We start from the raw sequence: 46,449 nt of genomic DNA on the forward strand, positions 1-46,449 counted from the left end.
GGTGCGGCTGGCCCCCGCCAATCCCGCCTATGAACCGCAAGTCTATGACCCGCGTCAGGTTCGCATCCAGGGCAAGCTTGCCGGACTGCTGCGGCGCTATAATTAAGGCGCTGATTGCGGGGACGTCGTCCGCTGCGTTCGGCGTTGCGGGCGGAAGATCCAGGGATGGGCGTCACCGGGTCGATGGACGGTGTGAACTTCGCCATTTATCAAAGTGATGGATAATCCGCCTGTGCGCGCCAGCAGCCGGCGATCAACCTTGAGCCAGCGCGGGTGACACCAGCGCGGCAGCCCTCTGTCGCTGATGATGATGTCCGCTGCCGCACAATCCCGTGCAAAGGCCTGCCGGCCGATCAGGACGTCACTGCGGGTGAAGAGCAACCGCCATGCCCGCCCGCCGCGATCGGTCAGGCGAAGCGCGCAAAGGTCGGTGGAACAACGCGCCGTCGGCAACGTGGCGATTGCTGGCATGACGCCCTCATATCCCGCACTCTCCGAAAACGTGTCGCGCACATAATCCCCCGCCCGGTCACGCAGGATCGCCATGCCTTGTTCCATGCGCACCGCCACATGCCGCCCGTCTCCGGTCACCAATATGTCCGGTGGCGCAGCCAGCAACACTGACACGACGCCCGAAACCACCGATATCAGGCCCAGCCAGCGCAATCGACTACGCCACAACAGGCACCATAGCAGCCCAATGACCACCATGGCGAACAGGGCATGGCTCATAGTCGGGGCCAGCAGCGTCGCCATCGGACTGGCGGCCACGCCATGGGCGATCGCCAGCAACAGGTTGAGCGCCTGTTCGGTCAACCACCAAAGCGGCGCGCCCAGGCCGACCGTGTCGAGGAGCAGCGCCATCGCCTCCAGCGGCATAACGACGAAGGTCGTCAGCGGAATCGCCAGCAGATTGGCGAAGGCGCCCAGCATACCGGCCTTGTGAAAGTGAAAGAGCGCAATGGGCATCAGGACCAGTTCGACGACGACACCTGTGGCTAGCGTAACCGCCAAACCTCTCGCGATCTTGCGCATTCGGCCTTCATCACGGGAGGCGGCAAAAGCGCGGAACCGCCGATGCTCGGCCAGCGCGACGATCGCCGTTACGGCCGCAAAACTCATCTGGAAACTTGGTCCCACCAGGGTTTCGGGCCAGAGGCAGAGGACGAGCAAGGCTCCGCTCGCCACCAACCGTAGCGTGATCGCGTCGCGCCCCATCGCCAGTCCGCCCAAAACCAAAAGGGCGGCGATGCACGATCGCACCGTGGGCACTTGCGCGCCCGTGAGCCAGGTATAGCCGATTCCGATCAACGCCCCGCCTGTCGCCGCGATCAGCATCAACGGCCAGTCGAGAGCCGCGCGGCGGCTGAGCGCCATCACGCGCATCAGCAGGAAAATGACGGCGCCGATCAGCGCGGTGACGTGCAGCCCGCTGATCGCAAGCAGATGGGCAAGGCCGCTGCGCCGCATCGCCTCGGCATCCTCTTCGGCGATAGCTCCCTGGTCGCCGGTCGCCAGCGCGGCGGCTATCCCCTCGGCCGGGCCGTCCACATGGTGCAGTATATGCGCAAACAGCCGGGCGCGCAGCGGCGGCGCCTGTGTCGATGCGCGCAACACCTCGATGGGACGCAAGGCCTTGCCCGTGGCGCCAATACCCTGAAAATAGGCGCTGGCCGCAAAATCATAGCCGCCAGGCATCGCCGGCGGCGCTGGAGGCATCAGGCGCGTGCGAAATCGAACCACTGCGCCCTTCCCCAGCCCCTCCGGCACATCGGGCGAGGCGATATTGACGCGCACGACGCTGGGCAGGTTCGGCGCATCTATCGGCCGCAGCATCGCCCGTACCATGGCCTGAGCAGGCACAGGGCGCACCGACACGACTTCGGCCGTGACTTGCGTGAAGGTCGCACGCGACAAGGGAGCCTCGCCAACCAGCGTCGCCTTCCCCCAGACCAACAGGCATCCCATCGCCGCCAGCAGCCCGCCCGCGACCAACAGGCGCCGCAACCGTCCGCCCAGCGGCAGCATGGCGCCCAGACATGCCGTCGCCAACGCCCCACAACAGAAGGCCAGCCACTGCGCCGCGTCCGGCAGCAGGAACCAGGCCGCAATGCCGGTCGCAAGCCCCACCGGCACCCAAAGTGCGAGTTGTTCTCGCTCCAGTTCCAGCCAGGCTTCGATTGCCGCGAAGCTTCGGCTGACGAACGACGCCGCCCTCCCTCCAAGGGAGGTTTGTCGTGGCTCAAAAGCCATGCTAGGGGGCGTCGAATTCATGGATCAGCAAGGCGAATGTCAAAGAATATGACGGCTAGTGCAACGGGAAAAAATAAACAGGTGGTGACCCGTTTCGCCCCGTCACCCACGGGGTTCCTGCATATTGGCGGCGCCCGCACCGCCCTCTTCAACTGGCTGTTCGCGCGCCATCATGGCGGTAAATTCCTGCTGCGGGTCGAGGATACCGACCGCACGCGCTCGACCGATGCTGCGGTCGATGCGATCTTCGATGGCCTGGAATGGCTCGGACTCGCGGGTGACGAGCCTGCCGTCTTTCAGTTCGCGCGCGCGGCCCGTCATGCCGAAGTGGCGAACCATCTGCTGTCGGCCGGCCATGCCTATCGTTGCTATGCCACGCCGGAGGAACTGGCCGAACTGCGCGAGCAGCAGCGCGCCGCAAAGCAGCCGATGCGCTATGACGGCCGCTGGCGCGACCGTTCGCCCGACGAAGCGCCCCAAGGTGCGCCCTTCGTCATTCGCCTGAAGGCTCCGCGTGAGGGCGAGACGGTGATCGAGGACGCGGTGCAAGGTCGCGTCGTCGTGCAGAATGCCGAATTGGACGACATGATCCTGCTGCGGTCCGACGGCACGCCCACCTACATGCTGGCGGTTGTCGTTGACGATCACGACATGGGCGTCACTCATGTCATTCGCGGCGACGATCATCTCAATAACGCCTTCCGTCAGTTGGGCATCATGCGGGCCATGAACTGGGAAGAACCGGTTTATGCCCATATCCCGCTGATCCACGGATCGGACGGAGCGAAGCTGTCAAAACGTCACGGCGCGCTGGGCGTCGACGCCTATCGCGATGAAATGGGGATGCTGCCAGAGGCCGTTCTCAACTATCTGTTGCGCCTGGGCTGGGGCCATGGCGATGAGGAAATCATCTCGATCGCTCGCGCCATCGAACTGTTCGATATCGATGGCGTCGGCCGCTCGCCTTCTCGTTTCGACATCAAGAAGCTGGAAAATCTGAACGGCCATTATCTGCGCGAAGCCGACGACTCGCGGCTCGCGCAACTGGTCGCGCCGCGGGTTGCAGAACGGCTTGGAAAGCTTTTGCCGGACACCGGGTTGGACATTTTGACCCAGGCCATGGCTTCGCTCAAACCACGGGCCAAAACCCTAAATGAAATTGCGGAAGGGGCCGAGTTTCTGTTCAAAACTTGTCCGCTCGATTTTGACGAAAAGGCCTCCGCTCTGCTAGATGATGCCGCGCGCGCGCTGCTGACCAAGACAGCCGACGCTCTCCTGACTGTCCAGACCTGGACGGTCGAAGCGATCGAAGAAGTGATACGCCGCGTGGCAGAGGATGCTGGACTGGGCCTCGGCAAAGTCGCGCAACCGCTTCGCGCGGCGCTTACCGGTCGCACGGTTTCGCCGGGTATTTTCGATGTCCTCTTCCTGCTGGGGAAAGAGGAGAGCTTGGAACGACTGACCGGGGCAGGGCACGCTACGGCCGGTTGATGGCAATCAAGGAGAAAAACATGTCGGATAATAATGCCACGTTGACCATCGCGGGAGACACCAAGGACTATGCCATCATGGATGGCACGGTCGGGCCGCAGGTCATCGATGTTCGCAAGCTCTACGCCAATACCGGCATGTTCACTTATGATCCGGGCTTCACATCGACCGCGAGTTGTGATTCCGGTCTCACCTATATCGACGGTGATGAAGGCGTGCTGCTGCATCGCGGCTATCCGATCGGCCAGTTGGCCGAACAGTCGAACTTCATGGAAGTCAGCTATCTGCTGCTGAACGGCGAACTGCCTTCGGCGCAGGAACTGGACGAGTTCACCCGCACCATCACGCGCCACACCATGGTGCACGAGCAACTGACCACCTTCTATCGCGGCTTCCGTCGCGATGCGCACCCGATGGCTATCATGTGCGGCGTCGTGGGCGCACTGTCGGCTTTCTATCATGACTCGACCGACATCAACGATCCGTTGCAGCGGAAGATTGCCAGCCACCGCCTGATCGCCAAAATGCCGACGATCGCCGCGATGGCTTATAAATATTCGGTAGGCCAGCCCTTCGTCTATCCGCGCAACGACCTGAGCTACACCGCCAATTTCCTGCGCATGACTTTCTCGGTGCCGGCTGAGGACTATATTCCTGATCCGGTGATCGTGGATGCGATGGACAAGATTTTCATCCTCCATGCCGACCATGAGCAGAACGCTTCGACATCGACCGTGCGCCTTGCCGGTTCGTCTGGCGCCAACCCCTTCGCCTGCATCGCCGCGGGCATTGCCTGCCTCTGGGGTCCGGCACATGGCGGCGCGAACGAAGCTGCGCTCAACATGCTGCGCGAAATCGGCACTGTCGATCGAATCCCGGAATATATCGCCCGCGCCAAGAACAAGGACGATCCGTTCCGCCTGATGGGCTTTGGTCATCGCGTCTACAAAAATTACGATCCGCGCGCGACCGTGATGCAGAAGACTGCGAAGGACGTGCTGGCCAAGCTGGGCGTCAATGATCCCGTCTTCGACGTCGCCAAGGAACTGGAGCAGATCGCGCTCAACGATCCTTATTTCATCGAAAAGAAGCTCTATCCGAATGTCGACTTCTATTCGGGCGTGATCCTTTCGGCGATCGGTTTCCCGACCGAGATGTTCACCGTGCTCTTCGCCCTCGCCCGCACGGTCGGCTGGGTCGCACAGTGGAACGAAATGATTTCTGACCCCGCGCAGAAGATTGGCCGCCCGCGCCAGCTCTACACCGGCCCGACCGAGCGCGACTATGTGCCCGTTGAGCAGCGTTAATTCGCGCTAAAACTTTGAAAAGCAGGAGCGGCGCCCCTATCGGGCGCCGTCTTCTTTTCAAGCTCGGTCAGCGAGCCGGTCGACGAAAATCACACAGAGCCGGGCAATGTCAGGATGAAGCGCGCGCCTTCGCCCGGAGCGCCGCCAATGTCGATGTCGCCGCCCATTGCGCGGGCGAGGCGTCGGGAAATATAGAGGCCCAGGCCGCTGCCACCTGCATCGTCCCGACCCAATCGCTCGAATTTTTCGAAGATACGTTCCCGATCTGCGGTTGCCACGCCCGCCCCCTGGTCGATCACCATGATCCGCGCTTCCCCGCGCGCTTGCTCGGTGACGATATGAACGGCGCTGCCTTCGGGCGAATATCTTATGGCATTGCCGACCAGATTGACGAGAATCTGAAGGACGCGGCGAAATTCTCCTGTGGCCAGGACGCTCGCATCATCCGCCGGTGGTATGATGGCGATATGACGATCCAGCGCCTTGACGCCCAACAGACCTGCGGCGCGCCGGCCCAGATCGGCAAGGTCCACCTCCTCCGCCATCACGGTGAAATCCGGGCGGTCAATCGCCTGGAGGTCGGCGAGGTCATCGACCAGCGCCATCAGGTGACGTCCCGCCGATGCTATGTCCTGGGCATAGCCGGCATAATCGGGGCGCAACGGCCCTTCCATCTGGGCGCTGATCGTGTCGGCATTGGCGATGATCCGCCCCAATGGCTGCCGCAGCGACCGGTCCAACCGTTTGCCGAACTCCGCCGGGTACAAGGTAACGGCGGTTTCCTTGGCAAGTGGAGAAAGGATCATATGATCGATCGGAAAGGCCGATCCCCGATAGCCGCTCAACTGACCGGCAAGGTCGAACAACGGAAAGCCGGACAACCGGAACAAGCGCGCGGCATCGCGGGCCAAGGCCGCCGTCTGCCCGCGAAATGCGCGCCGTTGCGCCAGTCCGCGAAGCATCGGCATGTCGCCTTCGTCATCGGATCGCAGCTCGAAATAGGCCGAAAAGCGGGTGCCGGGCACTGGCGGCACCGTGGGCAACATGCCTTGCCGATCATTACCGGCCACCGCCAGCTCGAACCGCATGTCGGTGTCGATCTGCCAGGTCCAGCCCTCCGCCAGCGCGGCAATGTCCGTTTCCCGCGCATGAACCTCGGTCGGGTCGGCTGTTGCAGGACGCTCGTGCCAGTCGATGATCGACAGGCTAACGCCACCGGCGTCCGGCCGCGCGCGGACCCACATGTCGACATGCCCCCGTTCCGCCGCAGCCACGACAGGCCGCGACACGGTCACGCCCAGCCGCTGCGTCAGCCGCACGATCGCCGCGAGTTGAGGAATGGCGAAAAATGTCCCGAGATCTCCGCCGGCTTCCCGCTGCAAAGCAAGGACCGGCGCGTCCGCGCTGAGCAAGCGTCCCTCGGCAGAAAGCGATGCGCGAATGATCGCCGGGTGGGCTGGCATGTTCATGCGGCCATTGCGCCCAGCAAATGCCCCAGCTTGGCGCGCAGCGACGCCGGCGTCCGCAGTGCAGCGACGCCGGCATGCGCGTCCTGTTCGCTCAATGCCTGATACTCCGCCGCCGCAGCTACCAGGGCAACGTCGGTCAATTCGGGACGCCCGGGACGCAGCGCCAGCAGGAGATGGCGATAATCGGCGTCCGACCCGCCAAGAGCGCGGCACAACATGGCCAGCGGCGGCAAAGGCCCGGTCACGAGGATATCGACCACCTGCGTGATCTCCATCCGCAGCCTGTTTGCGGCCAGTCCTGCGAACAGCAGGAAACGGCGTCCGCTCAGCGCTGTGTCCAGCAGCGTCGTCTCAGCAGACTGTTCCCCCAATTGTCTGACCAACCGATCGGCTTCCATCAACGGGCTCATGCTTTCGTCATGGTCGGCAAGCATGGCCCAGCCGGCGCGTTCGAACCCGGCCAGAAGCCGATCGCCGCCTTCGGATGCGTTGCGTCTCGCAACAGCAGCGAGACAAGCCACGACCGCCCACATCAGTTCGGCAAAATGTTCAGCCGGGAGATCAGGTCGCATCGGCTGATTCTCGCCACCCAAGCTCATCCATCGCCCTTCCGCCAAGGCAAGGGCGGCAAGCCCATCGGCCAGTGCGGGATCTGTTTCCGGCAAGGCTGCGTCTTCGCACTCTTGTGCCGCCGCGTCGACGGCGCCCCCATATCGCAGCATCAGGCTGACCCCAGCGCGCATCCGCATATGGGCAAGCAAAGGAGGGCCGAGCAACGTAGGCTGGTCGCAAATCATCCGCCAGCACAGAAGGTCTGGCCAGGACTCGAGCGCGGATGAGACTTCGGGAATATGATCGACCAGCACGCGCAATCCGGTCTCGATCGCGGCTACACATCCCCCCAGATGCCGACGGGTTTCCGCGATCAACGCGTCATGCGGCGATTGATGGCGCGGAAAAAAATACGCCAGATCGATGGCATGACCGACCGGCACGGCAGACATGCCCGCCATGACGCGCGTCATTGGCCAGCTGTCCGCCATTGTCGATCCGGCAAGGGACGAAAAGGCACTCATGCATTGCAGCATAGCTGCACGTCGTTAAAATGCACTAAACCGTGCGGACGAAAATCAGGCGCGCGGGCGCAACACCACCGCCCCTGTAGAGGCGATCGCAGCCAGGATCGCCACCCGATATCCCTCCGCCAGAAAGCCGAACAAACCGGCGATGATGAGCAGCACCAATGTCGTGCCCGGCGTCATGATCATCCAGGGCGATGCACCACCGTTTCGCCGCCAGCGATCGGCCACCATCAATACCGCTGACAATAGAGCCAGATCCACGGACATGGTGCTGCCGCCAGCCAGCGCCACCCCCACCAATGCAAGTCCCGGGGCGACAAATGCGGTCCCACCCAGAGGCAGTTGCCGCAGCGCGAGTTCATCCAGCCGATCGGCGGTTTCGGCCAGCAACAGCGCAACCAGTAGCAGACAAAAACCAGCCAGCGCCCACGATAATTCGAGCGGCACCAGCGCGATCGCCGCCAGCACCATTGCGCCGATCCGGACTTGCATCGCCGGCACCTGCATCCGCATCAGCACGGACCCCATGAATCGCGCGAGCGGAACGAAAAGATAATGTTCGATGCCGCCCCGCATAGGCGCACGTCCGGCGCTCGCCGATGTGACGGCTTGCGCCACCAAATCGGCCTGCTGCTGGCTTTCCACCAAAGCCGCGCGTCCTTCGAGCAGGTCGGATTCCAGCACGGTGATGCGCCGTGCGCCCTTTTGCACGGCAGCGCGCACCAATGTGAGCGCTAGGTCCCAGTCTCCGATCATATCGAGCGTGCCGAACAGCAGCGTCGGGCTGACACGCGCCAACCCGACCCAACGCTGCCCGGCATCGATCCGTTCGAACGGCGCACTCGCCCGGCTGTCATCGGCTACGAGCAGCGCATCGCCTTCGGCGCCCGCCAGTCCGTCAATATGTCCCTGGCAGACGATCGCCCCGTCCGCGATCAGCAACGCGTCCATATCGCGCGGCGCATCACGAACCATCGAAATCATGTCACGAACCAGCGCAACGGCGACGCCATCAGCGCTCAGCCGATCGACGGCCTGCGACAAGGCGGGCGTTATCACGCTGACCATAATGAGGACACGATCGGCACCCGCGCGCACTGCCTGCCGCGCCTGATATTCGACCAGCGTCTGTCCCGCAAAATGCAGGCAGGCCCGCAACCCTGCCGACGAATCGGCGGATGCGCGGCTGGCGCTCAGAATTGCGGCAAAACTCATATTGTTACGCTATCGATCCATTTATATCAGGCGACCTTTTCGCAAGGCCGACAGCAGGACGCAAGCCCGGCGTCAGCTCTGTTCCAGCGCAGCCAGCGCGGCCTGCAGGCGCCGCAGGATGCGCGGGTCTCCGGGCACGGCTTCCGCCGCTTCATCGGCCAGCGCGATCAGGGCGGTCAATCCAAAGCTGGCGGCAAGCCCCTTGAGCCGCCAGGCCGCCAGATGCCAGTTCGCATCGCAGCGGGCACGACCAAGCAGATCCACCTGCCGCGCCGCGCTTTCGAGAAAGGCCACGCGCAGATCGGCGATGAGCACATTGTCATCACCAACGGCAGCCGCGAGAGCTGCGTCCAAAGCGCCGGGATCATAAGACATGGCGACCAAAGCTATCTGGCTTGCGTTAAGTTTTGGTAACGAGGCATTTTCCTACGCGGAAAAGATGCTAGGATAGGCACATGACAGGGGGCAGCACAATCGTCGAGTTCTGGCGTGACGAATCGATCGCGACGGAAACACATGCAGAGTCAGACGACATCTTGCTTTTGAAACAAGCGGTTCTCGACATTGATGAAGATCAGTCGAACGGCGGCCCGATCGAGAAATGGGTGAAGCGGCTTCGGGTCGCTCTGCTTCTGACCGCGCTCGGCTGGATTTGTTTTGCCCTCTGGGCAATGGCGGCCTCCGGGGAGTTGCGCGCCGGTCCGTCGGCCTGGGTCGGAATCGTCGCGATCGTCACGGCGCCGCTCATTCTGCTGGGCCTGCTCTACCTGCTGCTCGTGAGAAACAGCCAGACCGAATCGCGCCGTTATCTCGATACCGCCAGGGCGTTGCGGACGGAGGCCGATCTGCTGGAATTGCGGCTTGGCCGAATCGCCGCCCAACTGGAAGCGGCCCGGCAGACGATGCAGGATCAGGCCGAACTGCTCGACAGCTATGGCGCCGCCGCTAGCAGCAACATGGAGGCATCGGCGGAATTGATAGCCAGCCGCGCCCAGGTGACCGCCGATCGTGCCGAAGCGGCTGAACAGGCTGGCGCCGCATTGATGGCGCGGATGGATGCGCTGGTCGCTTCGATCCCTCCGCTTGAGGAACGCAGCGCCCGGATGGCGGCGCAAATCATGGACAATGGCCATGCACTCGCCGAACGTATCGACACGCTTGAAGCCCGGCTTCACACGCTGACGGAACTGTCCGACGATGCACGCGCGCGCACGCTCGCGGCGACTAAAAGCCTCACCGGCCAGTTGGGCCAGTTGCAGGAGGCGACTCGCTCGGCCACGGATGAGATGTCCGGCATGGCGGACATCGCTGCCAGCCGGATCGAGGCGACCGCGTCGGGCGCCCGCCAGCTTATGGATCGCAGCAGGGATGATCTGGAAGCGCAGTCCTCGTCACTTGCGGCGTTGATCGATGCCGCCCAGGCTGGCGTTGCAAGCACGAGCGCGTCGGTCCGGGCCGCATTGATCCAAGATCTTGATCATGCGCAGTCCAATATGGACACGCGCATCGAAACGCTGCTTCAAAAGGCGCGCGCGACTGTCACGACCATCGACGAAAGCCTGACGCGCCGTGCCGATTCGCTTCAGGCGCTGGTGGCGGCCGCGCAGGCCGGCATTGGCACCAGCAGCGAGGAAGCGCTGACCATATTGGCGCGCGACATGGACAAGATCGAAACCGATCTGCGGTCGCGGTTGGAAGCAGCCCTCGATCAGGCGCAGGAGGCGCTGGCGCTGACCGATGGCAGGCTGGGCAATCAATCTGAAATGCTGGCTGCTCTGATCGCCCGCTCACGCGACCATCTCGAAACGATCGGCCGCGATACCGTGACGGGCCTCGCCGATGCGGTAGGCGATGTCGAAGGCCGCCTTCACCAGATCAACGACATGGTGGAAGGGCAACGTGCGCTGATTGCCGGGCTGCATGGCAGCCTGCATGAAACCGTTACGGCTACCGAAAGCCAGTTCGAGGTGCTTGAACAAGGGGCGATGGCGCGCAACCAGCGTTTGACCGAAGCGCTCGAAAAGCTGGCGGGAGAAACGCGCCGGATCGACGAAGCGCTCGCCGCCGGCGGCGCGACTGCCGAAAAGCTGATTGGCAGCGCCGAAACTCTGCTTGTCGCGCTGGATTCGAGCGTCCGTGAACTGGATGAGACTTATCCGGCCGCGCTCACGCGGTTCGACGCAAGACTGGAGCAAAGTCGCGGCCTTCTGGGAAGCGCCACGCCGGAAATGGAACGGCTGGAAGCCATTTCCGAAGCCCTGGTCGGCCGCGCGGAGGAGGCCGAGGCGATGCTGCGCGGTCAGGGGAGCCGCCTCACCGAATGGCTGGAAAGCACGCAGGGCGGACTGGAAGCCAACCGGGACGCAGTCAACCGCCTACGGTCCGCCCTCGACGCAGCGCATCAGGATGCGAACCGGATCACGGAAGGCGCCGGCCCGCTGCTCGTCACCGCACTGCTAAGGGTGAAGGACACGGCGGAACAGGCAGCGGAACGCGCACGCCAAGCCCTGGGCCGCGCTATTCCCGACGCCGCGCGGCAACTGGCCGAAGCCAGCGAGCAAGCGATGGAGAATGTGATTGGCGACAAGGTTGCCGTCCAGATCGAGCATATCGCGCGGGTGGCTGACGAAGCAGTCAAGGCTGCGCACCAGGCATCGGAACGGCTTACACGCCAATTGCTGACCATCGCCGATACCAGCGCGAGCATCGAGCAGCGTATCGAAGAGGGTAAGCAGACGATCGAAGATCGGGATCGCGACCATTTCGCACGCCGGTCGGCGCTACTGATCGAATCGCTGAACAGCACGGCCATCGACGTCGCCAAGATATTGTCCAACGATGTCACGGATTCGGCTTGGTCTGCCTATCTAAAGGGGGATCGGGGCGTATTCACGCGTCGTGCGGTCAAATTGCTGGACGCGGGCGAGTCGCGGGAAATCGTGCTTCATTATGACAATGACGCGGAATTCCGCGATCATGTGAACCGCTATATCCATGATTTCGAGGCGATGTTGCGCATCATCCTCTCCGCTCGCGACGGCAATGCCCTGGGCGTCGCGATCCTGTCGTCCGACATGGGCAAGCTCTATGTTGCGCTCGCTCAGGCCATCGAACGCCTTCGGCAATAGGATCAGTCGATCGGCCTGCGGAAATAGACGACACGCTCGGTTTCGGTGAAGCCAAGCGCGGCGTGGAAGTCATGGCTGGCGTAATTGAAGATGTCCGCATCGGACGCCAATTCCTTGCAGCCATGATTGCGCCCCCAGGCCAAGACCGCTTCTGTCAGTGCGCGCGCCGCGCCGGTGCGGCGCGTGATAGGTTCAACGAAAATGCCTTCCAGAAAGGCCACGGGCGTAGTTTCGCAGCCATTGACATGATCGTGCCGCAGCGTCGCCTCGGCAAAGCCGACCGCTTCATCCTGATCATCGGAAACCAGGAAGGCGGCGGATTTCCCGTCTGGTTGTCCCAGCAAGCCGAGAATTTCGTCGCGATGATCAGCGAGAGCGGTGTCCGGCCAAAGCGCAGCGCGCATCAGCGCCCAGCGTTCCACATGGGACGCGCCCGCACGAAAAACGCAAAAGGCGCCGGTCGTCATGACCCCGCATGATAACCCGGCAGCATGTCGACGGTCACCCAACCCTGCACATAATTGGCATAGTAGAGGCCGAACAGGACCGCCGACAGGATCGTCGCGCGCATTACCACCAAGCCGGGCCTAAAATTGCTCGGCGCGCTTTCGGCCTGCCCCTTGAGCAGCGGCTCGCCGGTTTCATCCGGCGTGCGCAGGCCAAGGGGCAGCATGACGAAGGCGCAGACGACCCACATCAGGAAATAAATGGCGAAGCTCGCGTACCAGTTCATGTTCGCCTGATTAAGCGCGAATGAGCAGCACGTCCACTAGTGGCTTCTTGCCGGTCCAGCGGGTCGCAGTGCGCCGCACGGCCAAGCGGACGCGTTCACGCAACGCTTCCTCCTCCTGCGACCCCTTTGGAACCACCATCGCAGCCTCTTCGGCCGCCTCGGCCAGAAACGCGTCCTTATCCTCTTCCACCGGCACGCCCTGGGTGCGGAGCACCGGTGTGCCGAACAGCTTGCCTTTCCGGTCGAGCGCCACGGCGACGCTGATCTGCCCGTGCAAGCCCAGCTTACGCCGCTCATTCATGGTCGCGCCGTCGGCAGGCAGGATCACGTCGCCATCGAGCACGAGCCGTCCCGCATCTTCCTGGCCAATGATTTCCGGCGCACCGGGCGCGAGCCGCAGCACATCGCCATTGGACTGAACCACAGCATGGGGGATGCCGCTGGCTAGGCCGAGCCGCGCCTGTTCGGCCATGTGGCGACGCTCGCCATGAACGGGCAGCAGGATATTGGGACGTATCCAGCCATACATGGATTCCAACTCGGGCCGGCCCGGATGCCCCGACACATGGACTTCCGCCTGTCGGTCCGTCACCATCAGTACGCCCGCTGTCGCCAGCGCGTTCTGAATGCGCCCGATGGCGATTTCATTGCCGGGGATCTGCTTGGACGAAAAGACGACCAGATCCCCTTCGGCCAGCTTGATCGGATGGCTGTCAAAGGCAACTCGTGCGAGCGCAGCACGGGCCTCGCCCTGTCCACCCGTCGCGATGATCATCACCTCGCTGCGCGGCAGCGCCATCGCATCTTCCCAATCGATCGTCGCTGGAAAATTCTTGAGATAGCCGGCCGCCTTGGCGGTGTTGATGATGCGGTCAAGCGAGCGCCCGGCAACACAAAGCTTGCGCCCGGTCGCCATGGCAACTTCGCCCAGCGTCTGCACGCGCGCAGCATTGGACGCGAAGGTGGTGACCAGCACCCTTCCCTTGGCGCCGGCAACCGTTTGCATCAGCCCTTCGCGCACGTCCCCTTCGGACCCGCTCGCTTCAGAGTTGAACACGTTGGTGCTGTCGCACACCAGGGCCAAAACGCCCTCATCGCCGATGGCCGTGAGTTCCTGCGGCGTTGAAGGTTCGCCAAGCAGCGGACGCTCATCCAGTTTCCAGTCGCCGGTGTGGAAGATACGGCCATGCGGCGTATCGATCAGGACAGCATTGCCTTCCGGGATCGAATGGGCGAGCGGCACATAGCGAAAACCGAATGGCCCGAGCTGGAAACTACCTTCATTGTCGATGACGTTGAGTTCGACGTCCTTGGTCAGCCCTTCCTCCTCCAGCTTCAGCCGGATCAGACCTGCCGTAAACGGCGTGGCATAGAGCGGAACGCCCAAGTCGGCGGCCAAATAGGGGATTGCGCCGATATGGTCCTCATGCCCATGGGTCAACACGATGCCCAGCAAGTCGTCGCGCCGTTCCTCGATGAAGCTAAGATCCGGCAGCACAAGCTCCACCCCCGGATAGGCCGGATCAGCAAAGGTCAGCCCCAGATCGACCATTACCCATTTGCCCTGGGAGCCATAGAGATTCACGTTCATGCCGATCTCGCCCGACCCACCAAGGGCCAGGAAGAGCAGCTCATTTCCAGGTGTCATTATATTTTCAAACTCCGTTCGTGCAGCAGTGCCAGACCCTGAATTGTCAGATCTGGCGCGATTGCATCGAATATATCGCTATTGTCATTAAAGAGGACCGCGAGCCCCCCAGTCGAAATCACTTTGGCGGGACGTCCGATTTCCGCGCGAATACGCGCGACCAGTCCCTCCATCATCGCCACATAACCCCAAAAGACGCCGATATGCATCTGCGCTTCGGTGGTCCGGCCGATCACCGATCGATTTTCCGGCGGGGTGATCGCGATTTTGGGCAATTTCGCCGCCGCCGCAACCAGCGCATCAAGCGACAGGTTGATGCCCGGCGCGATGATGCCGCCCTTATAGGCGCCCTTATAATCCACCACATCATAAGTGGTGGCGGTACCGAAATCGATGACGATCAAATCTCCATCATGAAGATGGTGCGCGGCGATGGCGTTTACAACCCGATCGGCTCCAACCGATGCCGGCTCGGCGACATCCAGTTCGATGCCCCATTCGACAGGCGCCTGCCCTGCGATCAGCGCCGCCGTCTTGAAATATTTTTCCGCCAGAACCTGAAGATTGTGGAGCGCGCGCGGCACGACTGTCGCGATGATGACGGCATCCACATCGGCCAGAGTGTAGCCCTCCAGCATCAACAACTGGTTCAGCCAAACCGCATATTCATCGGCCGTCCGGCGCGGATCGGTGGCGATGCGCCAGCGCGCTCGTATCGTTCCCGCTTCGAGCAGCGCGAAAACCACATTGGTGTTGCCCGCGTCGATCGCGAGAAGCATGGGCAGGTTCCTCAGCTCAAAATGATGTCGCCCGCGTGAATGGCACGGCTCCCGCCATTCGCCAAGCGCAGGATCAACATGCCCTGGGCGTCGAGCGTGTCGAAGACGCCCTCCACCTGCGTGCCGTCGGACTGGACCACCCGCATGGGCGTCCCCTTGGGATGAGCATTCAACAGCCAATGGTTCAGTACAGGGTCCAAACCCTGTGCACGCCAAATGGCCAGCCAATGAGCGAAAAGTTGCGCCAGCCTTTCAAGCAGCGCGCCAGCTTCGACATCCAAAGCGCCCTGCGCCGCAAGGCTCGTTACCGGCCGGTCCAAGCCGGTGGGGTGGCCGACAACGTTTATGCCTACCCCGATGACGATGGCGTCGTTGACGCGCTCCAGCAGGATTCCGGCGATCTTGGCGCCATCGACCAAGATGTCGTTGGGCCATTTGATCCGCGTCTGGCCTGCGCAGAGCGGCGCCAGCAGGGCATGGACGGCATTGGCAGTCACCAGCGCCAGACTATGGGCCGGCGGATCATTCGGACCGATCCGTACCAGAGTGGAGGCGTATAAATTGCCGGCGGGGCTTTCCCAGGCCCGGCCCATGCGCCCCCGCCCACCAGTCTGGCGACCGGCCCGCAGCCAACTGCCTTCGGCTATGCCCTGCTCCACCAATGCCAGCATGTCGGCGTTGGTGGAACCGGTCTCCTCAACGAAATGGATCAGCGTCAGAAGAGCGACGCCGCAGCGGCAGCGCTCGCCTGATCCAGCAACGGGTTGAGCAGATAGCCCAGGACGATCACCACCGCGCAGGCGGTCAGGATGATATTTTCAACCGCGCCACCCTTCGCCTCATAGGCAGCGGCAGGCTCGTCGAAATACATCGTCTTGATGATCTTGAGATAATAAAAGGCGCCGATCACCGAAGCCGCGATACCGAACGCCGCCAGAGCAGTCATGCCAGCCGCGACGGCGGCATCGAACACCAGGAATTTCGCCCAGAAGCCGAACAGCGGAGGGATGCCTGCCATGGAGAACATGAAGATCGCCAGCGCAGCGGCCAGCCCCTTGCGCGATTGCGACAGGCCGGCAAGGCTGGCGATGCTTTCGACCGGCCGGCCTTGGGCGTCACGCATCTGCAAGATGCAGGCGAAGGCGCCCACCGTCATTACGACGTAGATCGCCATATAGCTCATCGTCGCGGCCACACCGGCGGGCGTGCCGGCGGCGAGGCCGATCAGCGCGAAACCGACATTGTTGATCGACGAATAGGCCATCAGGCGCTTGATATTGGTCTGGCCGATCGCCGCAACAGCACCGAGCAGGATCGAGGCAAGCGCAACGAAGATCACGATCTGCTGCCAGTCGAGCCCGGCCGGACCGAGCGCCTCGACCGCGACCCGCACGGCAAGGGCCACGGCCGCTACCTTCGGCGCGCTGCCGAAGAAGGTCGTGACCGGCGTTGGCGCGCCTTCATAGACATCGGGCGTCCACATGTGGAACGGCACCGCGCTCATCTTGAAGGCCAGACCAGCCAGCAGGAAGACCATGCCGAACAATTCGCCCTTCGACACCCCGTCATCCATAGCGATGGCAATGCCGTCAAACGATGTCGTGCCGGTAAAGCCGTAGAGCAGCGACGCCCCGTAAAGGAGGATGCCGCTGGCCAGCGAACCAAGCACGAAATATTTGAGACCAGCTTCGGACGAACGCACATCCTGGCGCATGAAGCTCGCCAGCACATAGGCAGCAAGGCTCTGCATCTCGAGTCCGACATAGAGCGTCAGCAAGTCGCCTGCCGACACCATCATGCCCATGCCGATGCTGCTGAAAAGGATCAGCACCGGATATTCGGGGCGCTCCTTGCCATCGGTCGAAAAATAACGCGGCGCCAACAGGATAGCCGCCGCCGCCGCGCCATAGATTAGCGCCTTGGCGAAGGCCGAAAAGGCGTCGGCGCGAACCAACCCGTCAAACGCATCGGGGCCATTTGCGAGCGAGGTGGACAAGGCCATCCCCGCCAACGCCAGCGTCAATACCGACAGCAAGTTAACGACGCGGCTGCTTGCGTCACCACCCCAGGCGGCCACCAGCATCAAAACCAAGCCGCCGGCCGTCAGAATGAGTTCCGGCAGGACCGCCAGAAGGGAAGCGTGGTCAATCATGAGTGCGCCTCCCCGTGCGCAGCGGATTCTTCGTGATGGTCCTCGCCGGCTGGCTTGGGCGCACCAATCTTGATCTTGGAGTCACCCGCAGGAGCCGCGGGGGCGAGGCGCGCTTCAAGCGCGCGGATGTCGGACCGCATCGGGGCCAGGAAGCTTTCCGGATAGACGCCCATCCAGAGCACCGCCGCCGCGATCGGCGCCAGCAGCGCGATCTCGCGCACCGACAGGTCGGGCATGGCGGCGGCGTCAGCATTGACCTGCTCGCCATAACAGATGCGACGATAGAGATAGAGCATATAGGCCGCACCCAGGATGATGCCCGTCGTGCACACCAGCGCCACCCAGCTCGACGCTTGGTAAATACCCATCAGCGACAGGAATTCGCCGACGAAGTTGCTGGTGCCGGGCAAGCCGACAGAGGCCATGGTGAACAGCATGAACAGGACCGCATATTTGGGCATGTTGATGCTGAGGCCGCCATAGCGATTGATCTCGCGGGTGTGGAGCCGGTCGTAGATGACGCCGACGCACAGGAACAGCGCGCCCGACACGAGACCGTGGCCCAGCATGACCATCATCGCGCCTTCGATACCCGACTGGTTGAAGGCGAACAGGCCGACGGTGACGATCGCCATATGCGCCACAGACGAATAAGCGATCAGCTTTTTCATGTCCGACTGAACCAGCGCGACGAGGCTGGTGTAAACCACCGCCACCATCGACAAGCCCCAGACCAGTGGCGCGAGTTGCGCCGAAGCTTCCGGGAACATCGGCAGCGAAAAGCGGATGAAGCCATAGCCACCCATTTTCAGCAGCACGCCCGCAAGGATGACCGAGCCGGCCGTCGGCGCCTGAACATGCGCATCGGGCAACCAGGTATGAACCGGCCACATCGGCATCTTCACGGCGAAGCTGGCGAAGAAGGCCAGGAACAGCCAGGTCTGGACATGGGGATTGAAATTATAGGCCATCAGCGCCGGAATTTCGGTCGTGCCCGCCTCATGCACCATCCACATCATCGCAATCAGCATCAGCACCGATCCGAGCAGGGTGTAGAGGAAGAATTTATAGCTGGCGTAGATGCGTTCAGCCCCGCCCCAGATACCGATGATCAGATACATCGGGATCAGGCCGGCTTCGAACATGATGTAGAAGAGGTAGAGATCCTGCGCCGTAAAGACGCCGATCATCAGCACCTCCATGAACAGGAAGGCCGCCATATATTCGCCGACCCGCTTGTTGATCGCGACCCAGCTGGCACCGATGCAGATCGGCATCAGGAAGACGGTGAGCGCGATCAGCATCAGGGCGATGCCGTCAATGCCCAGTGCCCAGGCGAAGCGGCCGAAGATCGGCGCATATTCCTGGAACTGCCACTGGGCGGCGCTGCCTGCCTGATCGAAATTGATCCACAGGATGATGCCCAGGACCAAATCAGCCAGTGTCGCCAGCAGCGCGATCCAGCGCGCCGTGCTGGCGCCTGCGAACAGGCAGGCGATGGCCCCGGCCATCGGCACTGCCATCATCAGGGAAAGGATGGGGAAGCCGTCCATTATCGTGTCATCGCCCAGGTTGCGGCCGCGGCGAGGCCGATCAGCATCACCAGCGCGTATGTGTAGAGGTAGCCGGACTGGATCCGACGGGTGACTTTGTTGCCCTGCACCACCAGCGCGGCGAGCCCGTTCGGCCCGAAGCGGTCGATGAAGCCCACGTCACCGAACTTCCAGAAGAAGCGGCCGATGGCGAAGGCGGGCTTTACGAACAGGAAATGGTAAAGCTCGTCGAAATACCATTTGTTGAGCAGGAACTGATAGAGCAGGCCAAATTGCGAGACGAAGCGCTGCGGCCAGTCGGTGTTCTTGATATAGGCGAGCCAGGCGATCAACAGGCCAATCGCCATCACCGTGAACGGACCGAACTTGACCCATGTCGGCACCTCATGCGCGGCGTGCATCAGATGGCTGTCGAACGCGATCGCGCCCTTCCAGAATTCGATGCCGCCTTCCGGGCCGATGAACTGATCGTGGAAGAGGAAGCCGGCGAACACGGCGCCCAGGCTGAGCACAACCAGCGGGATCAGCATGACCAGGCCGCTTTCATGCGGATGGTAGCCACCCGTGCCGGTCGGCAGCGCATGGGCATCCGCTCCATGACCATGAGGCTCGTGACCGGCATCCTCCTGGGCCGGGGCATTGTCATGCTCCGCGCCATGGCCGTGGGTTGCGTGGTCGTCATGCCCATGAGCATCGTGAAGAGCGTGCTGGATATGTTCCGAAGCGGCCCAGCGCGGCTTGCCGAAGAAGGTGAGGAACACCAGCCGCCAGCTGTAGAAGCTGGTGAGCAGCGCCGCAAACACGCCGACATAATAAGCGCCTACGCCTCCGCCGCCTGACGCGAAGGCCGCTTCCAGAATGCCGTCCTTCGAATAGAAGCCGGCAAAACCCACGCCGATGAGCGGCAGGCCCACGCCGGTAATGGCGAGCGTGCCCAGCGTCATCGTCCAGAAGGTCACCGGGATGCTTTTGCGCAGGCCGCCATAATAGCGCATGTCCTGCTCATGGTGCATCGCATGGATGACCGAGCCGGCGCCCAGGAACAGCAGCGCCTTGAAGAAGGCGTGGGTGAAGAGGTGGAACATCGCCGCGCCATATGCGCCGACACCGGCCGCGAAGAACATATAGCCCAACTGCGAACAGGTCGAATAAGCGATCACGCGCTTGATGTCGGTCTGCACCGTGCCGATGGTCGCGGCGAAGAGGCAAGTCGCCGCGCCGATGAATGTCACAAAGCCCAGCGCCGTCGGCGAGGTTTCGAACATCGGCGACAGGCGGCACACCATGAACACGCCGGCGGTCACCATGGTCGCCGCATGGATCAGCGCCGACACCGGGGTCGGTCCCTCCATCGCATCGGGCAACCATGTGTGCAGGCCAAGCTGTGCTGACTTGCCCATCGCGCCGATGAACAGCAGCAGGCAGAGGACGGTCATGGTGTCGAACCGATGGCCCAGGAAGCCAATGGTCGACCCAACCATGGACGGCGCCATTTCCAGGATTTCCGGGATCGAAATGGTGTTGAACACCAGATAGGTGCCAAAAATACCCATCATGAAGCCAAGATCGCCGACGCGGTTGACGACGAAGGCCTTGATCGCGGCGGCATTGGCCGACGGCTTGCGGAACCAGAAGCCGATCAGCAGATAGGACGCCAGGCCCACACCTTCCCAGCCGAAGAACATCTGCAGCAGGTTGTTCGCCGTCACGAGCATCAGCATCGCGAAGGTGAAGAGCGAGAGATAGGCAAAGAAGCGCGGCTGATCCGGCTCCTCGTCCATATAGCCCCAGCTATAGAGGTGGACGAGGCTCGATACGCTGGTGATGACCACCAGCATGACCGCCGTCATCGTATCGACGCGCAGCGCCCATTTAGCATCGAAGCTGCCGCTTTCGATCCAGGTGAAGAGCGGCGTGACGTGCGCCTCCGCATGGCCGGTCACGAACGGGATGAAAATCATCCAACTCATGACGCAGGCGGCGAACAGTGCGCCGGTGGTGACGATTTTCGCCGGCAGCTTGCCAAGCGCCTTGTTGCCAAGGCCGGCGATGGCAGCAGCCAGCAGCGGGAGAAGGACGATAAGCTGGATCATGAAACGGCTCAGCCCTTCATCTGATTGATGTCATCGACGGCGATGGTGCCGCGACCGCGGAAATAGATGACGAGGATGGCAAGCCCGATGGCCGCCTCACCCGCCGCAACGGTCAACACGAACATCGAGAAGACCTGTCCCACCAGATCGCCCAGGAAGGCGCTGAACGCGACGAGGTTGATGTTCACGCTGAGCAGGATCAATTCGATCGCCATCAGGATGATGATGACATTCTTGCGATTGATGAAGATGCCGAGCACCCCCATCACGAAGAGGATCGCGCTGACCACCAGATAATGCTGAAGGCCGATCACAGCTCCACCCCCTGCCCCACGGGCTGATTGACGTTGCGCACGGCGTCCTGCGGACGGCGGCGGTTCTGCTTGGCGACATTCTGGCCCTTCACGCCACCGCGCGCCCGGTGGGTCAGCACGATCGCGCCGATCATGGCGACCAGCAGGACGATGCCTGCCGCTTCGAACAGGAAGATGTAGCGGGTATAGAGCAACCCGCCGATCGCCTGAATGTTCGACAGTTCCGGATTGGTCGGCGCCGCGCGTTGCGCAAGCTCGATCGGACCGGCGCTCCACAGGCCGATGCCGAGCACGATCTCGGCGAGCAGCACGAGCGCGATCAGCAGCCCGAAGGGCAGATAATCAACGAAGCCGGCGCGCAGTTCGGCGAAGTCGATGTCCAGCATCATGACGACGAACAGGAACAGCACCGCGACCGCGCCGACATAAACGATGACAAGCAGCATCGCGATGAATTCGGCGCCGAGCAGGATCATCAGACCCGCAGCGTTGAAGAAGGCCAGAATCAGCCACAGGACCGAATGGACCGGATTGCGCGACAGGATCGTCAGCGCGCCGCTGCACACCACCAAAATGGCGAACAGATAGAAGGCGAAGACGTGAATCACAGGATCATATTCCCCTTGGACGCGCGCGGCTTAACGATAGGGTGCATCGGCGGCAAGGTTCGCGGCGATTGCGCGTTCCCACTTGTCACCATTTTCCAGAAGCTTGACCTTGTCGTAGATCAGCTCCTCGCGGGTTTCAGTCGCGAACTCGAAATTCGGTCCCTCCACGACAGCATCCACCGGACAGGCTTCCTGGCAGAAGCCGCAATAGATGCACTTGGTCATGTCGATGTCGTAGCGCGTGGTGCGACGACTGCCATCCTCGCGCGGCTGCGCCTCGATGGTGATCGCCTGCGCCGGACATACCGCCTCGCACAGCTTGCACGCGATGCACCGCTCTTCCCCATTGGGATAGCGACGCAACGCATGTTCGCCGCGAAAACGGGGCGAAATCGGGTTCTTCTCATAGGGGTAGTTGATCGTCGCCTTGGGCTTGAAAAAATATTTCAAGGTCAGCCAGTGCGCCTTCACAAACTCCCAGAGGGTGAAAGACTTGACGTAGTAACCGAGGCTCATTGTGCGCCTCCATAGCGCGTCAGCATGAGGAAGCCCGACACCAGGAACACGAACAGCAGCGAGGTCGGCAGGAAGATTTTCCAGCCCAACCGCATCAGCTGGTCGTAACGGTAGCGGGGCACCGTCGCCTTCACCCAGGAGAAGACGAAGAAGAAGAACAGGATCTTGGCAAACAGCCAGATTATGCCCGGCACAAAATAGAGCGGCGCCCAATCTACCGGCGGCAGGTAACCGCCCCAGAACAATAGGGCGTTGAGCGCGCACATCAGGATGACGTTGGCATATTCACCGAGCCAGAACAGCGCGAAAGCCATCGAGGAATATTCGGTCTGATAGCCAGCGACCAGCTCGCTTTCCGCTTCGGTAAGATCGAAGGGCGCGCGCGCCGTTTCGGCCATGGCGGAGATCAGGAACATGATCGCCATCGGAAAGAGCAGCGGGTTGAAGCCGTTGCCGTTCAGAAAGCCATAATAGCCCTTCTGGCTTTCCACGATCTCCGTCAGATTGAAGCTGCCGGCCCAGAGCACGACGCAAATCAGAATGAAGCCGATCGAGACTTCATAACTGATCATCTGCGCGCTCGCGCGGATCGCGGAATAGAAGGGATATTTGGAGTTGGACGCCCACCCCGACAGCACGACCCCGTAGACGCCGAGCGACGAGATGGCGAGGATGTAGAGCAAGCCGACATTGATGTTGGCCAGCACCACGCCCACCTGGAACGGTACCACTGCCCAGGCCATCAGGGCCACGGTGAAGGTGATGATCGGCGCGATCAGGAACAATGTCCTGTTCGCGGCCGACGGGATGATGGTTTCCTGCAGGAAGACCTTGAGCCCGTCCGCGAACGACTGGAGCAGACCGAACGGCCCAACGACGTTGGGACCGCGGCGCAGCGCCATCGCCGCCCAGATCTTGCGATCGGCATAGATGATCATGGCAACGGCCAGCATGACCGGCAGACAGATCACCAGGATGCCGATGACGGTGGAGAGCAGCCAGGCGCCTTCGAACGGCAGGCCCAGCCCTTGGAAGAAAGCGGTCACTCTGCGGCCTCCGCGAAGCTTTCACCATGGATCAGTTCGGCCGAGCAATGCTGCATCGTCGGACTGGCGCGGCAAATCGCGTTGGTGAGGTAGAAATCCTTGATCGGTGAACCGAATTCACCGGTCGCACCAGTTGGCAGCTTGGGGATCGACCAGCCATAATCGGCCAAACCCTCTACGCCCAGCGCCGGCACGGCCTTGACCATTTCGACGCGCAACTGTTCGAAGCTGTCAAACGACAATTTCGCGCCCAACGCGTCGGACAAAGCACGCAGGATCGACCAGTCCTCACGAGCGTCGCCCGGCGCGAACACGGCCTTGTCGCCATATTGCACCCGGCCTTCAAGATTGACGTAGGTGCCTGCCTTCTCGGCATAGCTTGCGCCCGGCAGGATCACGTCCGCGGCATGGGCGCCTTTGTCGCCATGGTGGCCGATATAGACCTTGAAGCTGCTGTCAAAGGCCGAATAGTCAACCTCATCCGCGCCCAGCGAAAAGAGCAGCTTGGGCGCGGCCGCCGCCATCGCCCTGACGCCTCCGTCCATCGCATAACCGAGCATCAGCCCGCCCATGCGCGCCGCCGCGAAATGCAGGACGTTATAGCCGTTCCACTGATCCTTGATCAGGCCCAGCGTCTCGACCAGCGCCAATGTGTCGCCATGCGCGCCATCCTTGGCCAGCACGCCGCCGCCGACAATCATTGCGGGGCGCGCGGCCTTGCCGAACGCTTCGACCACAGCCTGGGGCAAATTCGCCAGCAACGACGCATCGTTGCCGAGCCATTCGACCTTGTAAGTCAGATCGACTTCAGGACCGACGGCAAAGACCTTCGCGCCCTTCTTGATCGCCTTGCGGATGCGGGTGTTCACCAGCGGCGCTTCCCAACGCAAATTGGTGCCGATCAGCAGGATCATGTCCGCCGTCTCGATGCCGTTCAACGTCGTGTTGAAATTGACCGCACCGAGCGACGACACGTCATAGGCAAGGCCGGTCTGACGCCCTTCCAGCATCGTGCCGCCCAGCTTCTCGACCAGCAGCTTGCCCGCGAACATCGTCTCGCAATCGAGCAGGTCGCCAGCGATCGCCGCGACAGATCCGCCATGGTGTACGGCCGCAATGGCCGCGAACGCCTCGTTCCAGGTCGCAGCAACCAGTTTGCCGTCCTTGCGGACATAGGGCTTGTCGAGCCGCTTGCGGACCAGGCCATCGACATTATGCCGGGTCTTGTCCGACGCCCATTCCTCGTTCACATCGTCGTTGATGCGCGGCACGGCGCGCAGCACCTGACGGCCGCGGCTGTCGAGACGGATATTGGTGCCGACCGCGTCCATCACGTCGATCGCGTGGGTCTTCTTCAACTCCCACGGGCGCGCCTCGAACGCATAGGGCTTGCTGGTGAGCGCGCCGACCGGGCACAGATCGACCACATTGCCGGATAGCTCGCTCTTGGCGGCATGTTCCAGATAGGTGGTGATCTGCATATTTTCGCCGCGATAGATGGCGCCGATTTCCGGTACGCCCGCGACTTCCTCGGCAAAACGGATGCAGCGCGTACACTGGATGCAGCGGGTCATGACCGTCTTGACGATCGGCCCCATATATTTCTCGGTGACCGCGCGCTTATTCTCATCATAGCGGCTCCCGCCCCGGCCATAGGCCATGGACTGGTCCTGCAAATCGCACTCGCCACCCTGGTCGCAGATCGGGCAATCGAGCGGATGGTTGATGAGCAGAAACTCCATCACCCCTTCGCGCGCCTTCTTGACCATCTCGCTGTCGGTGCGGATTTCCTGATTGTCGGCGGCCGGCAACGCGCAGCTAGCCTGCGGCTTGGGCGGCCCAGGCTTCACCTCGACCAGACACATGCGGCAATTGCCGGCGATGGACAGGCGCTCATGATAACAGAAGCGCGGAATTTCCTTGCCCGCCAGCTCACACGCCTGGAGGACAGTGGCGCCCGCCGGGACCTCGATTTCTACGCCGTCTACTTTGACCTTCGGCATGGTTACTCCGCTGCCTCCATGACGGGGGCGCTACCCTTATTTTCATTGATCCGCCGTTCAATCTCAGGGCGGAAATGGCGGATCAGGCCCTGGATGGGCCAGGCCGCCGCGTCGCCCAGCGCGCAGATGGTGTGGCCCTCGACCTGCTTGGTGACCTGCTGGAGCATGTCGATTTCGCTCTGGTCGGCGTCGCCGGTGCGCAGCCGCTCCATCACGCGCCACATCCAGCCCGTGCCTTCGCGACACGGCGTGCATTGGCCGCAGCTTTCATGCTTGTAAAAATAGCTGAGCCGCGAAATGGCGCGGACGATGTCGGTGGACTTGTCCATGACGATGACGGCGGCGGTGCCAAGGCCGGAGCCCAGCGCCTTCAGCCCGTCGAAATCCATCGGCGCGTCCATGATCTCCTTCGCCGGCACCAATGGCACCGAGGAGCCGCCGGGAATCACCGCGAGCAGATTGTCCCAACCGCCACGAATGCCGCCGCAATGGCGTTCGATCAGTTCGCGGAAGGGAATGCCCATCGCTTCCTCGACCACGCATGGCTTGTTCACATGGCCCGAAATCTGGAACAGTTTGGTGCCCAGATTGCCCGGACGGCCGATCCCCGCGAACCATTCGGGCGAGCGGCGCAGGATCGTCGGCGCAACCGCGATCGATTCCACATTGTTGACGGTCGTGGGGCAGCCATAAAGACCCGCACCCGCCGGGAAAGGCGGCTTCAGGCGCGGCTGGCCCTTCTTGCCTTCCAGACTTTCGATCTGCGCGGTTTCCTCGCCGCAGATATAGGCGCCCGCGCCGCGATGCACGAACACGTCGAAGTCATAGCCGGAACCGCAGGCATTCTTGCCGATGAAGCCCTTGGCATAGGCCTGCTCGACCGCCTCGAACAGCACCTTGGCTTCGTAGATGAACTCGCCGCGAATATAGATATAGGCCGCGCGCGCGCGCATCGCGAACCCCGCCACCAGCGCACCTTCGATCAGCTTGTGCGGATCGTGGCGGATGATCTCGCGATCCTTGCACGAACCAGGTTCGGATTCGTCGGCGTTGATAACCAGGAAGCTTGGACGGCCGTCCTTGCTTTCCTTGGGCATGAAGCTCCACTTCATGCCGGTCGGGAAGCCCGCACCGCCGCGGCCACGCAGGCCTGACGCCTTGATGCGGTTGATGATCTCGTCCTGGCCGATCTCCAGCAGCGCCTTGGTGTTATCCCAGTCGCCACGCTTCATCGCCGCGTCGACGCCCCAGTCCTGGAAACCGTAGACGTTGGTGAAGATGCGGTCCTTGTCATCCAGCGGGCCGACAAACGGGGGCGGCGCGGGAGGAGCGGTTTCGTCGGCCATCAGCGGCCCTTTCCGATCAGTTTTTCAGCAACGAAATAGACGAGCACGGCAACGGCGAGGCCAAGCACCAGCCCCAGCACCGCGCCGATGATCTTCAGCGCAATGATGAAGACGATGATCGCCAATATGATGGAGATCAGCGCGCTCATATGGTGGTGGTCCCCCACTGGCCGCGATAATCATGATTTTCTTCGACCATCGCCGTCAGGCTGGTCGGGCCACCTTCGGGGCAACTGGTCTGGCGGTCGATCTGCGGTCCGATCTTGGGCTGCTTGCCGGTGGCCAGATCATCCAGGATCGCGCTCATGCTGTCATAGGTCAGGTCTTCGAAATTATCGTCGTTGATCTGCACCATCGGCGCATTGGCGCAGGCGCCCAGACACTCGACCTCAGTCAGCGTGAACAGGCCGTCGGGGGTCGTCCCTCCCTTGACCAATCCCTTGTTCTTACAGGCCGAAAACACGTCGTCGGAGCCGCGCAACATGCAGGGCGTCGTGCCGCACACCTGCACATGGTAACGGCCCACCGGCGCGAGATTATACATAGTGTAGAACGTCGCGACCTCATAGACGCGCATGTACGGCATATCGAGCTGACGCCCGATATATTCCATCACCGGAACCGGGAGCCAGCCATTGGTCTGCGTCTCCGCGCCGACCTGCCGCTGGGCGAGATCAAGCAGCGGCATCACTGCGGACTGCTGGCGGCCGGCAGGATAGCGGGCGATGATCTTGTCCGCCTGCGCGGCATTCTCCGCCGTCCATTCGAACGCGCCCCAGCGCGCGCGGGTCTCGGCTTCGTCGGGGATATGAACTGCGTCAGCCATTATCGGTCACATTCTCCGAACACGATGTCCATGGCGCCCAGGACAGCGGTTGTGTCGGCCAGCATGTGGCCCTTCATCATGAAGTCCATCGCCTGCAAATGGCTGAACGCGGTCGGCCGGATCTTGCAGCGATAGGGCTTGTTGCTGCCGTCGCTGACCAGGTAGACGCCGAACTCGCCCTTGGGGCTTTCGGTCGCCACATAGACTTCGCCGGCGGGAACATGGAAACCTTCGGTATAGAGCTTGAAGTGGTGGATCAGCGCTTCCATAGAGCGCTTCATCTCGCCGCGCTTGGGCGGTACCACCTTGCGGTCGAAGCTCGCCACCGGCCCTTCGGGCATCTCATTGAGGCACTGCTTCATGATGCGCGCGGACTGGCGGACTTCCTCGACGCGGACCATGAAGCGGTCATAGCAGTCGAAATTGGTGCCGACGGGCACATCGAACTCCATCCGGTCATAGACGTCGTAGGGCTGGGCCTTGCGAATATCCCATGGGATGCCGGAACCACGCAACATCGGGCCGGAAAAGCCCCATTTCAGCGCATCTTCCTTTGAACAGACGGCAATATCGACATTACGCTGCTTGAAAATGCGATTGTCGACCACCAGGCTCATCGCATCCTCGAACAGGCGCGGCAGGCGGGTGTCGAGCCAATCGGCAATGTCGGTCAGCAGCTTGAGCGGCACGTCCTGATGCACGCCACCCGGCCGGAAATAGGCCGCGTGCATACGGGCACCGGAGGCGCGCTCGAAGAAGTTGAGGCAATCCTCGCGGATTTCGAACAGCCACAGGTTCGGAGTCATCGCACCGACGTCCATCACATGGCTGCCCAGGTTCAGCATGTGATTGCAGATGCGGGTCAGTTCCGCGAAGAACACGCGCAGATATTGCGCGCGCAGCGGCACTTCCAGGTTCAGCAGCTTCTCGACCGCCAGAACGTAGGAGTGTTCCATGCCGAGCGGCGAACAATAGTCGAGCCGATCGAAATAGGGCAGCGCCTGCAAATAGGTCTTATATTCGATCAGCTTTTCGGTCCCACGGTGCAGCAGGCCGACATGCGGGTCGCAGCGTTCGACGATTTCGCCGTCCAACTCCATGACCAAACGCAGAACGCCGTGCGCGGCCGGGTGCTGCGGGCCGAAGTTGATCGTGTAATTCTGAATCTGGGTGTCGCCATAGGACGGATCGTCCGCGTTGATGACATGGTCCAGCTTTTCCATATAGTCGGACATCAGGCCTTGTCCTCCGGCTTTGCCGCGCCCTTGCCCTCATCGGTATGATGTTCGGGCTTCACCGGCGCATCGGGCGACTTTTCGGCCGCCTTGCTGTCGGCCGGTTCGCCAGCGCCGGTGTCTCCGGGCTTTTCGGTCACTTTGGGCGTGTCGCCCTTCGGCTCGCCCTTGGGCGCGGCGGGGGGCGGTGGCGGAGCGGCGGCAGGCGTCGGCGCACCAGGTGCCTGCGGGGCCTTTTCATCGCCAGGCAGCACATATTGCGCGCCTTCCCAAGGGCTCATGAAATCGAAGCTGCGGAAATCCTGGGCCAGCTTCACCGGCTTGTAGACGACGCGCTTATCTTCCTCGCTATACCACATTTCGACATAGCCCGTCAGCGGGAAGTCCTTGCGCTGCGGATGGCCCTTGAAACCATAATCGGTCAGGATACGGCGCAGGTCGGTGTTGCCGTCGAAGACAACCCCATACATGTCGAACACCTCACGCTCCAGCCAGCCGGCGACCGGCCAGAGATGCGTGACGGTTGGGACCGGCTTGTCCTCGTCGGTCGTCACCTTGACGCGGACGCGGTGATTGCGAGTGACCGACAGCAGATGGTAGCAGACCTCGAACCGCTCGGCCCGGTCGGGATAATCGACGCCGGCGATTTCCATCAACTGCTGATACTGGGCCATGTCGCGCAGCGCGACCATGGCGTTGGCCAGTTCCTCGCGCACGACGGTGATGCTCAATTCATCGGCATGATCGACGGTTTCGACCAGCATCGAACCCAGCAGGGCGCCGATTTCCTCGGCGATCCCGTCGATGGTCGCAATCTTGGGTGCAGAATGGCCCATATTAACGCTCAATCGTCCCGATCCGGCGGATCTTCCGCTGCAACTGCATGATGCCGTAGAGCAAAGCCTCGGCAGTCGGCGGGCAACCCGGCACATAGATATCGACCGGCACGATGCGGTCGCAGCCCCGGACTACCGAATAGCTGTAGTGATAATAGCCACCGCCATTGGCGCAGCTGCCCATCGAAATCACATATTTCGGATTGGACATCTGGTCGTAAACCTTGCGCAACGCAGGGGCCATCTTGTTGCACAACGTGCCAGCGACAATCATCACGTCCGACTGCCGCGGCGAGGCGCGGGGCGCAGCGCCGAAGCGCTCCATGTCATAGCGCGGCATGTTGACGTGGATCATTTCCACCGCGCAGCAGGCCAGGCCGAAGGTCATCCACCAGAGCGAGCCGGTGCGCGCCCACTGGAATAGCTCCTCGGTCGACGTCACAAGGAAGCCCTTGTCGCTGACTTCGCTGCTCAGCGCATTGAAGAAGTCCTGGTCGGGCTGCGTTCCCACCGGCGGCATGGTGCCGGGGATGGGACGCTCAAGTTCTACTCCCAATCGAGTGCTCCCTTCTTCCACGCATAGACGAGGCCGAGCACCAGTTCGCCTATGAAAATCATCATCGTCGCCCAGCCGGCCCAGCCGATCTGGTCGAGGCTCACCGCCCACGGAAAGAGAAACGCCGCTTCCAGATCGAAGATGATGAACAGGATGGCGACGAGGTAGAAGCGCACGTCGAACTGGCTGCGCGGCTCTTCGAAAGCGGGGAAACCGCATTCATATTCGGAGAGCTTTGCAGGATCGGGCTGATGCGCACCCGTCAAGCGACCCACCAGCATCGGTAGGAAGACGAAGGTGCCGGAAAGCAGCAAGGCTATCCCGAGAAAGATCAGGATCGGCAGATATTGGGCAAGATCGACCAACGGATTCCCCTGGGCGAAAAGGTTTGTGGGCGCGCTTTAGGCCTGCTGCATATGCGAAGCAAGGGGCCAAGGGCATGAGAATGAATCGCAAAAAGGCCAAGTGCTTGAAGCGCTTGGCCTAGATGGACCTTAGCGCAGTGCGCTGGCGACCAGCTTGTGCAATTTACTATGGATCGCGTCGTTGCCGGCGATCACTTCCTTGCGCTCGATCATCTGCTCGCCGCCACGAAAATCGCTGACGAAGCCGCCCGCTTCACGCACCAGCAACAACCCGGCCGCCACGTCCCAGGGCTGAAGCCCGCTTTCCCAATAGCCATCATAGCGGCCAGAGGCGACATGAGCGAGGTCCAGCGAAGCGGCGCCGAAACGACGGATACCCGCTATAGACGGCGCCACGGCGCCGAAGATGCGCGTCCATTGCACCATGTCGCCATGGCCCATGAAGGGTATGCCGGTCGCGATTACGCAATCGGCCATGTCGCGTCGCGCCGACACGCGCAGCCGCTGGTCATGGCGCCACGCACCCCGGCTTTTTTCCGCCCAGTAGCTTTCGTCGGTGGCGGGCTGATAGATCAGGCCGGTCGTCACTTCGCGCTTGTTGCCGCCATAGAGCGGTTCTTCGACGGCGATGGAAATGGCGAAGTGCGGGATGCCGTGAAGGAAGTTGGTGGTGCCGTCCAACGGGTCGATGATCCAGCGCGGCTTGGTCGGATCGCCGGCGATCTCCCCGCCTTCTTCCAGCAGAAAGCCCCAATCGGGCCGCGCCTTCTGCAATTCCTCGACCAGCGTTTTTTCCGCCTGCTGGTCGGCCTTCGACACGAAATCCGCCGGTCCCTTGCGGCTGACCTGAAGATGCTCGACTTCGCCAAAGTCGCGACGCAGCTTGGCGCCCGCCTTGCGCGCGGCGCGTTCCATGACGGTGAGAAGGCCGGAATGCGATACCATATCTGTTCTCCGCCGCCCGATCGAGGCGGCCTGTTTGATTATTTCTGCGGGGCGGGCTTGGCCGCCGCGGCGGGACGGTAACCACAGGCGCCGGCGATCACAGCCAGCATCTGCGAGGGATCCTTGCGATCGACCTTGCCGGGGTTGGCGGCGACCACCTTGTCCACGGCGGCGCTGACCTGCGATACCGAATTACTGTAGAGGCATTCGAACAGCTTGTTCTTCACCGGCTGTTCGACCTCATTCGACTGAAGCGCGCTGCTGATAATCCGCAGGACGAATGCCGCATTGTCGAGCTGGGCCTTCGAAGGCCCAGCCTGCGCATGAAGCGCGGCCGGCAGGAGGCCGATCGCCAGCGTCGCCGCCAGCAGCTTGCCGCGCCCCGCCCGCATCACTCGGCCCGCTTCACATATTCGCGGGCATAGACATCGACCACGATGCGGGTTCCGCTGACGATGTGCGGCGGCACCATGACGCGCACGCCGTTGTCGAGGATGGCGGGCTTGTAGCTGGCCGATGCGGTCTGCCCCTTCACCACGGCGTCGGCTTCGACCACGGTTGCTTCGATCGTGTCGGGCAGTTGCACCGAAATCGGGCGCTCTTCATACATTTCCAGCGTCACTTCCATGCCGTCCTGGAGGAAGTCGGCCGCATCGCCCAGCAATTCGGTGGCCAGGTTGATCTGCTCGTAGGTTTCCTGGTCCATGAAGACGAGCATGTCGCCTTCGGCATAGAGATACTGGAAATCCTTGGTGTCGAGGCGGATGCGCTCGACGGTTTCGGCCGATCGGAAACGGACATTGTTCTTGCGGCCGTCGATCAGGTTCTTGAGTTCCACCTGCATATAGGCACCGCCCTTGCCGGGCTGGGTGTGCTGGATCTTGACGGCGCGCCACAGGCTTCCGTCATATTCGATGTTGTTGCCGGGACGAATCTCGACGCCGCTGATCTTCATGGGAAGAGCCTGCCTATATGTCTGGATGGATAAAGAGCCGACCTCTTGCGAGGCTGGGCGCGCCTTTACCTCCGGACGGGCGCGAGGGCAAGGGGGCGGAACTTCCCTAACTTCGCGCGTATCGCGAGTCGATGACGCCGCGCGCGCCGTGGCGCACCTCAGCGCGGCATGAGCAACGGGTAGGGATTGATCGCGCGGCCGCCATACCAAGCGTCTCCCGGCCGCATGACATGGATGGCGAAATGGAGGTGAGGGGCGGAGGGATCGGCATTGCCGCTGCTGCCGACCGTCCCGATCCGCTGGCCCCGGCGCAGCGCCTGCCCTTCACGCAACCCGGCGGCATAGCTGTCCAGATGCGCATAATAATAGAGCAGCCGCCCGTCGGACGAGCGTTCATACAGGGTGCGGCCGCCCTCATCGCTCCAGAACAGCTTTTCGACGCGGCCGTCGGCGGCGGCCAGCACCGCCCTGCCCCGTGCCGCCATGATGTCGATCGCGTCATGCGGACGCGCGCCGCTGGCGCGGGCCTGGGTAAAACTGTCGCTCAATGCGGACGGCGGCACGCCTTCGACCGGGATCAGCAGCGCCGCATGGGAAACGGGAGCGGAACGAGCCGACTCGCGGGGCTTCGACGGCGGCGCGTCGACCGGGACAATGCGCACGCAGAAATGCGCGAAAGCGACGCAAAGCAGCAGGGCAAGGACGCCCCCGCCCCACAGTCGCCCGTTCATGCCTGGAATTTCGCCTTCACCCCGGTCTTCACCATCTGGGCGAGCCGCGCGGCATCCCAGTTGGTCAGGCGGATACAGCCATGGCTTTCGGTGCGGCCGATGGTCTGGGGCTCGGGCGTGCCGTGAATGCCGTAATGGTCCTTGGACAGGTCGATCCACACCACGCCGACCGGGCCGTTGGGGCCGGGCTTCAGCACAGCCTTTTCATCCTTCGAACCGGAATCCCAGAACAGGTCGGGATTATAATGGAAGTCGGGATTGCGACTGACACCCTTGATCGTCCATTCGCCGATCGGCAGCGGGTCGTGCTGCGATCCGGTCGTCACCGGGAATTGCGCAATCATGCGGTCGTCCGCATTATAAACCTTCAGCAATCCTTCCGACTTGTCGACCACGATATGGTCGGCCTGCGGCTGATCCTTCGCCACGCCCAGGCTGGCGAGGGTCTCGCCCCAGCCGCGCTCGTCGCCCTCGATCCTGGCCACGGGCTGGTTCTCGATCGCCGGCACGCGAACGGTCGCACCCGCGGCGATCTTCGTGTCCGGCGGATTCATCGCGGTCAGCGCTTCGGGCGTGGTATGGAAACGCTCGGCCAGTTTTTCCAGCAGGTTGCGATAGGTGAGCGCGGGCAGGCTCGCTTTTTCGCTCATCCCGTTGGGGATGTCGAAAAAGGGACCGCGCGCGAAACCCTCGGGAATTTTCACCAGCCATGTGGACGGCCGAGCCTCCCCCTCCAACAGGGCGATCCCCGTCTTCCGGTCATATTCGCCTGTAACGGGGAGCCGGTTCGCCTGTTGAAAACCGCGCAGCGCCGACTTGAAACTCATCCCGTCCTTGCCGTCGATGACGCCGGGCGAAAAGCCCCGGCGATCCAGCGCCACCTGGGCCTGCAAGGTGGGACTGGCCTGCCAGGCATTTTGCTCGCGCACGATGTCGAACGCATAGTCGCCATTGCGGTCCGGCGACGCTGCCGTGGCATGACCTTGATAAGCGGCGTTGGCCGCCGGCTGGCTTTCATTGGCGTCGGTGACCGACACGTCGCAGGCGCCGCACAAAAGAGCGGCAAGAAGCAGATGGTTTCGCAAGGACATTCTCTCCGTTCGGTCAGGCCAAGAGAACGCGCGAACGGGCGGAAGGGTGCGAAGTGTCAAAGCAAGGCGGCAAGTCCCGCGCGCACGGCCCCGCCATCGGGAAGCCCGGCGTCGATTTCGCCATGCACGGCGATCCAGACGGGCATCGCCCGCGCGAGCATCGCCCGCCCGGCGTCGGTCAGTTGGAGTCGGCGCACCCGGCGGTCATCGGTGTCGATCGCCTGCCCGACCAACCCATTCCGCTCCAGCGGCTTGAGATTGGCGGTTAGGGTCGTGCGATCCATGGCCAGAAGTTGCGCAACCGATCCGACCGAAGGCGGCTGCGGCCGATTGAGCGCATTCAGCAGCGAAAATTGTCCGCTGGTCAGACCCAGCGGCCGGAACGCCTCGTCAAAGCGCCGCGACAGGGCGCGGGCGGCCCGCTGGGCCGCCAGGCACAGACAATGGTCGCGCACGAAAAGCGTCTGTTCATTGGGAACGAGCGGATATTTTGACATGCCATATTTATGTTGATATCAACTTATTTAGTCAAGAGTCGTTCGAAAAGGAGCCTGACGATGCCCATCGATCCCCAATCCGATATCGAGATTACCGGCTTTGCCTGGGTGCCCGACTTTGCGCGCGGTTTCGTGCGTGACCTGCGCCCCCGCTGGGCCTGTGAGGAAGCGGGCCTGTCCTATCGGGAACGGCTGATCGATTTCGACACCGCCAAAGGGGCGGATTATCGTCAGGAGCAGCCGTTCGGACAGGTGCCCGCCTATCGCGACGCGGAAGTGCAGATGTTTGAAAGCGGCGCGATGGTGCTGCGCATCGCCGAACAATCGGACGGGCTGATGCCGCGCGATGCGGCCGGGCGCTACCGTGTGCTTACCTGGGTGACGGCCGCGCTCAACAGCGTCGAACCCTTCGTGTTCGACCTGGTCAATATCGACACGTTCAACAAGGATGCCGAATGGGGTCGCCTGCGCCGCCCGCAGGTCATCGAGACCTTGCGCGGCCGCCTGAACAGCCTGTCGGACTGGCTAGGCGACAAACACTATCTGGAGAGCAATTTCACCGCCGCCGACATCATCATGGCGACGGTGTTGCGCGAAGTGTCCGACGAGGCGCTGATGGCGGAGTTCCCCACCCTGTCGGCCTATCGCGACCGCTGTATGGAGCGCCCCGCCTTCCGCCGGGCCATGGACGCGCAACTGGCCTCCTTCGCGCCTGATCCCGTGCCGGTCTAACCCCCCAGAACAGCGCCGAAGGCGGCGACGCCTGCCTTCGGCGCTTCGGGATGATTCCACACCGCCCCGCTCACCGCGAGGAAATCGGCGCCGGCGGCGATCAGCGGCGCGGCGTTGGCGGGAGTGATGCCGCCGATCGCGACGCAGGGCAGTTCGAACAATGTCGTCCACCAGCCCAGAATCGACGGATCAGGCCGGTGGGCGGTTTCCTTGGTCGTGGTGGGGTAGAAGGCGCCAAAGGCGACATAGTCGGCCCCCGCCTCACCCGCTTCCATCGCCAAATGACGACTGTCATGGCAGGTGATGCCGATCTGCACCTTTGGCCCCAGCAGCTTGCGCGCGGCTTTCGGATCGCCATCCCCCTGCCCCAGATGCACGCCATCCGCGCCGAGCCGATGCGCGAGTTCAGCGCTGTCGTTGAGGATGAACGCCACCTCGCGTTCGGCGCAAAGCGCCTGTAACGGCGCGGCCGCGCGCGCGATCGCGTCATCGTCCAGCCCCTTCAGGCGCAACTGGAAGGCCGCGACCTTGCCGCCGTCGAACGCGGCCGCCAGCCGAGCGACGAAGCCATCGTCGATCGCGGGCGGCGAGATGAGATAGAGTTGGCAGGCCGGGCGAAAGCCCTGCTGGAACTGGTCGGCAAATTGCGGGTCGAGCGCCAGCTCTTCTTCAGTGAAATCGGTCATGCGCGCCTTATAGCCGCTCCGTCGCGCGCGCCAAGGGCGGCTATGGCAGGCCCGCTGCGGCGCTGATAGAGGAAGGCGCTCATAATCAAGGGGACATCATCATGCGCCATGCCTTCGCCATCCTGTTGCTGATGTCCGCCGCGCCCGCGCTGGCCCGGGATGAGGTGCGGCCGCGCGCGCGGGATGCCGGCGTGGTCGTGGGCATCCTCCAGCCCGGACCGCTCAACGCGATCACCGATGTCGCGGGCGTGACGGTCGGCCAGGTGACGCTGCCGCGCAGCCATGACGTCAACACCGGCGTCACCGCCATCCTGCCGCATGGCGGCAACCTGTTCCAGGACAAGGTGCCGGCGGGCTTCGTCGCCTATAATGCGTTCGGCAAATTCATGGGATCGACGCAGGTCGCGGAACTGGGCGAGGTCGAGACGCCGATCCTGCTGACCAACACGCTGAACGTCGCGGAGGCCGGCGCGGCGGCGATCGAATGGACGCTGGCGCAACCGGGCAATGAGGATGTGCGATCGGTCAATGCCGTGGTGGGCGAAACCAATGACGGGATGCTCAACGATATTCGCGGTCGCCATGTGACCATCGCCGACGCCCGCCGCGCGATCGAGAGCGCGAAGGCCGGCCCGGTCGAGGAAGGCGCCGTCGGCGCGGGCACGGGCACGGTCGCCTTCGGCTTCAAGGCGGGGATCGGGACGTCATCGCGCCTGTTGCCCGCCGCGCTGGGCGGCTGGCGCGTCGGCGTGCTGGTGCAGGCCAATTATGGCGGGGTTCTGACCATCGCAGGCGTGCCGGTGGGCGTGAAGCTTGGCCGCTACGACTATCGCCAGCAGGTGGAGGGGAAAAAGGCCGATGGCTCCGTCGTGATCGTGATCGCGACCGACGCGCCGCTGTCCGATCGCAACCTGCGCCGGGTCGCCGAGCGCGCCTTTGGCGGCATCGCGCGGACCGGCTCCAGCTTTTCCAACGGGTCGGGCGACTATGCCGTCGCCTTTTCCACCAATGCGGCGGTGCGGCGAACGGCGGCGAAACGCGATCAGGTGGCGGCGGTCGAGGATCTGCCCAATGACCGCATGTCGCCCCTGTTCCAGGCCGTGATCGAAGCCACCGAGGAAGCGGTGCTCAACGCCCTGTTCAAGGCGCAAAGGGTGGAAGGGCACCGGGGGACGGCGGAGGCGCTGCCGCTCGATCAGGTACTGCCGATGCTGAAGGGGCGTTAGGCGGCTGGGTCGGGCGGATCGCTCCGCCCGGCGCCTTCCATGAAATCAGGCCGCGACCGGCTGCTTGGCGACCGAGGCGCCGTGGATCTCGTCGATCGCCTCGCCAAGTGCAGCGTCAAATTCCGCGTCGGTCATCTGATGGCGCAGATCATTGAGCAGCGCGCGGCTGAAGCTGGCGATGATGCCGCGATTCTTGGCCAGTTCGGCGCAGGCTTCGGTGCGGCTGAACCCGCCCGACAGGGCGACGACGCGCAGCACCTTGGGATGATCGACCAGCGGGTCGAACAGGCCGGGCCTGGCGGGGAGCGACAGCTTGAGCATCACCTGCTCGCCGTCCGGCAGGGCATCGAGATTCTTGAGGATTTCCTCAAGCAGGATCGCATCAGCGTCGGCGCGTTCGGGCGACTTGATGTTCACTTCGGGTTCGATGATCGGCATCAGCCCGCCGGCCAGCACCTGACGGCCGATGTCGAACTGCTGCGCCACCACGGCGGCGATGCCCTCGCGATTGGCAAGGTTGACGACCGAGCGTTCCTTGGTGCCGAACACGCCCAGCCCCTTGGCGCGGGCAAGCAGCGCATCGAGGCCCGGATTGGGCTTCATCAGCTGGACGCCGTTCGCTTCTTCCTCAAGGCCCTTGTCGATCTTGATGAAGGGCACGACGCCGCGTTCGATCAGGGCCGCCGGGGTCGGCTTGCCATCGACGGTGCCGTCCATGGTGCGTTCGAACAGGATCGCGCCCAACACCTTCTCTCCACTGAAGGCAGGCGAGGTGATGATGCGGCTGCGCATCGCGTGGATCAGGCCGAACATTTCCTCGTCGGTGGACCAGGCGCCTTCATCGACGCCATAGCCCTTGAGCGCCTTGGGCGTCGAACCGCCGCTCTGGTCGAGCGCGGCGATGAAGCCGTTTCCGGCCGCGATCTTCTGCTTCATGTCCTGATCCAGCATCTGCACATACCTTCGCTATTGGCGCGGCCCCTCCGGCAGCGCGGAATTCGCGCGGCCCGCACCGGGATGCCGTCGACAGGCCGCAATGCGCAAGACCCTCCGCCCCGCGCTCCTTGGCTGTTAGCGAGGCCCATGCCGCACCGCAAGAATGATCGCAGCGCCGCGCTTCCCTATCGGATGCCGGTTTGGTAGCAGCGAGCAAGACATGGGGGGACGGGCATGAAGATGGGGAACCGCGCGATATCGGCGGCGACGGCGGCGCTGGTGTGGATGGCGGCACCGGCTGCGGCCGCGCCCAAGGCGGTGATCGGGGCGCCTGCGCCTTCGTTTGAACTGACTCTGGTCGATGGCGGAAAAATATCGCTTGCCGACCTCAAGGGCCAGGTGGTCGTGCTCAATTTCTGGGCGACCTGGTGCGTTCCCTGTCGCACGGAACTGCCGACCCTCGACAGCTATTATGCCGTGCAGGGAAAGCATGGGCTCAAGGTCTTCGCGATCACGACGCAGGATTCGGTGCCGATCGGCCAGCTGAAAAAACTGTTCGCGGCGATGCACATGCCTTCGGTGCGGCGGATCAAAGGCCCCTATGGCCCGCTGACCGGCGTGCCGACCAACTTCATCATCGATCGCGCCGGCGTGCTGCGCTACGCCAAGTCCGGCGCGTTCGATCTGAATGCGCTCAACACATTGCTGGTGCCGCTGTTGAAGGAGAAGGCGCCGCAATAGAAAAGGGCGACGCACCGCGCCGCCCTTCCCTTTTTCAGTCCCGCTCGCGCAGCGTTACCAGCCGGTCGAGGATCGCGTTCAACCCCTCGCCCGACGAGGCATGGACGTCGATGCGGCCGATCTTCTCGGTCACGCGCTCGAGCGACTCCAGCTCCTTCAGGCGCAGCAGCACCGGATTGCCCTCCATCAGCTTCGCTGTGTTGAGCAGCGAGCGGGTAGCCGCGGTTTCCTCACGCCGGCGGATCAGGTTCGCCTCGGCGGTCTTTTCCGCCTCCACGACACGGTTGATCAGCTCGCGCATATCGCCGGGCAGGATGACGTCCTTGATCCCCAGTTCAGGCACCGCCACGCCGATGTCGCCGATGGCGGCGCGGACATGGTCGACGATCTGCCGATCGACCGACACCCGGTCGTTCAGCACCTCGTCCAGCGTCCGCCCACCGATCGCCTCGCGAACCGCGAACTGGACCAGCTTATAGACATGCGCCTGGAAATCGGGGGTCGAAAGCGCCGCACGACGCACATCGATCACCTTGACGAAGGCGGTCAGCGTCACGCGCAGCGACACTTTGTCCCGCGTCAGGATTTCCTGCGCCGTCACCTCGACCGGTAAGGGCCGCATATCGACCGTCCGGCTCGTCACCTTGCGGCCGATCTGCCAGTAGCCGTAGCGGCCCGGCCCCACCGTCTCGATCAGTTCGCCGTCGAAAAAGACCAAAGTCTCCTCCGCCTCGCCGACGCTGACCACCGCGATGTTGGACAGGGTGGACGGCAGAACCGTCGTCGCCTTTTCGAAAGCAACCAACTGCTCGCGCGTCAGGCGCGGCTGCGCGATGACGTCGAACATCTCGACCTCGACCGTCTTGAGCACACTCCAGACATGCACCGTTTCGCCCGGACGGACGATGGCGGACGCCCGTCCATCCATGCGCACCACGGCGACCTTGCCTTCTTCGACCCTCACGGTCACGAAATAGTCGGCAGCGATCTCCGGGTGACGCTTGGCGATCAGTTCCGCCCAGGGCGAAGCGAAGATGCCGGTCGCGTCGAAAAGCTCGAAATCATAGCGGCCCAGCGGATCGAAGATACGCTGGCGGCCCGGTTCGAGCATACGGATGAAGCGGCCATCCCGGATGAGGAGGCCGCGCTGCTTTTCGGAAACAATGAATGTGTAGTACATTGTCGCCCTCCTCTTTGGAGGGCTGACGTTCGTCAGGCGCGCCACGCTATGGAAAGCAGCGCGCCCAGTTGCTCACATGCCTATGACATGCTCCGCGCGGGCGTCTGCTCGTCCATGATTTGGTTCAGGTCGCGCCAAAGTTACACCAGCCCAGTTACCACACGGCACCATGCCATGCGGGAGGGCGCTGCTAGCTGCGAATCATGACAATTTAAAGACCATCGTATTGCGCAGGTCTATTTTGCCCCGGTAGGTCGGCCGGCAACACATTCCCGCTTTCAGGATGGCGGGCCAATGGTTCAGGCGGCCTCTCCCCGATCTGCCGCCAGTCCAGCAGCAGCGGGACAGGCGCGGTGTCGCATCGAACGCCGCCGGTATCCGCACCGGCGCAAAGCCCCTGAAAGGGTGTCGAAGAGCCAGCTTGGGTCGCCCCGCGCCTTGACTTCGGCCTGAACGCGCCGCCGGCTTTCCCAAGATGAGATGCCGGTTCAGGGCGTGTTGGAGCGGGATTCGAACCCGCGTCACGTAGATTATGAGTCTACTGCTCTCCCACTGAGCTATCCAAGTGCTGGTTCCGAAAACCAGTGCTCTTTGACGAGCGCGGGCATTCTCCATGGAACACGGCGTCGGCAGAGCCGCCCGCGCCCCCGGGATTTTCGAGTCCCTGGGAAATGAAGCATGTCCGGTGCGCGCCTATAGGCACGCCGCGCCCGCCTGTCCAGCCGCTCTCGCCAAGTTCAGCCCATCAGCGCCTTGACGCCCGGCAGATCCTTGCCTTCCATCCATTCCAGGAAAGCGCCGCCGGCAGTGGACACGAAGCTGAAATCGGCCGCCGCGCCCGCATGGTTGAGCGCCGCCACCGTGTCGCCGCCGCCCGCGACCGACACTAGCTGCCCCTCCTTGGTCAGCGCGGCCGCCGTCCGGGCCAGCGCCACGGTCGCTGCATCGAACGGCGCAATCTCGAACGCGCCGAGCGGGCCGTTCCACACCAGGGTGCGGCAGTTTTTGAGCGCATCGCCCAAAGCCTCGACCGCAGCCGGGCCGACGTCCAATATCATCTCGTCTTCGGCGACTTCATGCACGTTGCAGGTGCGAACCGACGGCGGATTGGCGGCGAATTCCTTGGCCACCACCACGTCATAGGGCAGATGGATGATGCAGCCCGCCGCCTCCGCCTTGTCGAAGATCGCCTCGGCCGTGTCGGCCAGATCCTTCTCGCACAGCGACTTGCCGACATCCACGCCACGGGCATAGAGGAAGGTATTGGCCATACCGCCGCCGATGATGAGGTGATCGACTTTCTCAACCAGATGGTTGAGCACGTCCAGCTTGGTCGAAACCTTGGCGCCGCCGACGACCGCCGCGACCGGCGTCACCGGCTCGCCCAACGCCGCCTGGAGCGCGTCCAATTCCCTTTCCATCGACCGACCGGCGAATGCCGGCAGCTTGTGCGCCAGTCCCTCGGTCGAGGCATGGGCGCGATGCGCGGCGGAAAAGGCGTCGTTGACATAGAGGTCGCCGATCGCCGCCATCGCCTCGGCCAGGGCCGGGTCATTGCTTTCCTCGCCGGCATGAAAGCGGGTATTTTCCAGGATCGCAATGTCGCCGGGGCGCATCACCGCGATGCCGTCGACCGCCGCCTCGCCGCAGCAGTCGGGGATGAACTGGACTTCGCGGCCCAGCACCGCCGTCAACGGCCGGGTGATCTTGGAAAGCGAATATTCGGGGTTCTTCTGGCCCTTGGGACGGCCGAAATGGGCGAGGATCAGCACCTTGGCGCCGCGATCCGCCAGTTCCAGCACCGTGGGCATGGCGGCGCGCAACCGGGTGTCGTCGCTGACCGCGCCATCCTGCATCGGCACGTTCAAATCCTCGCGCACCAGCACGGCCTTACCGTGGATGTCGCCCATATCGTCGAGTGTCTTGAACGGCTTGGTCATATAGCTTCCCCTCGTCCTAACAGACGTCATCCCAGCGAAGGCTGGGATCTCCCTTCTTTTCCTGGCGGGAGGAAGAAAGCGAGATCCCAGCTTTCGCTGGGATGACGAAAAAAGAGGGACAGGTCACCCCATCCCTCCCAAATATTACAGGAACTTCGCCACGACGCCCGTGGTGTCGATCATGCGGTTGGAAAAGCCCCATTCATTGTCGTACCAGCTGAGCACACGAACCAGCGTGCCGTCGATGACGGCCGTTTCCAGGCTGTCCACGGTCGAACTGCGCGCATCGCCATTATAGTCGATCGACACCAAAGGCTCGTCCGAATAGCCCAGCACGCCCTGGAGCGGCCCGGCTTCCGAAGCGGCCTTGAGCAGGTCGTTGACCTCCTCCTTGGTGGTGGCGCGCTTGGCGTCGAACTTGAGATCGACCACCGAGACATTGGGGGTCGGCACGCGGACCGACGAGCCATCCAGCTTGCCCTTCAACTCAGGCAGCACTTCGCCCACCGCGCGGGCCGCGCCGGTGGTGGTCGGGATCATCGACAGGGCAGCGGCGCGGGCGCGGCGCATATCCTTGTGGATCTGGTCCAGCGTGTTCTGGTCATTGGTATAGCTGTGGATCGTCGTCATGAAACCGCGCTCGATGCCGATCGCATCGTGCAGCACCTTGGCGAGCGGAGCCAGGCAGTTGGTGGTGCAGCTGGCGTTCGAAATGACGATATCGTCGGCGGTCAGCGCGTCATGATTGACGCCGAACACGATCGTCTTGTCGACGCCCGTCGCGGGCGCGGAGATGATGACGCGCTTGGCACCGGCGGTCAGGTGGGCGCTGGCCTTGCCCTTGTCGGCGAAAATGCCCGTGCATTCGAGCGCGATTTCCACACCCTGCGCGGCGTGGGGCAGCTTGGCGGGGTCGCGTTCGGCGGTCACGGCGATGCGCTTGCCGTCGATGACCAGAAAGTCGCCGTCGACGCTGACGTCGCCCGCCCAATTGCCATGGACCGAATCGCGCTTGAACAGCAGCGCATTGGCCTTGGCATCGCCCAGGTCGTTGATGCTGACCAGTTCCAGGTCATGGTCCGTGCGCGACAGGATCGCGCGCGCCACCAGGCGGCCAATGCGTCCGAAACCGTTAATTGCTACCTTCGTTGCCACTGCACTAGCCTCCTAGGTGTTGTTGTCCGTCAATTGCCGAGCGCCGCCACGATCTGCGGCGCGATCTTTGCGGCGGTCAGGCCGAAATGATCGTAGAGCGCTTCGGCCGGGGCCGATGCGCCGAAACTGTCGATGCCGAAACGCAGACCCGCAATGCCGGTATAGCGTTCCCAGCCAAAGGTCGTTCCCGCTTCGATCGACACGCGCAGCGCATGATGCGGCAGGATGTCGTCGCGGTAGGACGAGGGCTGCGCGTCGAAATGGGCGAAGCTGGGCATCGACACGACGTCCGCACCGATGCCCTGTTCCTCCAGCGCCCTGGCGGTCGCGACGGCGATCTCGACCTCGGACCCGGTGGCGATCAGCACGACTTTGCGCGGCGCGGTGGCGGCGATCAGGCGATAGCCGCCCCTGGCAGACAGATTCTCGCTCTTTTCGGTGCGCAGTTGCGGCAGGTTCTGGCGGGTCAGCGCCAACACCGACGGGCCGGTCGCATCCTTGAGCGCCAGTTCCCAGCATTCCGCCGTCTCGACGATGTCGGCGGGGCGATAGACGTCCAGGTTCGGGATCATGCGCAGCGACATGACATGCTCGATCGGCTGGTGGGTCGGGCCATCCTCGCCCAGGCCGATGCTGTCATGGGTCAGCACATGGATCACGCGCTGCTGCTGGAGCGCGGCGAGGCGGATGCCGCCGCGCATATAGTCGGAAAAGACCAGGAAGGTGCCGCCATAAGGGATCACGCCGCCATGCAGGGCCATACCGTTCATGGCGCAGGCCATCCCGAATTCGCGGATGCCATAATAGACATAGCGGCCGGAATAATCGTCCCTGGTCAGCGGACCGGTCGACTTGGTCTTGGTGTTGTTGGAGCCGGTGAGGTCGGCCGAGCCGCCCAGCGTTTCGGGCAGCAGATCGTTGATCGCGCCCAGCGCCAATTCGCTCGCCTTGCGGGTCGCGACCTTCTGCGGGTTGGCGATCAGCCCATCGATATAGGCGTCGAGCGAAAAGTCGGCGGGCAGGTCGCCGGCCATGCGGCGGGAAAATTCGGCGCCCTTGTCGTTGCTTGCGAGGCGCGTTTCCCACGCGGCCCGAACGTCCGCGCCCTTGGCGCCGATCGCCTTCCACGCGGCGGCGATGTCTTCGGGGATGACGAAGGGTTCAGCGGCCCAACCGAGAAATTCGCGGGCGGCGGCAACTTCCGGTTCGCCCAGCGCAGAGCCGTGGACGCCCGAGGTTCCGGCCTTGTTGGGCGCGCCATAGCCGATCTTGGTGGCGCAGGCGACCAGCGAGGGGCGCGGATCGGCAATCGCTTCGTCCAGCGCGCGGCGCACGTCGGCGACATCATGGCCGTCGCACGATACGACATGCCAGCCCGTCGCTTCGTAACGGGCGCGCACATCCTCGCTGCTCGACAGGTCGACGGCGCCGTCGATGGTGATCTTGTTGTCGTCCCACAGCACGATCAGGCGGCCAAGGTTCAGATGGCCGGCCAAGCCGATGGCTTCATGGTTGATGCCTTCCATCAGGCAGCCGTCGCCGGCGATCACCCAGGTGCGGTGATCGACCAGATCGTCGCCGAACTGCGCATTGAGGTGGCGTTCCGCAATCGCCATGCCGACGGCGGTGGCCAGCCCCGAACCCAGCGGCCCCGTGGTCGCTTCCACGCCCGCCAGCTCGAAATTCTCAGGGTGCCCGGCGCAGGGGCTGTGCAGCTGGCGGAAATTGCGGATGTCGTCCATCGTCGGACGGGCATAGCCGGTCAGATGCAGCAGCGAATAGATCAGCATCGATCCATGGCCGGCCGACAGGACGAAACGGTCGCGGTCGGCCCATTTGGGCTGGGTCGGATCGAATTTCAGATAGTCGCCGAACAGGACGGTTGCGACGTCCGCCATTCCCATCGGCATTCCCGGATGGCCGCTGTTGGCGGCCTGCACGGCGTCCATGGACAGCGCCCGGATGGCGTTGGCGAGCGACTTTTCGGAAACGGTCATCGTGGGCGGGCGTCTTTCCTGAACTGACATAAGCTGCGGCCCGCGCACGAGCGGACGAGTCGAGTTGGCGCCCCCTTTGTCGCGTCAAGCCCCATGCGTCAACCATGGCCGGGGGCAAGGCCGCGTCCGTCCGCGTTATCGCGGGCTTTTGCAGCGACCTGAGATTGGCTATGACGAGTCCATGGCAAGCGAGCGCATGATGCAGGCGATCGGCACGCTGGAACGTGCGATCGGCCGGCTCGAACAGGATGTGGCCCAATATATATCGGCCGCCGCCTCCCCTCCCCCTTCGATCGACGTGCCCGGCGCCCAGGCCGCGCTGCGCTCGCTCGACGAACTGATCGAGGATCTGAAGGGCAGGACGGATGGCTGAAACCACATTGCACATCGCCGCGCGCCAATATGACATTGGTTGCCGTGACGGCGACGAACCGCATCTCGCCCATCTGGCGCGCATGATCGAGGACAAAGCGCGCCAGGCGCAGCAAACGACGCCGGGCTTGACCGAAGTGCGCACCTTGTTGTTCGCGGCGCTGTTTCTGGCCGACGAACTCAACGACATGAAACGGGCGGAAACCGGGCGGCAAGAACGGCTGACGCTGGACGCGGATGACGAAAGCGCGGCGGTGGCGGTCGAAGGATTGGCCGCGCGCATCGAAAAGCTGCGCGAGTCCCTTGCCGCGGCGGCTTCGGCGGCCTAGATTGGTCGGTGACGGGCACTGCGCGGCACGAGCTTTTGCGAACATCCCTGAGGCGATAAATACATCCAAGGGGACTGTCCCTGGGCGGGCTCCGGCCCGAGCTACATGGTTCCCACCTGACGTTGAGGCGTCAGAGGATATTCCAGCAAACGACCGAGGCGGTCCCGTCACCCTCTCCCTCTTCGCCGGTCTCTCAGCTACGACGCGCATGATGTTGATAGATCAAGCGAGGCATGGATGAGCAACGAGCTGGCCGACAAGACGACACTCCGCACGATCGCCCGCCAGCGGCGACGCAATTTCGTCGCCACCCTCGATCCGCTGGCGCATCGGCTCGCCTTCAAGGCCGTTCCCTCGCCGCTCGCCCGCCGCGTCGCCGATG

Annotated in this window: 46 protein-coding genes and 1 pseudogene; 10 read left to right on the forward strand and 37 right to left on the reverse strand. The window is 63.1% G+C overall.

Translation table 11 applies throughout. From position 1 onward, the window contains the following. A partial coding sequence (locus C100_RS48315) for a LexA family protein (protein WP_442800316.1) occupies positions 1–106 on the forward strand: 106 nt, incomplete at its 5' end. Here the strand turns inward: C100_RS48315 and C100_RS37105 are convergent. Further along, positions 103–2,253, reverse strand: coding sequence for a ComEC/Rec2 family competence protein (locus tag C100_RS37105; RefSeq protein ID WP_031309574.1), 2,151 nt, complete (start codon positions 2,251–2,253; stop codon positions 103–105). The genes C100_RS48315 and C100_RS37105 overlap by 4 nt on opposite strands. A gap of 36 nt (positions 2,254–2,289) precedes the next feature. Here C100_RS37105 and gltX point away from each other — a divergent pair, with 36 nt between their 5' ends. Next, the gene (gltX, locus tag C100_RS37110; RefSeq protein ID WP_024020151.1) at positions 2,290–3,744 is read left to right on the forward strand and encodes a glutamate--tRNA ligase; all 1,455 of its coding nucleotides are present in this window, start codon (positions 2,290–2,292) and stop codon (positions 3,742–3,744) included. A 20-nt stretch (positions 3,745–3,764) separates the two neighbouring features. Continuing rightward, a complete protein-coding gene (locus C100_RS37115) occupies positions 3,765–5,051 on the forward strand; it encodes a citrate synthase (RefSeq protein ID WP_031309576.1) in 1,287 nt (428 codons plus the stop codon). Between the two features lie 89 nt (positions 5,052–5,140). On the opposite strand, the gene C100_RS37120 is transcribed toward C100_RS37115, so the two are convergent. From C100_RS37120 to C100_RS37135, 4 genes are all read right to left on the reverse strand, one after another. Beyond that, positions 5,141–6,520 carry a sensor histidine kinase gene (locus C100_RS37120; RefSeq protein ID WP_024020153.1) on the reverse strand — a complete coding sequence of 460 codons (1,380 nt, stop codon included), beginning with the start codon at positions 6,518–6,520 and terminating at the stop codon, positions 5,141–5,143. Further along, positions 6,517–7,533, reverse strand: a complete 1,017-nt coding sequence (locus tag C100_RS37125) for a DUF2336 domain-containing protein (protein WP_235219087.1) — start codon at positions 7,531–7,533, stop codon at positions 6,517–6,519. The genes C100_RS37120 and C100_RS37125 overlap by 4 nt, the downstream gene beginning before the upstream one ends. A gap of 117 nt (positions 7,534–7,650) precedes the next feature. Further along, positions 7,651–8,817 carry a hypothetical protein gene (locus C100_RS37130; RefSeq protein ID WP_024020155.1) on the reverse strand — a complete coding sequence of 389 codons (1,167 nt, stop codon included), beginning with the start codon at positions 8,815–8,817 and terminating at the stop codon, positions 7,651–7,653. A 72-nt stretch (positions 8,818–8,889) separates the two neighbouring features. Beyond that, positions 8,890–9,192, reverse strand: coding sequence for an Hpt domain-containing protein (locus C100_RS37135; protein ID WP_024020156.1), 303 nt, complete (start codon positions 9,190–9,192; stop codon positions 8,890–8,892). Positions 9,193–9,272: 80 nt separating this feature from the next. Between C100_RS37135 and C100_RS37140 the strand changes: the two genes are divergently transcribed. Beyond that, a complete protein-coding gene (locus C100_RS37140; protein WP_024020157.1) occupies positions 9,273–11,945 on the forward strand; it encodes a hypothetical protein in 2,673 nt (890 codons plus the stop codon). A 2-nt stretch (positions 11,946–11,947) separates the two neighbouring features. Here C100_RS37140 and aac(6') read toward each other — a convergent pair whose 3' ends face one another. The 26 genes from aac(6') to C100_RS37265 all read right to left on the reverse strand — a co-directional run bounded on the left by aac(6') (position 11,948) and on the right by C100_RS37265 (position 34,773). After that, entirely contained in the window at positions 11,948–12,412 is a 465-nt protein-coding gene (gene aac(6'), locus C100_RS37145) for an aminoglycoside 6'-N-acetyltransferase (protein WP_024020158.1), read from the reverse strand. Next, on the reverse strand, positions 12,409–12,678 hold the full coding sequence (locus C100_RS37150; RefSeq protein ID WP_024020159.1) for a DUF1467 family protein: 270 nt from the start codon (positions 12,676–12,678) through the stop codon (positions 12,409–12,411). The genes aac(6') and C100_RS37150 overlap by 4 nt, the downstream gene beginning before the upstream one ends. 10 nt (positions 12,679–12,688) lie before the next feature. Next, entirely contained in the window at positions 12,689–14,326 is a 1,638-nt protein-coding gene (locus tag C100_RS37155) for a ribonuclease J (protein WP_024020160.1), read from the reverse strand. Then, positions 14,326–15,105, reverse strand: a complete 780-nt coding sequence (locus C100_RS37160; protein ID WP_024020161.1) for a type III pantothenate kinase — start codon at positions 15,103–15,105, stop codon at positions 14,326–14,328. The genes C100_RS37155 and C100_RS37160 overlap by 1 nt, the downstream gene beginning before the upstream one ends. Before the next feature lie 11 nt (positions 15,106–15,116). Further along, positions 15,117–15,818, reverse strand: a complete 702-nt coding sequence (locus tag C100_RS37165) for a biotin--[acetyl-CoA-carboxylase] ligase (protein ID WP_084625398.1) — start codon at positions 15,816–15,818, stop codon at positions 15,117–15,119. 2 nt (positions 15,819–15,820) lie between these two features. After that, a complete protein-coding gene (gene nuoN / locus C100_RS37170) occupies positions 15,821–17,257 on the reverse strand; it encodes an NADH-quinone oxidoreductase subunit NuoN (protein ID WP_024020163.1) in 1,437 nt (478 codons plus the stop codon). After that, positions 17,254–18,810 (reverse strand): NADH-quinone oxidoreductase subunit M, encoded by a 1,557-nt coding sequence (locus C100_RS37175; protein WP_024020164.1) that lies wholly within the window; start codon positions 18,808–18,810, stop codon positions 17,254–17,256. Before C100_RS37175 ends, nuoN begins: the two co-directional genes overlap by 4 nt. Further along, positions 18,810–20,903, reverse strand: coding sequence for an NADH-quinone oxidoreductase subunit L (gene nuoL, locus C100_RS37180; protein WP_024020165.1), 2,094 nt, complete (start codon positions 20,901–20,903; stop codon positions 18,810–18,812). Before nuoL ends, C100_RS37175 begins: the two co-directional genes overlap by 1 nt. A gap of 8 nt (positions 20,904–20,911) precedes the next feature. Then, entirely contained in the window at positions 20,912–21,217 is a 306-nt protein-coding gene (gene nuoK, locus C100_RS37185) for an NADH-quinone oxidoreductase subunit NuoK (protein ID WP_009821720.1), read from the reverse strand. Next, positions 21,214–21,825: an NADH-quinone oxidoreductase subunit J gene (locus C100_RS37190; RefSeq protein ID WP_024020166.1), complete on the reverse strand. Its 612-nt coding sequence runs from the start codon at positions 21,823–21,825 to the stop codon at positions 21,214–21,216. Before C100_RS37190 ends, nuoK begins: the two co-directional genes overlap by 4 nt. A 30-nt stretch (positions 21,826–21,855) precedes the next feature. Further along, positions 21,856–22,341 carry an NADH-quinone oxidoreductase subunit NuoI gene (gene nuoI / locus C100_RS37195; protein ID WP_024020167.1) on the reverse strand — a complete coding sequence of 162 codons (486 nt, stop codon included), beginning with the start codon at positions 22,339–22,341 and terminating at the stop codon, positions 21,856–21,858. Continuing rightward, positions 22,338–23,387 carry an NADH-quinone oxidoreductase subunit NuoH gene (nuoH, locus tag C100_RS37200; RefSeq protein ID WP_024020168.1) on the reverse strand — a complete coding sequence of 350 codons (1,050 nt, stop codon included), beginning with the start codon at positions 23,385–23,387 and terminating at the stop codon, positions 22,338–22,340. Before nuoH ends, nuoI begins: the two co-directional genes overlap by 4 nt. Next, positions 23,384–25,390: an NADH-quinone oxidoreductase subunit NuoG gene (gene nuoG / locus C100_RS37205; RefSeq protein WP_024020169.1), complete on the reverse strand. Its 2,007-nt coding sequence runs from the start codon at positions 25,388–25,390 to the stop codon at positions 23,384–23,386. The genes nuoH and nuoG overlap by 4 nt, the downstream gene beginning before the upstream one ends. Before the next feature lie 2 nt (positions 25,391–25,392). Beyond that, positions 25,393–26,736: an NADH-quinone oxidoreductase subunit NuoF gene (nuoF, locus tag C100_RS37210; protein ID WP_024020170.1), complete on the reverse strand. Its 1,344-nt coding sequence runs from the start codon at positions 26,734–26,736 to the stop codon at positions 25,393–25,395. Next, a complete protein-coding gene (locus C100_RS48865; RefSeq protein ID WP_024020171.1) occupies positions 26,736–26,885 on the reverse strand; it encodes a hypothetical protein in 150 nt (49 codons plus the stop codon). Before C100_RS48865 ends, nuoF begins: the two co-directional genes overlap by 1 nt. Continuing rightward, positions 26,882–27,562, reverse strand: a complete 681-nt coding sequence (locus tag C100_RS37215) for a complex I 24 kDa subunit family protein (RefSeq protein ID WP_024020172.1) — start codon at positions 27,560–27,562, stop codon at positions 26,882–26,884. The genes C100_RS48865 and C100_RS37215 overlap by 4 nt, the downstream gene beginning before the upstream one ends. Then, positions 27,562–28,797 (reverse strand): NADH-quinone oxidoreductase subunit D, encoded by a 1,236-nt coding sequence (locus C100_RS37220; RefSeq protein WP_024020173.1) that lies wholly within the window; start codon positions 28,795–28,797, stop codon positions 27,562–27,564. The genes C100_RS37215 and C100_RS37220 overlap by 1 nt, the downstream gene beginning before the upstream one ends. Further along, positions 28,797–29,633, reverse strand: a complete 837-nt coding sequence (locus tag C100_RS37225; protein WP_024020174.1) for an NADH-quinone oxidoreductase subunit C — start codon at positions 29,631–29,633, stop codon at positions 28,797–28,799. Before C100_RS37225 ends, C100_RS37220 begins: the two co-directional genes overlap by 1 nt. 1 nt (position 29,634) lies before the next feature. Continuing rightward, positions 29,635–30,153 carry a NuoB/complex I 20 kDa subunit family protein gene (locus C100_RS37230; RefSeq protein ID WP_024020175.1) on the reverse strand — a complete coding sequence of 173 codons (519 nt, stop codon included), beginning with the start codon at positions 30,151–30,153 and terminating at the stop codon, positions 29,635–29,637. A gap of 26 nt (positions 30,154–30,179) precedes the next feature. Then, a complete protein-coding gene (locus tag C100_RS37235) occupies positions 30,180–30,554 on the reverse strand; it encodes an NADH-quinone oxidoreductase subunit A (RefSeq protein WP_024020176.1) in 375 nt (124 codons plus the stop codon). 129 nt (positions 30,555–30,683) lie between these two features. Then, entirely contained in the window at positions 30,684–31,499 is an 816-nt protein-coding gene (locus C100_RS37240; protein WP_024020177.1) for an inositol monophosphatase family protein, read from the reverse strand. 38 nt (positions 31,500–31,537) lie between these two features. Continuing rightward, positions 31,538–31,891: a hypothetical protein gene (locus C100_RS37245; protein WP_024020178.1), complete on the reverse strand. Its 354-nt coding sequence runs from the start codon at positions 31,889–31,891 to the stop codon at positions 31,538–31,540. Further along, the gene (efp, locus tag C100_RS37250) at positions 31,891–32,454 is read right to left on the reverse strand and encodes an elongation factor P (protein ID WP_024020179.1); all 564 of its coding nucleotides are present in this window, start codon (positions 32,452–32,454) and stop codon (positions 31,891–31,893) included. Before efp ends, C100_RS37245 begins: the two co-directional genes overlap by 1 nt. Positions 32,455–32,612: 158 nt before the next feature. Continuing rightward, entirely contained in the window at positions 32,613–33,185 is a 573-nt protein-coding gene (locus tag C100_RS37255; protein ID WP_024020180.1) for a M23 family metallopeptidase, read from the reverse strand. Continuing rightward, positions 33,182–34,276, reverse strand: a complete 1,095-nt coding sequence (locus C100_RS37260; RefSeq protein ID WP_024020181.1) for a L,D-transpeptidase family protein — start codon at positions 34,274–34,276, stop codon at positions 33,182–33,184. The genes C100_RS37255 and C100_RS37260 overlap by 4 nt, the downstream gene beginning before the upstream one ends. Positions 34,277–34,332: 56 nt before the next feature. Then, positions 34,333–34,773, reverse strand: a complete 441-nt coding sequence (locus tag C100_RS37265) for a MarR family winged helix-turn-helix transcriptional regulator (RefSeq protein WP_024020182.1) — start codon at positions 34,771–34,773, stop codon at positions 34,333–34,335. Positions 34,774–34,833: 60 nt separating this feature from the next. On the opposite strand from C100_RS37265, the gene C100_RS37270 reads away from it, so the two are divergent. Beyond that, on the forward strand, positions 34,834–35,505 hold the full coding sequence (locus tag C100_RS37270; RefSeq protein ID WP_024020183.1) for a glutathione S-transferase family protein: 672 nt from the start codon (positions 34,834–34,836) through the stop codon (positions 35,503–35,505). On the opposite strand, the gene thiE is transcribed toward C100_RS37270, so the two are convergent. Continuing rightward, on the reverse strand, positions 35,502–36,191 hold the full coding sequence (gene thiE, locus C100_RS37275) for a thiamine phosphate synthase (RefSeq protein ID WP_024020184.1): 690 nt from the start codon (positions 36,189–36,191) through the stop codon (positions 35,502–35,504). The two genes, C100_RS37270 and thiE, sit on opposite strands and share 4 nt — an antisense overlap. Positions 36,192–36,292: 101 nt before the next feature. Between thiE and C100_RS37280 the strand changes: the two genes are divergently transcribed. Next, positions 36,293–37,417, forward strand: coding sequence for a DmpA family aminopeptidase (locus tag C100_RS37280; RefSeq protein WP_024020186.1), 1,125 nt, complete (start codon positions 36,293–36,295; stop codon positions 37,415–37,417). A gap of 45 nt (positions 37,418–37,462) precedes the next feature. On the opposite strand, the gene C100_RS37285 is transcribed toward C100_RS37280, so the two are convergent. After that, positions 37,463–38,368, reverse strand: a complete 906-nt coding sequence (locus C100_RS37285; protein WP_024020187.1) for a fructose bisphosphate aldolase — start codon at positions 38,366–38,368, stop codon at positions 37,463–37,465. 225 nt (positions 38,369–38,593) lie between these two features. On the opposite strand from C100_RS37285, the gene C100_RS37290 reads away from it, so the two are divergent. Continuing rightward, positions 38,594–39,094: a TlpA family protein disulfide reductase gene (locus tag C100_RS37290; RefSeq protein ID WP_152536473.1), complete on the forward strand. Its 501-nt coding sequence runs from the start codon at positions 38,594–38,596 to the stop codon at positions 39,092–39,094. A 34-nt stretch (positions 39,095–39,128) separates the two neighbouring features. Here the strand turns inward: C100_RS37290 and C100_RS37295 are convergent, their stop codons facing one another. From C100_RS37295 to tkt, 4 genes are all read right to left on the reverse strand, one after another. Beyond that, positions 39,129–40,274: a slipin family protein gene (locus C100_RS37295; protein ID WP_024020189.1), complete on the reverse strand. Its 1,146-nt coding sequence runs from the start codon at positions 40,272–40,274 to the stop codon at positions 39,129–39,131. A 737-nt stretch (positions 40,275–41,011) separates the two neighbouring features. After that, positions 41,012–42,214 (reverse strand): phosphoglycerate kinase, encoded by a 1,203-nt coding sequence (locus tag C100_RS37305; RefSeq protein WP_024020190.1) that lies wholly within the window; start codon positions 42,212–42,214, stop codon positions 41,012–41,014. Between the two features lie 144 nt (positions 42,215–42,358). Next, positions 42,359–43,369, reverse strand: coding sequence for a type I glyceraldehyde-3-phosphate dehydrogenase (gap, locus tag C100_RS37310; RefSeq protein ID WP_024020191.1), 1,011 nt, complete (start codon positions 43,367–43,369; stop codon positions 42,359–42,361). Between the two features lie 29 nt (positions 43,370–43,398). Further along, the gene (gene tkt, locus C100_RS37315; protein ID WP_024020192.1) at positions 43,399–45,366 is read right to left on the reverse strand and encodes a transketolase; all 1,968 of its coding nucleotides are present in this window, start codon (positions 45,364–45,366) and stop codon (positions 43,399–43,401) included. Between the two features lie 181 nt (positions 45,367–45,547). Between tkt and C100_RS48765 the strand changes: the two genes are divergently transcribed. From C100_RS48765 to C100_RS0124800, 3 genes and pseudogenes are all read left to right on the forward strand, one after another. After that, entirely contained in the window at positions 45,548–45,739 is a 192-nt protein-coding gene (locus tag C100_RS48765; protein ID WP_024020193.1) for a hypothetical protein, read from the forward strand. Next, entirely contained in the window at positions 45,732–46,067 is a 336-nt protein-coding gene (locus tag C100_RS37325) for a cell division protein ZapA (protein WP_024020194.1), read from the forward strand. Before C100_RS48765 ends, C100_RS37325 begins: the two co-directional genes overlap by 8 nt. Before the next feature lie 237 nt (positions 46,068–46,304). Next, positions 46,305–46,449 (forward strand): annotated as a pseudogene (locus tag C100_RS0124800) (5-formyltetrahydrofolate cyclo-ligase); the annotation flags it as partial.

This window comes from Sphingobium sp. C100, assembly GCF_000508185.1.
In the GTDB taxonomy this organism is placed as follows: Bacteria; Pseudomonadota; Alphaproteobacteria; order Sphingomonadales; family Sphingomonadaceae; genus Sphingobium.

What these genes read in the sequence shown, in the direction of transcription:
- C100_RS37105 (WP_031309574.1), bottom strand. Translation starts at nt 2,253, where the DNA reads ATGGCTTTTGAGCCACGACAAACCTCCCTTGGAGGGAGGGCGGCGTCG.
- gltX (WP_024020151.1), top strand. Translation starts at nt 2,290, where the DNA reads ATGTCAAAGAATATGACGGCTAGTGCAACGGGAAAAAATAAACAGGTG.
- C100_RS37115 (WP_031309576.1), top strand. Translation starts at nt 3,765, where the DNA reads ATGTCGGATAATAATGCCACGTTGACCATCGCGGGAGACACCAAGGAC.
- C100_RS37120 (WP_024020153.1), bottom strand. Translation starts at nt 6,520, where the DNA reads ATGAACATGCCAGCCCACCCGGCGATCATTCGCGCATCGCTTTCTGCC.
- C100_RS37125 (WP_235219087.1), bottom strand. Translation starts at nt 7,533, where the DNA reads ATGGCGGGCATGTCTGCCGTGCCGGTCGGTCATGCCATCGATCTGGCG.
- C100_RS37130 (WP_024020155.1), bottom strand. Translation starts at nt 8,817, where the DNA reads ATGAGTTTTGCCGCAATTCTGAGCGCCAGCCGCGCATCCGCCGATTCG.
- C100_RS37135 (WP_024020156.1), bottom strand. Translation starts at nt 9,192, where the DNA reads ATGTCTTATGATCCCGGCGCTTTGGACGCAGCTCTCGCGGCTGCCGTT.
- C100_RS37140 (WP_024020157.1), top strand. Translation starts at nt 9,273, where the DNA reads ATGACAGGGGGCAGCACAATCGTCGAGTTCTGGCGTGACGAATCGATC.
- C100_RS37150 (WP_024020159.1), bottom strand. Translation starts at nt 12,678, where the DNA reads ATGAACTGGTACGCGAGCTTCGCCATTTATTTCCTGATGTGGGTCGTC.
- C100_RS37155 (WP_024020160.1), bottom strand. Translation starts at nt 14,326, where the DNA reads ATGACACCTGGAAATGAGCTGCTCTTCCTGGCCCTTGGTGGGTCGGGC.
- C100_RS37160 (WP_024020161.1), bottom strand. Translation starts at nt 15,105, where the DNA reads ATGCTTCTCGCGATCGACGCGGGCAACACCAATGTGGTTTTCGCGCTG.
- nuoN (WP_024020163.1), bottom strand. Translation starts at nt 17,257, where the DNA reads ATGATTGACCACGCTTCCCTTCTGGCGGTCCTGCCGGAACTCATTCTG.
- C100_RS37175 (WP_024020164.1), bottom strand. Translation starts at nt 18,810, where the DNA reads ATGGACGGCTTCCCCATCCTTTCCCTGATGATGGCAGTGCCGATGGCC.
- nuoL (WP_024020165.1), bottom strand. Translation starts at nt 20,903, where the DNA reads ATGATCCAGCTTATCGTCCTTCTCCCGCTGCTGGCTGCTGCCATCGCC.
- nuoI (WP_024020167.1), bottom strand. Translation starts at nt 22,341, where the DNA reads ATGAGCCTCGGTTACTACGTCAAGTCTTTCACCCTCTGGGAGTTTGTG.
- nuoG (WP_024020169.1), bottom strand. Translation starts at nt 25,390, where the DNA reads ATGCCGAAGGTCAAAGTAGACGGCGTAGAAATCGAGGTCCCGGCGGGC.
- nuoF (WP_024020170.1), bottom strand. Translation starts at nt 26,736, where the DNA reads ATGGCCGACGAAACCGCTCCTCCCGCGCCGCCCCCGTTTGTCGGCCCG.
- C100_RS48865 (WP_024020171.1), bottom strand. Translation starts at nt 26,885, where the DNA reads ATGAGCGCGCTGATCTCCATCATATTGGCGATCATCGTCTTCATCATT.
- C100_RS37215 (WP_024020172.1), bottom strand. Translation starts at nt 27,562, where the DNA reads ATGGCTGACGCAGTTCATATCCCCGACGAAGCCGAGACCCGCGCGCGC.
- C100_RS37220 (WP_024020173.1), bottom strand. Translation starts at nt 28,797, where the DNA reads ATGTCCGACTATATGGAAAAGCTGGACCATGTCATCAACGCGGACGAT.
- C100_RS37225 (WP_024020174.1), bottom strand. Translation starts at nt 29,633, where the DNA reads ATGGGCCATTCTGCACCCAAGATTGCGACCATCGACGGGATCGCCGAG.
- C100_RS37230 (WP_024020175.1), bottom strand. Translation starts at nt 30,153, where the DNA reads ATGCCGCCGGTGGGAACGCAGCCCGACCAGGACTTCTTCAATGCGCTG.
- C100_RS37240 (WP_024020177.1), bottom strand. Translation starts at nt 31,499, where the DNA reads ATGGTATCGCATTCCGGCCTTCTCACCGTCATGGAACGCGCCGCGCGC.
- C100_RS37245 (WP_024020178.1), bottom strand. Translation starts at nt 31,891, where the DNA reads ATGCGGGCGGGGCGCGGCAAGCTGCTGGCGGCGACGCTGGCGATCGGC.
- efp (WP_024020179.1), bottom strand. Translation starts at nt 32,454, where the DNA reads ATGAAGATCAGCGGCGTCGAGATTCGTCCCGGCAACAACATCGAATAT.
- C100_RS37255 (WP_024020180.1), bottom strand. Translation starts at nt 33,185, where the DNA reads ATGAACGGGCGACTGTGGGGCGGGGGCGTCCTTGCCCTGCTGCTTTGC.
- C100_RS37260 (WP_024020181.1), bottom strand. Translation starts at nt 34,276, where the DNA reads ATGTCCTTGCGAAACCATCTGCTTCTTGCCGCTCTTTTGTGCGGCGCC.
- C100_RS37265 (WP_024020182.1), bottom strand. Translation starts at nt 34,773, where the DNA reads ATGTCAAAATATCCGCTCGTTCCCAATGAACAGACGCTTTTCGTGCGC.
- C100_RS37270 (WP_024020183.1), top strand. Translation starts at nt 34,834, where the DNA reads ATGCCCATCGATCCCCAATCCGATATCGAGATTACCGGCTTTGCCTGG.
- thiE (WP_024020184.1), bottom strand. Translation starts at nt 36,191, where the DNA reads ATGACCGATTTCACTGAAGAAGAGCTGGCGCTCGACCCGCAATTTGCC.
- C100_RS37280 (WP_024020186.1), top strand. Translation starts at nt 36,293, where the DNA reads ATGCGCCATGCCTTCGCCATCCTGTTGCTGATGTCCGCCGCGCCCGCG.
- C100_RS37285 (WP_024020187.1), bottom strand. Translation starts at nt 38,368, where the DNA reads ATGCTGGATCAGGACATGAAGCAGAAGATCGCGGCCGGAAACGGCTTC.
- C100_RS37290 (WP_152536473.1), top strand. Translation starts at nt 38,594, where the DNA reads ATGGGGAACCGCGCGATATCGGCGGCGACGGCGGCGCTGGTGTGGATG.
- C100_RS37295 (WP_024020189.1), bottom strand. Translation starts at nt 40,274, where the DNA reads ATGTACTACACATTCATTGTTTCCGAAAAGCAGCGCGGCCTCCTCATC.
- C100_RS37305 (WP_024020190.1), bottom strand. Translation starts at nt 42,214, where the DNA reads ATGACCAAGCCGTTCAAGACACTCGACGATATGGGCGACATCCACGGT.
- tkt (WP_024020192.1), bottom strand. Translation starts at nt 45,366, where the DNA reads ATGACCGTTTCCGAAAAGTCGCTCGCCAACGCCATCCGGGCGCTGTCC.
- C100_RS48765 (WP_024020193.1), top strand. Translation starts at nt 45,548, where the DNA reads ATGGCAAGCGAGCGCATGATGCAGGCGATCGGCACGCTGGAACGTGCG.
- C100_RS37325 (WP_024020194.1), top strand. Translation starts at nt 45,732, where the DNA reads ATGGCTGAAACCACATTGCACATCGCCGCGCGCCAATATGACATTGGT.